We start from the raw sequence: 54498 nt of genomic DNA, 5'->3' as shown, positions 1-54498 counted from the left end.
CCGAGGGGTCGGACGCGCTGATGGAGCAGGTCGCCATCGAACGCTCGCTCTACGCCAGCCGCCAGTCGGATTTGTCGAGCCTTACCAATGCCGCCCGCGCCCGCGTATCGCAGGCCGAACGCAGCGTGGCCGAGGCGCAGGCCGCTGAGAGCGCCCGCCGCGAAAACGCCCGCGCCGCGCAAGACGAATTGAACCTGATCCGCCCGCTGGTCGAAAAGGGTATCGAGCCGCGCCTGTCATTGATCCAGGCCGAAAGCCGCGCCGCCGTGGCGCAGTCTGACCTGTCTGCTGCCAGCGCCGGGGTGACCCGCGCACAGGCTGCGGTGTCCGAAGCCCGCGCCAGCCTCTCGCAACAGGTGCAGGACTGGCGTTCACGCGCAGCGGCGGAACTGGCCAATGCCCGCGGTGAGCTTGCCGCCAAGCGCCAGCAGCAGCCCGCGCTTCAGGGCAGGCTGGATCGCACGACCTTGCGCGCTCCGCTTTCGGGCCGGGTCAATCGCGTGCTGAAATCCACCGTCGGCGGGTCTGTCGCTCCGGGGGAGCCCATTGTCGAGATCGTGCCGTCCGACGAGGTATTGCTGGTCGAGGCGAAGATCCGGACCAAGGATATCGGCTGGATCGCGCTGGGCCAGAAGGCGAAGGTCAACATCACCGCCTATGACCCCACCGTCTATGGCGGGCTGGACGGCGAAGTCGTGACGATCAGCCCCGATGCCCAGATCGACGAGCGCACGGGCGAATCCTTCTATGATGTCGAGGTCCGCACCAGCGCCGAGGCGATCACCGAGGACAATGGCACGCAGCTGCGCATTGGGCCCGGCATGACGGCGGAAGTCGCTTTGATCGGGGAAAAGCGGTCGGTATTGAGCTACATCCTGCGGCCATTCACCCGGCTGAAACAGCGGGCCTTTACCGAATAGACCGCCAAGCCGAGGCGCAAAACAAAAGGGCCGCCGGATCGCTCCGGCGGCCCTTCGTTTTTAAGGCTGCAGTCCCTCAGCCGAGATAGACATCGGCGGCAACGAGCTGCTCGCCATTGTCGAAAGTGATGGTCAGGTCGACATTGCCGTCACCATCGAAGTCGGCCTCAAGGAAGCCTTCGCCAAGGTTCAGCGTGGTGTCCGCCGTCGCCAGCGCCGACAGGTCGATCAGGTCGTCGCCCGAAACGAAATCGGTGATCGTGTCATTGCCGCCGTCCTGGAAGATGAACACGTCAGCGCCGCCATTGCCGGTCAGCACGTTGTCGAGTTCGTTGGCGACGATGAGGTCGCGATATTCGGTGCCGATGGCATTCTCGATCTCGGTGCCATAGGCGATCGAGATATTCTCGTACTGCGTGGCGTAAACGCCTGCGTGGCCCCAGTCGTAATAGATGTCGACCATGTTGCGCTGCATATAGCTGCCCATCACGGCATCGATGGTCGCCTGCGGAATGGGATCGTAGAAATCGACGAAGCCATAGGCTTCCTCGACCGCGTCATTGAGCGACTGCAGCGCCTCTGCCGTGTCGGCGGTGGTGATGTTGCCCTGCCCCGCCGAGGAGAATTCCCCGTCATTGAGGTTGATCACCGAGCCAGCCTCGAAGCCCGAGAAGTCGAGCGTATCGATACCGCCAGCATCATAGATCGACAGATAGGGGTGTTCGTTGACTGAGAAGTCGAACACGTCCTTGCCCGCGGTTGCGTTGAAGCCATAGGTCGTGTCGTCGGTGCGGGTGGTCGGATCGGCGCCGTATTTCTCCTGTGCGACATAGATGTCGTGCATCAGCGGCGTCTGCGGGTTGTTGAAGAAGAACGTGCCCCAGTTAACGATGCGGGCGCCGGTCTGCGCCGCATCCCAGTACGACATGATCGTGTACTGCTCGGAATCCTGCGCATATTCGGCGTAATTTTCATAGCTGAGCGGCAGGTCGGGATCGTAATTGTAGTTACCCGGATGCGACAGGCCGAGCGAATGGCCCAGCTCATGCACGATGGTCGTCGCGCCATAGCCGCCAAGGCTGAGATCGCCGTTCGAATAATTGCCGCGAAACAGCACGCTGCCGTCATCGGCGTAATAGGTCTTGGGGTCCGCCACGAAAACGTCGCCCAGGTATTTATAGCCACCCTGCTCGCTCGGGTAATAGGCGTAGGCCTGCGCCGGGTCCCAGCTATTGGCGAACTGGATGTCGGCGCCAAGGCCGTTCTTCTCGACGAAAGTCACGTCGAGCAGATCGTCCCACAGGTCGATCGAGGCGCGCGCCGCCTCCATCTGCTCAGCAGAAAAGGCCGAGACGCCGTAACCCGCCGAAAAGCCGTAGTTCGGGTTGTTGTAGATACCGATGAGGTCGTGATCTTCCTTGAGGAAAGTGTAGGTGATCACGCCATTGGCAGTCACCTTCTGCGCACGACCGGTGTCGATCTGGTCGACCACGCCATCAAGGTCGTAGATCGGCTTGCCGCGATAGGTGAGACCCAGACCGGCATAATTGTCGAGGTTGAAATCAAGCGGGTCATCCTCACCCGCAGCATCGCTGACGGCGTCACCGATGCCGATCTGTGCCGCGATTTCCGCGCCATGATCGTGACCCAGCGGATCGCCGTATATTTCCATTGTCTTCTTAGCCAAGATATCCTCCACGCGTGCGTCCCGAGCCATACGCAAGGCGTGGGAAGGCTTTCGCCCTCTCCCTCGTGTGCGGCCCTGATGGGAAGGGAGACTACAGGTCAGGTGGCTACGCGCAAGTGCCTGTATGGACTAACAAAATATTTAATGCTGACACTGGTGTTAACCACCTTTCGCGATCAGCCAACGCCTTCAAAAGGTTACGAAAGTTACGAATTCGAACTATTCCGCGAGCGAAAGCCTGTCCCATTGCGAGACACTCCCGATTGGCGCGGGGGTGGGTTTAAGAGGAAATAAACGGTTTCGCTGGCATCCAGATTCGCATGAACGCCATGCCCGACTTCTCGCACGACTTCGCCTATGACGAAGCAGCCCATGCACCCGTTGCCACGGATGGCGGCGAGCAGCAAATTGGCGACATGCTCGCCCCGCGCTGGGCCGCAATGCACAAGGCTGCGGGCGCGCTGGCCGCGCTTACAGGCGCCAGCGTTCCGGGCACCGAGCGCCATGCCGCACTCTATCCCACCACCATGCCGGCCTCTGGCCACAAGGCGATGGAGGAGACTTTGGGCGACCTGTGCGCGATGCTGGAAAACGGGCTCTTCGCCGTGCTGCAGGCCCGCGAACATGGCGCCGACGGCAAGATCGCGGCACGCGCCCTGCTCAAGCGGTTCGAGCGTGAGCGCGACCGGTTGGTCGGCCGCATCCACTGATACCCACAGGCTGAGCCTGTGAAGTGGGCGGGCGCTTGCCCGTTCTCTTTCTGTTCACTACCATCGAGGCATGGCTGATTCGTCCCTTGCCCCGCTCGCGCCCGTGTCTCCGGCATCTCCTGTCGCCAGCGATGTCGCGCGCGGGATCTGCCGGCTGTTCGCGCGCAACGACATCTGGTGCATTCCCGAAATGCCGCTGCCCGGCGGGCGCCGAGCCGATCTGATGGGGATCGATGCCAAGGGGCAGATCGTCATCGTCGAGATCAAGGTCGCGAAGGCGGATCTGCTAGGCGATGCCAAATGGCCCGACTACCTCGAATTCTGCGACCGGTTCTTCTGGGGCCTCTCGCCCGAACTTGATCGCGCCTGCATGGAGACGGAGGGTTTCATGCCCGATCGCTGCGGGCTGATCGTGGCCGATGGCTATGACGCGGAAATCCTGCGCCCCGCGCCTTTGCAGAAACTCGCCCCCGCCCGGCGCAAGGCGCAGGTCGAACGGCTTGCCCGCGCCGCCATGCGTCGCCGCCAGGTGGAAATCGACAGCGCCTGTTCGCAATGGGGCGCAGGCGAATTCGCCTGATGCGCTGAGCTGACGCGCCGAAGCGCCCCGAATCCCGGAAATACCGAGGGCAAATCACGCGCCCTCCCCTATGATCAGATCCGCTTTGCGCTTATGAGCGGGCCATGGGTCTGCCACCTGTCTCCCCCACCGGACTGGTCGCCGCCGGGATTTCCGCGCTGGTGATGGTCGCCATTGTCGCGGTCCGCTACCTGCTCGCTAGCGGTGGCTTTGCCCTGGCGACGCGCTCGGCCCGCCCCGGCCTCTATCGCGGGCTCACCCCGCAGATCCGTACCGAGATCATCTGGTCGCTGGCTTCCGCCGCCATTTACGGCATTCCCGCAGGTATCGTCGCATGGGGCTGGCAGCAGCATGGCTGGACCCGCATCTATGACGACATCGGCGCCTATCCGCTGTGGTATCTGCCGGTTTCGCTCCTGCTCTATCTCTTCGCACATGACAGCTGGTTTTACTGGACCCACCGCTGGATGCACCGCCCGCGCGTGTTCAGGCTGGCGCATGCCGTCCACCACGCCAGCCGCCCGCCCACCGCATGGGCCGCGATGGCCTTCCATCCGGTAGAGGCGCTGACCGGCGCCATCGTGATCCCGGCGCTGGTGTTTTTCGTGCCGATCCACGTCGGCATGCTGGCGCTAGTGCTTACGATCATGACGGTGATGGGCGTGACCAATCACATGGGCTGGGAAATCTTTCCGCGCGCGCTGGTGCGTTCGCGGATCGGGGGCTGGTTGATCACCGCCAGCCATCACCAGCTTCACCATGAACGATATCGCTGTAATTACGGACTATATTTTCGCTTCTGGGATCGGCTTTGCGGTACGGACAATGGTCTCGCGGCCGAGGGTTGGGACGCGCTGGGGGGGCGCAGCTAAATGAAGCACGTGATTCGAATGGCCGCCGTATTGAGCCTTGCTGCGCTGGCAGCGCCCGCACCTGCCGACGATGCCACGTCCACCGCGACCGCAGGCCCTGTAGCCGCAAGCACAGCGAGGCTGGTCGACATCTCGGTCAGCGTCACGGATCTGAGGTCGCGCAAAGGCCAGATCCTCGCCTGCCTCGCCCCCACCCGCACGTCCTTTCCCGATTGCGAGAAAGGCAATGGCCGCGCGCTGGTCATCCCTGCCGATCATGCGGGGCATTTCGAATTCAGGGGCGTGCCCGCCGGCCAATACGCGATCGCACTGCTTCATGACGAAAACGGCAATGGCAAGATCGACAAGGCGCTGATGATCCCGCGCGAGGGTTTCGGCTTTTCGCGCAACGCGCGCTTGCGCATGGGGCCGCCGGCCTTCAAGGATGCCGCCTTTACCGCGGACCAGCCGGATACCAGCCAGTCGATCCGCATGCGCTACATGCTGTAAGAGAGTCGATGCCCAACCCCAATCCCATCGTCCGTTCCGCCCTGTCCATGCCGGGGTCAAATGCCCGCGCGCTGGAAAAGGCGCGCTCGCTTCCGGCAGATTGCATCATCATCGACCTTGAAGACGCCGTGGCGGCAGAGGCGAAGACCGATGCCCGCGCGCTGGTCGTCGAATCGCTGGCGGCAGGCGGGCTGGAGCCGCGCTATCGCGTCGTCCGCATCAATCCGCTCGATGGTGAGTGGGGTGCAGAAGACCTCAGGGCGCTGGCGCATAGCGATCTCGACGCGATCCTCGTGCCAAAGGTTTCCTCGGCAGAAGAAGTCGTCGGCATCGCATCGCAAATGGCGCAGGCCGGATTCCATGGCAATGTCGCGCTGTGGGTGATGATCGAGACGGCAGCATCCGTGCTCGCATTGGAACGCATTGCCGCGACGTCGGAAAGCACGCCGCTTGCCGGGCTGGTGCTGGGCGCAAACGATCTGGCCAAGGAAACCGGCATGCTGAAGACGCCGGGCCGGGAGGCCTTCTCCGCCGTGCTGTCGCAATGCGTGATGGCAGCGCGCGCGCATGGTCTGGTCGCCATCGATTCGGTGCTGAACGCGATCGGCGACGATGACCGGCTGGAGGCCGAATGCCGCCAGGGCCGCCTGCACGGCTTTGACGGCAAGATGCTGATCCATCCCGGCCAGATCGCCATCACCAATCGCGTCTATGCCCCCAGCGATGACGCCATTGCCGAGGCACGCGCCATTGTCGCGGCCTTTGAAGCACCTGAAAACGCAGGCAAAGCCGTGGTAAAGGTGGGCGGCCAGATGGCCGAGGAACTGCACCGCGACGAGGCGCTCGCCCTTCTCGCCCGGGCCGAAGCGATCGCGGCCCGCGAATAGGCGCGAACCTACTCTTCAGGCGGGCGATTTAACCCATTGTTTACCTGTTTCGGCGAAGGTCGAACGGCCCAGAAGGGATCGCATCGTGCGGGCCCGGATTCGGCTGATGAAGGATGGGGTCTGCCTGTGGATACGCTGCGCTTCTTTTCCGATACGGCCGGCACCGATGCCCAGTGGCATGACGATCCGCTGGACCTGACCGGCTTTGAACAATTCGCAGAGGAAGACGCTTGCACCGCGCCCCCGCCCGCCATCGGGCAGGACGAGCGCCGCATGCAGGTGCGCGCCTATAATTTCTGGGCGGGCCTTTTGGGCGATGCCGACTTCCCCGAGATTGCGCGCCTCGATCCCGGCGGGCATCCCGATTTCGGCCCGCATTCGGTGCTGCTCGACCTGTCCGAAGGGCTGGACGATCCGCGCATCGTGCATCTGGGCGATCTGCTTTCAAAGGCTTGCGGCTCGACCCTGTCGGCAGGGCCGGTGCCGCTGTCGCAGCTTTCGGGCAATTGCCTGCTGTCGCGCATCACCGACCATTATTGCGAGCTGATCGCCAATCGCGCCCCCATCGGGTTCGAGGCGGAATTCGCCGCAGGTCCGGGCCGGCTCTCGATCTATCGCGGCATATTGCTGCCCTTTTCCTCCAACGGCCAGACCATCGACCACGTCTATGGCGTGCTGAACTGGAAAGAGCTGGTCGACGAGGAAACCGCACAGCAGCTTGCCCGCGACATGGAGCAGGCTGAGCATGCCAATGACGGCGACGATACCACTCCTTGGGGCGGCAAGATCAGCGAGCCGACCGCGACACGCATGCGCGCCATGTCGCCCGTCGGTTTCGACGACCTCGACGAGGACGGCCCCGAATTCACCCTGCTGATGGCGCGCCGCCTCAGTTCCGGCAATGTCGTGCTGCTGGGCGAGGTTCCGCCCGACAATGCGCTGGTCGAACGGCTTGCCCGCCGGATGAAGCTGCCCCAGATCGATTGATCCGGCTTCGGGTATCGGCGCCCTTGCCGGACCCGTTGCGCTGCTCCATCGTTGGCCGGTCATGATCCCCTTCGGACCACCGCCCGCCATATTCCCCTTTTTCGGCTATCGCAGCGCCACGCGCCTGCGCATCGGCGCCCGCGCCCTGCGCGCGCGCCAGCCGCGCTGGGACCATGCTTCCGATTTCGCGAAGATCCGCGCGCTCCTTTCGCACTTCGCCTCGCGCGAGGTGCCCGGCCTTGCCGTCACGCTGGAAATCCGCGCACCCGATGGCAGCACCTCCATCCATGAGACGGTGACCGACAAGGAAGGCTATGCCCTCTTCGAGATCGCGCTGGACGACTGGCCCCGTCCTGCCGTCACCGCATGGGAAACGGTACGTTTTGGCTGGCGCAACGAAAACGGCGACCAATGCGCCGAGGGTTTCGTGCTCGCGCCCGGCAGCGATGCCGATCTGGCGGTCATATCCGACATCGACGACACCATCATCGAAACCGGCGTTACCGGCGGCATCAAATCGGTGCTGCGGAACTGGCGGCGCCTGCTGGCGCAGATGCCATCCGAACGCACGCAGGTGCCGGGCACCGATCTGCTTTACGGCGTGCTCGCAGGGGGCAGGCCCGTGCCCGCCAATGATCCCGATCCCGGCATGCGCCTGCCTGCAACGCATCATCCGTTCTTTTATGTGTCCTCCTCGCCGTGGAACCTGTTCTTCTATCTCACCGCCTTCCTCGAAAGCCGGGGCCTGCCGGTCGGACCATTGGAACTGCGCGACTGGGGCCTCAATCGCGAAACCTTCGGATCGGGCAGCCATGGCGCGCACAAGACGGGGGCGATCAAGCGCCTGCTCGACACTTTCGCCGATACGCGCTTCGCCATGATCGGCGATGACACGCAGGGCGATCTGGTCGCCTTTTCCCATGTCGCGCACGAACGGCCGGGGCGCATTGCCGCGATCTTCATCCGCAAGGCAGGCGATCCCCATTCGGCCGAAGAACTGGAGGCCATCAGCAGGATCGAGGCGGCAGATGTGCCGCTGTGGATGGGTGACAGCTTCATGGTCGGCGATGCGTTTCTGGCGCAGATCGGCCTGTCGCAGGACCATGAGGCCGAACGCATCGTCGAGACCGCACAGAAAAAGGGCCGCGACGACACCGAAGCCCCCTGATGCGAATGCGCTTTCTTCCGGGACATCCAAGCCACCCGGCTTGAGCCTGTAGCCCCGGCACCTTAAGCCGGTGTTCACACGATGAAAGGCAGGCAAGGCAACTTGGACGCCATGGACCAGATGCCCGACACCGATTTACAGGCGCAGCACGCGCTCGCGCTCAGACGCGCCTGTCGGCGCGTGCTTTCGTTCGCGCTGGCGGCGATCGCGCTGGTCCTGTTCAGCGCCCGTCCCGCCATGGCGCAATCCATGCTGCGCGATGCCGAGACCGAGGCATTGCTGCAGGACATGGCCGAACCACTGGTCGCAGCCGCCGGGCTCGATCCGGGGAATGTCGATATCATCCTTTTGCAGGATCCATCCGTGAACGCCTTCGTGGCGGGCGGACAGGCGGTTTATATCCATTCGGGCCTGATATCCGAAGCGGACAACGCGCTGGAAGTGCAGGGCGTCATCGCGCACGAGCTGGGCCATGTCACCGGCGGCCATGTCATCGGCATATCGGGCGGCGCGAAAGCGGCCAGCAATATCTCGATCCTCTCGCTCCTGCTCGGTGTGGCGGCGGCAGCCGCTGGCGGCGGCGAAGCCGCGATGGGCGTGATCGCGGCGGGCCAGCAGGCCGCGCTGGGCAAGTTCCTCGCCTTTACCCGCGGGCAGGAATCGGCGGCAGATCTTGCCGGGGCGGACTATTTGTCAAAGGCCGGGCTGTCCGGACGCGGCAGCCTCGAATTCTTCAAAAAACTGCAGGCGCTCGAACATCGCGCGGGCTATTACGCGAAGAGCGAGGACACGTTCTACCGCACCCACCCTCTATCGCGCGACCGTATCCAGACGCTCGAATATCTCTATCAGCAGGACCCTTCATGGGATGCCCCGTCGGACCCGGATGTCGAGCGGCGCTTTCAGCGGATCAAGGCGAAACTCGCTGGCTATCTTTCCAAACCGGAAGACACGCTGCGCACCTATCCCGCCAGCAACCAGACCGTGCCGGCCCATTACGCCCGCGCCTATGCCTATCACAAGGAAGCGAAATTCGCCGACGCGCTGAAAGAGGTGGACGCGTTGATCGCGGATGCGCCCGAGGACCCCTATTTCCTCGAACTGCGCGGGCAGGTGCTGCTGGAAGCGGGCCGCCCGGCGGAATCGCTCGCTTCGCTGAGGAAGGCGGTGGAGATCACGCGTTTCCAGCCGCTGATCGCGACCATGCTGGGCCATGCGCTGATCGCGACCGAGGATAAGGGCAATTACGACGAGGCCGAGCGCGTGCTGCGCGCCGCCGTGTCGCGCGACCGCCTCAATCCGCAGGCTTGGTACCTGCTTGGCCGGATCTATAATTCGCGCGGCGATACCGCCCGCGCGCGTCTGGCCAGCGCGGAAACCCAGATCATGACCGGCGACCCCGGCGCTGCGCTGTCGAGCGCGGAAATGGCGGCCGCCTCGCTTCCCGAATCCACGCCCGACTGGCTGCGCGCGCATGACATCGCAATGGAAGCGCGAACCCGGATTGAACAGCGATCAAAGCGAAGGTAATCGAGGCCCATGACCATCCGCATCTCTCCGCTTCGCCTGATATTGATCGCCATTGTGCTGGCGCTGGTCGTGTTGGGTGCGTTCTGGGCGCTGCGCGCGCAGGATAGCGCGGCCGCGGCCAGCGACGATGCCGCCATGAAGGCCAGCATCGCGGCGGGCGGTTTCTCGGCAGAGGAAGAGGCCGCGATCGGCGCGATGGTGCGGCGCTATATCCTTGAGAACCCCGAAATCCTGCCCGAAGCCGTGGCCGAACTGCAGCGCCGTCAGGCGGAAAAGCAGCTGTCGGATGCAGGCGACGGGTTGATGAAGCCCTTCCCCGGCGCGATCCTCGGTAATCCGAAGGGCAGCAAGGTGCTGGTCGAATTCAGCGATTACGCCTGCGGCTATTGCCGCCAGTCGGTGGAGGACGTGAAGGCCTTGGTCGCTGCCGACCCCGAGCTGATGGTCGTGATCCGCGAATTCCCGATCCTCTCTCAAGGTTCGGTCGAGGCCGCGAAAATGGCGCTGGCCGCTGCCGATCAGGGCAAGTTCGCCGCGTTCCACGAAGCCATGTACGCACAGGGCCGCCCCACCGATGCCGCGATCGAAGCCGCGGCCAGGCAGGCGGGCCTCGACATGACGAAGGCCAGGGCATTCGCGTCGAGCGAAGCGGTCATGGCCGAGATCCAGCAGAACCATCAGTTCGGCCAGCAGCTCCAGATCGACGGCACCCCGGCTTGGGTCACGAATGAGCAGCTGATGCAGGGCGCGGTCGGCATGTCGGCGCTGCGCACCGCGCTCTATCCCGAAAAGCGTTGATCCGCGCGTGGGCAGCATGGGCGGCGCTGGGCTGCGCCGCCCTGTGCGCCCCGGCGCAAGCGCAGGACACAGGCGATAACGCTTACGCCCGCATGCAGGCGCTGGACGCGCATATCCAGACCATCGGCTGGCGCCTCGTCAGCAGTAACGCGCCCTTTTGCAAGCGCACCCATCCCGCCATCGGCCTGCTTCTATCCGACAGCAAGAGCTGGAAAGACCCCGAAGCCATGCAAGCGGCATTGGGGCTTTCCAATGAGATCAGCGTCGGCGCGGTCGCGGCAGGCTCTCCGGCATGGGCGGCGGGGCTGCAATCGCGTGATCCGGTGCTGGCGCTGGCAGGCATGGACCGCTTTCCCGAAAGCAAGGCGGGCGATTATCGCCGCCTGACCGCGCTGCATGATCGGATCGACAAGGCGCTGCAGGACAAGGGCACATTGTCCATCACCGTCGATCGGGCAAGCGGCGCGAAAACCCTCTCCATTCCCGCCGAGACCGTCTGCGCCAGCCGGTTCGAGATCACGTCGAACGGCCGCTCGGCCAAGGCGGACGGGCAGCGGGTGCTGGTATCGGAAAGCCTGGTCGATGAGCTGACCGATGAGGAAACTCTGGCCGCCGCCATCGCGCATGAGCTGGCGCACAACCTCTTGCGCCATCCGCAAAAGCGCACCGAGGAAGGCAAGGGCTGGGGCAAGATCCGCCATAATGAGCGGGAGGCCGACCGCCTTTCGGTCTGGCTGCTGGCCAATGCGGGATACGACACCGATGCCGCCGTGCGCTTTCAGCATGACTGGATTCGCCCGCGCGATCAGGGGATATTCGCCCCCACCCATGATGCGTGGGACGAACGCATCGAAATCATCGAGCAGGAGCGCGCCCTGATCGCCGATCTGGCCGCACAAGGGACCCCGCCGGGCAGCTTTGACTGGTCGGGCCGCTTTCCCATGCGCCGCGAGGACGCAAAGCCCTGAAACGCCCTTCGGGTACGCCGAAACGAGCCGGAGTTTCCATGGGGCGAGATTTCCTCACCGCTTTGGTAACTGTTTAAGATGCCGCGTTTCGTCTATTGACGGGCGATTATGGCTGTCCTGCCCGTTCGTCCAGCACCGTTTTTCGCGGACAAGAACCGCGCCTTCTGGCGCCTGCAGTCGCTGGGCTGGGGCGGCGCGATGCTGCTGCGCGCGATGTCGAGCCTTGCCAATGCGCAGCCGCTTTCCTTCCTGCTGATCGTGCTGGTGGCAACGCTGACCGGCTTTTCGATCAGCCTTATCCTCTCGGTCATCTTTCGCGCGCTGATCGGGCGGCGCGCGATCGTGACATGGGGCGCGACCGCGCTGGTGCTGGCAGGCGCGGTGTCGCTTTATGCGTTCATCGATTCATGGGTGATCTCGCTCTATCGCCCGGCCTCCGATCCGGGGTTCGCCTCGCTGTTCATCGGCGTATTCTACCTCGACCTGACCCTATTGGGCGCATGGTCGGCGCTGTACTACGCGATCAATTTCTTCCTGACGGTGGAGGAGCAGAACGACCGGCTGACCGCGCTGGAAAATCAGGCGACGAGCGCGCAGCTTGCCATGCTGCGCTATCAGCTCAATCCGCATTTCCTGTTCAACACGTTGAATTCCATCAGCACTCTGGTGCTTTTGAAGCAGACCGAGCCTGCGAACGCGATGCTGTCGCGACTTTCGAGCTTTTTGCGCTATACTCTGGTCAATCCGCCAACGGGCCGCGTCACGGTTGCGCAGGAGATCGATACGCTCAAGCTCTATCTCGACATTGAACGCATGCGCTTTGAAGAGCGGCTTCGCACGAGCTTTGCGATCGATGATGACGCGCGCGAGGCGCTGATGCCTTCGCTGCTGCTGCAGCCGCTGGTCGAAAACGCGATCAAATATGCCGTCAGCCCGCAGGAATCGGGGGCCGAGATCTCGGTTTCAGCAGAGCGGCTCGGCGCGAATCTGCGGATCACGGTGGCCGATACCGGGCCGGGCCTGCCGCATGGGATGAAATCCGAAGACGTGGTCGGCGTGCCGCATCAGGGCACCACGGTCGACACCCGTCATTCCACTGGCGTCGGGCTTGCCAATATCCGCGAACGTCTGGCGCAGGCCTATGGCGAGGATCACCGATTCGAGATTCGCTCGCGCCCGCAGGACGGCTTTGCCGTGATTATCGAGCTGCCCTTCGAAACGGTCGAGGAAAACGCTTCGTCGCCCGCAAGAACCAGCCCGCCTGCCCCTGCGAACGCTTCGGCGCGTTCAGTCATCTCGCAGCCAGAAACCATGTCCTAGCCCGCTCGTTCATTCCCTGAATCCCTCTTTTAGGAACCGCCGCATGAGCATTCGCACCATCATCGTCGACGACGAGAAGCTGGCCATCCAGGGCCTCCAGCTCCGGCTCGAGCAGATCCCCGACATCGAAATCATCGCCACCTGCGCCAACGGGCGCGAAGCGATCCGCGCCATCAAGACCGAGAAACCCGATCTCGTCTTCCTCGACATCCAGATGCCCGGCTTCGACGGGTTTTCGGTCGTGAAGGGCGTAATGGGCATCGACCCGCCGCTCTTCATCTTCGTCACCGCCTATTCCGAACATGCGCTCAAGGCGTTCGAGGCCAATGCCGTCGATTATCTGATGAAGCCGGTTGAGGAAGACCGCCTTGCCGACGCGGTCAGCCGCGCGCGCACGCGCCTTGCCGACAAGAAGACAGCCGAGGAAGTCGAGAAGCTCAAGAACGTGCTGGCCGAAGTCGCGCCCGACGCGATGGACGCGATGCCCGAAGGCGAGGAAACCGCCACCGGCCGCTTCGAAAAGATGCTCAACGTCAAGGATCGCGGCCAGATCTTCCGCGTCGATGTCGACACGATCGAGCATATCGAGGCCGCGGGCGACTATATGTGCATCTACACCGGCGACAATTCGCTGATCCTTCGCGAGACGATGAAGGACCTCGAACGCCGCCTCGATCCGCGCCATTTTCAGCGCGTCCACCGCTCGACCATCGTCAATCTCGACCAGGTGCGGCAGGTGAAGCCGCACACCAATGGCGAATGCTTCCTCGTACTGGGCTCCGGCGCGGAAGTGAAGGTTTCGCGCAGCTATCGCGACGTGGTGGCGCGCTTCGTTCACTAGTTGGTTTGGCCCCTCAAACGCCGGGCGCGGCCCATCCGGGCCGCTTGGCTTCGCGCCAATAAGGCGCGGCGGCCGGTCGGCCTTGCGGGTGTCGCTGTCGCGCCCCGGTAGATCTTGCTTCGATCCCTCAAACGCCGGGCGCGGCCCATCCGGGCCGCTTGGCGGCGCGTGCCGGATGCGCGCTGGCCCATGGCGACCCGGCTGATCGCGGGGGCTAATCGCGGCTCTCTATCTTGAAGTCGGCGCTGAAACACCGCATCTGGCGCGCATGACCGAATTCACCCTTACCGGCTTCGACCTCGACGCCTTCATCCGCTCCACCCTTGCAGAGGATCTGGGCGAAGGCCTTGAAGGCGGCGGGCGTGACGTCACCAGCGAAAGCGTCATTCCGGCGGATGCCCGGTTCACCGGCGTGATGGACAGCCGCGATGCGATCACGGTCGCAGGCCTGCCCATCGCCGCCGCCTTCTTCACCGCGCTCGACCCCGACTGCGAGATCGAGATGCTGGTCAAGGACGGCGAGAGCGTGGAAGCGGGCACCGATCTGATGCGCATTTCAGGCAATGCCCGAGCGCTTCTCACTGCCGAGCGCAGCGCCTTGAATACGGTGCAGCACCTGTCGGGCATCGCGACAATGACGGCGCAATATGTCGCCGCGATCGGCGGCAAATGCGCCCTGCTGGATACGCGCAAGACCATTCCGGGCCTGCGTTTCCTCGAAAAATACGCGACCCGCATGGGCGGCGCGCAAAATCACCGCATGGGTCTGTGGGACGCGGCGATGATCAAGGACAATCATGTCGCCGTTGCAGGCGGGGTCGGCCCCGCCGTGGCCCGCGCCCGCGATGCGGGCGTTGCCAATATCATCTGCGAGGTCGACAATCTCGACCAGATCGAACCTGCATTGGAAGCGGGCGCGACGCATCTCCTGCTCGACAACATGATCCCGCCGGTGCTGCGCGAAGCGGTCGCCATCATCAAAGAACGCGTGCCGACCGAGGCTTCGGGCGGCGTGACGCTGGAGACGATTGGCGCAATTGCGGAGACGGGCGTCGACTACATCTCGGTCGGACGTCTCACCCAAAGCGCTCCGGCTGCGGATATCGGCCTCGATCTCGCCCCGGCGTAGTGGAATTAACCATCTATCCGCGTCTGGCAGCGAAGAATTCCCTCAACAGGCTTGCCGCCTCATCCTCGCCGATTCCGGCATAGGTTTCGGGTCGGTGCAGGCTTTCCAAACGGTCGAACAGGCGGGGCCCATGCTCCACCGCGCCACCTTTCGGATCTGACGCCCCGTAATAGACCCGCCCGATCCGCGCATGCTGGATCGCGCCTGCGCACATGGGGCAAGGCTCCAGCGTGACATAGAGGTCGCAGCCTGCCAGCCGTTCATCGCCCAGCTTTGCCGCCGCCGCGCGAATCGCCAGCATTTCGGCATGGGCAGTTGGGTCGTGCATGGCGCGCGGGGCGTTATGGGCGACGGCGATCACCTCCCCGTCCTTCACCACCACTGCGCCCACTGGCACTTCGCCCGCATCGGCGCCTTGCCGCGCGGCGGCCAGCGCCTGCGCCATGGGTTCGGGAAGCGGCCATCTCGTCATCAGGCGGGGGCTTGCCCGAATCGGCCGATCAGGGCAATGGCAGGGCTGAAAGCGCGGTTTCGCTTCGGTGACCGGTGCGATCGCTTGACGATTCGCACCTTGGCCGCTATGCGCGCCGCTTTCCCCGGCAATGCCTGTTTTGGGCGGTCGGATTCATCGGATTCTTTGAAAGCGAGTTGTAAGCCATGTCGCGCATCTGCGAACTGACCGGCAAGGGTCGCCAGATCGGCCACAATGTGAGCCACGCCAACAACAAGACCAAGCGCGTCTTCCTGCCCAACCTGCAGAACGTCACGCTGATGAGCGAGAAGCTGGAAAAGAGCTTCAAGTTCCGCGTTTCGACGCAGGGCCTGCGCTCGGTCGAGCACAATGGCGGTCTCGACAACTGGCTGCTGAAGACCAACGACAGCAAGCTGTCGGCCCGCGCTCTCAAGGTGAAGCGCGAGATCGTCAAGGCTGCCTGAGGCGCTGAAAAGGTGACGTCCCCGCCGCCGGCTTAAAGTCGCGCGGGGTCCACCTCCAGCTCCAGCAGCTTGGTCGACTGCAGGATACGCTGCTGGTTGTCGTCCGACACCAGCCAGACCCTCAGCCTTTCGGCCCCGTCTTCATTCGTGAACGGGGCCGTGGCTATCCCCTCGTAATTATCTGACAGGGCGCCGCCGATGATCTCGGCGACCGGCTCTGCGCGCCATAGCCCGGCGGCACGGATGTCGCGCGGATCGGCAATCGCGATCAGATTGCGGAATCGCATCGGAAACCGCAGCACCCGCCCCAGCACCAGCACCCGCCCGTCGGGCAGGTTGGCAAGGCCCACCGGCTTGTAATCGCCCGGCATTTGCAGATGCGCCATGACCGGCTCTGCGCCCGACAGCGGATCGCGCGGGAACAAGAGCGCAGGAAATGTGCGGTCGACGCCCTTGTCCCGCACCTCTCCCAGCACCAGGAACCGGCCATCGGGAAGGCGAGTCATGGCTTCGGATCCGACATTTTCGGGCCAGTGCGCCATGGCCGCGGGTTCGGTATCGCCACTGCGGCTGCCATCCGCCGCATATCGCACGATGCGGTTGTCGGTTTCCATCGCGCTCCAGCTGGTGGCGGTGGCGGGATCGACCGTCACGGTTTCGGTATCGCCGATCTCTGTCAGCCTGGCCGGATCGGTGGCCGAAAGCCCGACCTTATGCGGCTTGCCGCTCCCCGGCAGGGCAATCACGATCCGCGAACCGCGATCACCCAGTGCGAGCAGGCGGCCGTCGGGCAAGATATCCAGCCCCGAAAGCCCGGCCACCACGGCGGGATCGCCTTCAAGCCGCCATGCGCGGGAAAGCGTGAACGGCTGCAGCGCCTCGATCTCCGCAGCGTCGGCGGTGATGGGGCGGAACGCGATGGCCTGCGATCCGGTGGGCTTCAGCAGCGCGGACCGGTGCCAGACGATGAAGAGCACAAAAGCGGCGAATGCCGTCACCAGCATCGCGCGCAGAAACCAGCGACGCCCTACGCCCATGCGCGAAACGCTCAGCTAGTTCTGCGGGCCGGTGAAGAGCAGCGGATCGAGCCGCGCGTCACCCCACATCATGCTCCAGTGCAGATGCGGTCCGGTGGCGCGACCGCTGCTGCCCACCTTGCCCAGCAGCTGACCCTGCGTGACCCGATCGCCCAGCTTCACATCCAGCTCCTGCGCATGCAGGAACGCGCTGTTGAGGCCGTGGCCATGGTCGATGATGAGCAGCTTGCCCTCCAGGGAGAATTCGTCATTCGCGGCCAGCACGACCGTGCCGTCGGCAGGCGAGACGAAAGGCACGCCCGCGCCGGGCGCAACGTCGAGGCCGGTGTGATAGGACCCCGGCTCTCCGCGATAGATGCGCTGCGATCCGAACAAACCCGAAATGCGGCCCTTTACCGGCCAGATGAAATGCTGCCGCCAGCCATCCGCCCCGGTGCGCATGTCGCGCGCGGCGTGGATCTGCTCCAGCTCGGGCATGCGGATCTTCATGAAGGCTTCGCTGGGCCCGCTCTTGCGGCGCGCGACATTGATGCGTTCGATCCGCCAGTCGCGCGGCTTGATCGTCAATGTCTGCGTCACGACCGATCCATCGCTGCGTTTCGCGGTCAGCGTGGTCGCCCCGCCTGCATCGCGGTCGAAGGCAGCAAGGAACTGGCGATCGTCGCCCAGCGGCACCGGCGCATCGCCCAGCATCAGCGATATCGTGCCGACAGGCGCAGTGCCGCGGATCCAGCCGCCCTGTTCCAGCTCGCCAGCAAACTGGATGACGCCGGGCGGCAATGTGGCAGGCTGAGGGGCCGGGGCTGGGGCTGGTGCCGGGGCGGGCGCCGGTTTCGGCGCGGGCGCAGCGGCGGCAGCCTGCTGCCCCTCTACGGCGGCGACATCATAGGAATGGGGAACGACGGTGCATGCCGCCAGCGAGGCGGCAAGCGTAAGCAGCAGGGCGTGCTTCATCCCTGCGGGTGCAGGCGCTGCGTCGCGATTTCCGCGCTGGCAAAGGCTTCCTGCCTTTCGACACACCAGTAACGCAGCATGTCGAGCGGGATGGGAACGCCGGTGACGGAACAGACGACATGATCGCCGGGAGTCATCTGGCGAAAGCCATTGGGGCCATAAAGGAGCCGGGCAGGGCCGGTGGAGGAATTCATAAGCATGGGTCCAAGTTAGCGATCCACGGCCCTTAAAACAATGATTGCTGCTCAGGCCCGCCCTTATTTGCCTCTGCCCGCCGCGCAGGTTTGGCTCGGGGCTTCTTTGGCGCGGGGGGCGCGGGCGGCGGGGTCGCGCCATCTGTAGGCGCCGTATCGATGGTGCCATCGCGGAACCGCAGCGTCAGCATGGCTTCCCCGGCAGCGGCAGCGCGATTGGTGATGGTATCGCCGCCAGCGCCCGTGACCACGGCATAACCACGTTCCAGCGGGGCATAGGGATCGAGCTGGCCCAAAAGCCGCGCGGTCGCCGTCAATTGCTCACCCCGGCGCTGCTGGATGCGGGTCACCAGCCGGTGCGTATCGGGCATGGCGGCAAGGCGGCGGCGCTCTTCCGCCACTTGCCGGGTCAGCACGGCGGGGCGCAGGAAGCCGCTCGCTTCGGACAGCCGCCCCTGCGCACGCGCAGCACGGGTGGCAAGGCCGCGGCGAAGCCTCTCGCCCAACTCGTCCACCCGCTGCGCGCGTTCGGCCACGATCGCGCGCGGGTCGGGCAGGCGCTGGCTCCAGTTCGCCAGCCGTTCGCGGGCCAGCGACACGGGCCGCGCCACGCCGCGCCGTTTCCTGAGGCCCAGCTCAATCAGTGCATTGGCTAGCTCTGCGCGCACCGGCACTGCCAGTTCGGCAGCAGCCGTGGGCGTGGGCGCGCGCAGATCGGCTGCGAAATCGGAAAGCGTCGTATCGGTTTCATGGCCCACGGCGGAGATGACGGGGATCGGGCTGTCCGCGATGGCGCGCACCGCGACTTCCTCGTTAAAGGCCCATAGATCCTCGATCGAACCGCCGCCGCGCGCGACGATCAGCACATCGGGGCGCGGCACCGGCCCGCCCCCCGGTCCATTGGGCTGGATCTGCCCGAAGCCGCGCACGGCAGCCGCCACCTGTTCGGCAGCGCCCTTCCCCTGCACCATCACCGGCCAGACAACGACACGGCTGGGGAAACGGTCGCCCAGACGGTGCAGAATGTCGCGAATCACCGAACCGGTTGGCGATGTCACCACGCCGATCACATTGGGCAGGAACGGCAGGCGGCGCTTGCGTTCGGGCGCGAACAGCCCTTCGGCCTGAAGACGGCCTTTCAGCTTTTCGAGCAGCGCCAGCAAAGCGCCCTCGCCCGCGATTTCCATCGAATCGATGACGATCTGGTATTTCGACCGGCCCGGATAGGTGGTGATCTTGCCGGTCGCGACGACCTCGATCCCGTCTTCGGGCATAAAGGACAGGCGCTGCGCATTGCCGCGCCACATCACCGCGTCGATAACCGCGTTCTCGTCCTTCAGCGCGGCATACATGTGGCCGCTCGCCGCGCGTTTCACGCCCGACAATTCGCCGCGCAGGCGCACATGGCCGAAGCGATCCTCGACCGTGCGCTTCAGCGCGTTCGAGATTTCGGACACGGAGAGCGGCTCGGCGTTGTCGCCCGGGCGCTCACGCGCTAGGAGCGGCGCCTCTTCGTATGAGCCGGAATAAGAGCGGGGACCTCTAGCCAATGAACATCCTTCTGATCGGGTCGGGCGGGCGCGAACATGCGCTGGCATGGCGACTGGCGCAATCCTCGCTCCTGGAAGATGGGGACAGCCTGTTCATCGCACCCGGCAATCCGGGCATGGCGGAATGCGGCACGCTCGTCACCCTCGACGTGGCCGATCATCCACGGGTCATCGAATTCTGCGAGGAACGCTCCATCGGCCTCGTCGTCGTCGGGCCCGAAGCGCCGCTGGTGGCGGGGCTTGCCGACGATCTGCGCGGTGCGGGCGTATCGGTGTTCGGGCCAAGCAAGCAGGCAGCGCAGCTGGAAGGCTCGAAAAGCTTCACCAAGGTGCTGTGCGACGAGATGGAGATCCCCACCGCCGCCTACGCCCGCGCCGATTCGAAGGACGTGGCGCTGGCCGAGCTGGCGAAATTTGCCATCCCCGTCGTGATCAAGGCTGACGGCCTCGCCGCGGGCAAGGGCGTGATCATCGCTGAAACCGCGAAAGAGGCTCATGACGCGATCCTCGACATCTTCTCCGGCCGCTTTGGCGATGCCGGCACCAGCGTGGTGATCGAGGAGTTCATGACCGGCGAGGAGGCGAGCTTCTTCGCCCTCACCGATGGCAGCACGATCATCCCCTTCGGCTCGGCCCAGGATCACAAGCGCGTGGGCGAAGGCGATACCGGCCCCAATACCGGCGGGATGGGCGCATACAGCCCCGCCCCCGTGTTGACCCCCCTGCTGGAAGCACAAGTGATCGAGCGGATCATCGCCCCCACCGTGCGCGGCATGGCGGATCGCGGCACGCCCTATTGCGGCGTGCTTTATGCCGGGCTGATGCTGACCGAACAGGGGCCCAAGCTCATTGAATACAACTGCCGGTTCGGCGATCCCGAATGCCAGGTGCTGATGATGCGGATGGAGGAAGACCTCGGCGAACTGCTGCTCGCGGCGGCGGATTACAGCCTTTCGACCAAGCGCCCCCCGCGTCTGTCGCCGAAAACCGCGCTGACCGTGGTGATGGCGGCGAACGGCTATCCGGGCACTCCCGAAAAGGGCGGCGCCATTCGCGGCATTGACGCGGCCGAGGCAACCGGGGCCAAGGTATTCCACGCGGGCACGAAACTGGACGGCGACACGCTGGTCGCCAACGGGGGCCGCGTGCTCAATGTGACCGCGACGGGCGATAATGTGACCGAAGCGCAGGCCGCCGCCTATCGCGCGGTCGATGCCATCGACTTCGCCACCGGCTTCTGCCGCCGCGACATCGGCTGGCGTGAAGTAGCGCGAGAGGCCGAGGGCTAAGGCCCCCGGCCCTTCAGGATCAGCCCATCTTCTCGCGCACGAGGTCCGACAGGTTCGCTTCGGGCCGCGCGCCGTAATGGCTGATGACTTCGGCCGCCGCGATCGCGCCCAGCGTCAGGCATTCCTTGAGCGGCTTGCCCTGCACATGGCCGTGCAGGAACCCGGCAGCAAAGCTGTCGCCCGCGCCGGTGGTGTCGATCACCTTTTCGACCGGCTGGGCCTCGACTTCGACGCGTTCGTCGCCGCGCACGGCAATCGCGCCCTTTTCGCTGCGGGTCACGACCAGAACGGGCAGCTTGGGCGCGAGCCATTCGATCGCGCCCTCGACATCCTCGGCACCGGTCAGCGCCAATGCCTCGTCTTCGTTCGCAAAGAGGATATCGATCTGCCCGCCCTCGATCAGGGCGCGGAAATCGTCGCCATGGCGGTGGAGGAGGAAGGAATCGGACAGGGTGAAGGCCACCTCGCGTCCGGCTTCGCGGCAGCATTCGATCGCGCCCTGCATCGCGGTGCGCGGCTCGTCCGGGTCCCACAGGTAACCTTCGAGATAGAGCACCTTGGCATCGGCCACCAATGCCGGGTCGATCGAAGTGGCGGACAGGTACTGCGAAGCGCCAAGGAAAGTATTCATCGTGCGCTGACCGTCGGGCGTGACCAGGATCAGGCAGCGAGCGCTGGGCGGTTCGCCTTCGCGCGCCACGGTGGCGTAATGAATGCCCGCGGCGCGGATGTCATGCGCGAACACGCTGCCCAGCTGGTCGTTGGCGACCTGCCCGATAAAGGCGCAGCGGCTGCCGAGCGCGGCCAGCGAAGCGCAGGTGTTGCTGGCAGAGCCACCCGAAATCTCGCGCCCCGGCCCCATCTTGGCGTAAAGCGCCTCCGCCTGTTCCGTGTCGACCAGTGTCATCGCGCCCTTTTCCAGCGCGTTTTCGGCCAGGAAAGCATCGTCGCAAGTTGAGATCACGTCGACGATGGCATTGCCGATGGCGAGAACGTCGAAACGGGGTTCGGTCATGAATTGGCCTCTTGGATAAGCGGAAGTTGTGGGGACCAACGCCCCGACAAGGCAGGAAGTGCCAAGATAATCCCCTGTCGCTAACCGCGACTGGCGTTGACAGCAAGCACCGCGCCCCATCTATCATCCCCCGCATGTCGCAACGCACTCCTCCCACCGGCCTCAAACGCGAGGCTCTGCAATCGCTTTCCATCCCCGGCGCGTTCGCGCTGGGCGCGCTGCAATTGACCGATGGCCGCGTCATCGGCCTGCTTGTGAAAAGCGCGCTCGTCTCGCTCGTCTTGCTGGCGCTGGTGGGATGGGGCGGTTTCACCGCGTTCGAGGCCGCTTTCGCATGGGTCGCGGACAGCGAAAGCACTTGGGTCGCAGGGCTGGGCCAGCTGGTCGCGGTGGTGGCCGCCGTGCTGTCGGCATGGCTGGTGTGGCGGATCATCGCCATGGCGGTGCTGCAGTTCTATGCCGATGATGTCGTCTCGGCGGTGGAGGCGCGGCATTACCCGGCCTTTACTCCGCGCGATGTCCCGCTTTCCGAAGAGATCGGCGCGGCCCTGCGCGGCATGGCGCGCACGATCATCGTCAACGCGCTGGTGCTGCCCATCGCGCTGGCGCTGATCATCACCGGTGTCGGCACCGCCGTATTGTTCATCACCGTCAACGCGTTCCTGCTGGGCCGCGAATTGCAGGAGATGGCGTGGATGCGCCATCCAAACGACGGAACGGCAGCACCGCTGGCCGCAGGGGCCCGTTTCCTGCTTGGCCTTGGCGTGGTAGCGATGCTGGCCATACCGGTCGTCAACCTGCTTGCCCCGTTCCTGGGGGCGGCGGCGGCCACCCATCTCGTTCACCGCGCAGCCACGCGGGCATCTTCACAAGAGGGCTGATGCCAAGAATTTCTCGTCTCTCCCCGGTTCTGGGGCTGATGCTGGTGCCGCTGCTGGCCGCCTGCGCCACACCTGCGGCCAAGCGCTATCCGACCAATTACGGCAATCAGCCGACCATCGGGCAGCGCGTGCCGGTGCCGCCGCAGCAGGCTCCCGCCGTCCCGGCCTCTGGCTTTCGCGCTGCGCCTGTCATGAAGGGGCCGGGCCTTGAAGGGGTGATCGGCGCCGATGCCAATGCACTGACCCGCCTGTTCGGCACACCGCGCCTCGATGTATGGGAAGGCGATGCGAGAAAGCTGCAATTCTCGGGCACGCGCTGCATACTGGACGTGTTTCTCTATCCCCCGCGTCCCGGCGCGGACGAGACCGCCTCATGGGTCGAGGCCCGCCGCAGCGACGGGCGCGATGTCGACCGCGCGGCCTGCGTGGCAGCGATGCGCAGGCGCTAGGGCAAGGCGCGTGATAACCCCGTTTTAACCCTCCTGCACGATAGTCCCTGTCCGGACATCAGGGTTTGAGCGGGAAAAAGCATGAGCATCAATTTCCAGGCCATCACGGCGCAGACCGCCCAAGGCGGCGCGATCAGCGATGACGAAATCATGCAGCTTCGCCGCGAGGGATGGTGCGACGGCCAGATCGGAGAAGCCGAAGCGGCCGCGATCTTCTCGATCAATCATGCACTTGGCACGCGCTCTGCCAGCTGGACCGATTTCTTCACCGAGGCGCTTTCGGCCTATCTCCTGCACCAGCAGCAGCCTGCCGGTTACATGAGCGAGGAACAGGCCGACTGGCTGATCGCGCAGGTCAGTATCGACGGACGCGTCGATTCGATGGCGGAGATCGAACTCCTCGTCCGCATGATCGAACGCGCGAAAAACGTGCCCGACAGCCTCAAGACCTTCGTGCTGGAGCAGCTGGAACGCGAGGTGCTGAGCGGCACCGGCCCGACCCGGTCGGGTGGAGAGCTATCCGACACCCATGTCACCGACGCCGAGGTCGCGATCATGCGCCGCGTCGTGTTCGGACAGGCGAGCGACCGCCCCGCCGCCGTTAGCCGCCGCGAAGCAGAGCTGCTGTTCCGGATTAAGGACGCGACCCTGACCGCACCCAATGCACGGGGCTGGAAACGCCTGTTCGTACAGGGCGTGGGCAATTACCTGCAGGCCTATTCAGGGGCAAATGCGCAGATCAGCCGCGACCGCGCCGCCGAACTCGACAATTTCATGAGCGATAGCGCCAGCAGCGTGTCGCGCTTTCTGCGCCGCATGGCAAAGGCCGTGCCCGATGGCGCCAGCTTGCTCAATCGAAAGAAGGACCGTCCGGACATTTCGGAAATGGTCGCGAACAAGGCGCAGGTCACCGCCAGCGAAAAGGCATGGCTGGACGCGCAGGTCGAGGCGAATGGCGAGATCGACGAATACGACCGCGCCCTGCTCCATTTCCTGGCAGGCGGCGATCCGCCCGCCGCGTGATTATACGGTAAAGCTTTCGCCGCAGCCGCAGCTGCCAGTGGCATTGGGATTGTTGAAAACGAAACCGGCCTGGAAATCGTCCTCCACCCAGTCCATCGTGCTGCCGATCAGGTAAAGCACGCTGGCGCTGTCGATGTAGAACACGCCGCCGGGCGTCTCGATCTTTTCGTCGAACTTCGCTTCCTCGGTCACGTAATCGACCGAATAGGCAAGGCCCGAACAACCCCGGCGCGGGGTCGAAAGCTTTACGCCGATCGCGCCTTCGGGCGCCTTTGCCATGAGATCGGCAACGCGCCGCTCGGCGCTGGCGGTCAGCGTCACGGCGGCCTTGGGGGCGGGGCGGGTCTTGGTGTCGGTCATAATGTCTTCTCCCAAAATTGGGCATTGCCCATCGCCGGATCAAGGGCATAGCTGCCAAAGCCTTCAGCCGCGTAAAGCGCCTTGGCAGGTTCGTTACCGCCCAGCACCTCCAGCGTGATCTTGCACGCGCCGCGCTTTTTCGCTTCGGCTTCGACGGCGCGCATCAGCGCCCGGCCCACGCCCTTGCCGCGTGCATCGGGCGCGACGGCGATGTCGTGGATGTTGATCAGCGGTTTCGCCTTGAAGGTCGAAAAGCCGGTGAAGCAATTGGCCAACCCTACCGCTTTACCGTCAAGCCGCGCCAGCAGCGTGAACGCGCCGGGCTGCGCGGCAAGACCCGCCAGCAGATTGTCCCGCGTCACTTGCGCCAGGGGCTCGCCCCCGCCCATCGGATCGCGGGCATAGACGTCGAGCATGGCCAGCAGGTCCGCGCCATCGGCGGGATCGCCGTAATCGGCCAGCGTGACGGTAAGATCGGCGGTAACGCTCATGACGGGCCTTTACAGCATGCCCAGTTCGAGCTTGGCCTCGTCGCTCATCTTGCCCGGATCCCATGGCGGATCCCAGACGAGATTGACCTCCGCATCGCCCACGCCCGGCACCGCGCCGACGCGAAGCTCGACCTCACCCGGCATGGATTCGGCAACCGGGCAATGCGGCGTGGTCAGCGTCATGGTGACATTGGCATGGCCGCTGTCATCGATGTCGACGCCATAGATCAGGCCGAGATCGTAGATGTTCACCGGGATTTCCGGATCGTAGATCTCTTTCAGCGCGGTAATCACGCTTTCATACAGATCGCCGCCCGGTTCATTGCCGGAAACGCCTGCCGGGCTTTGCTTGAGGAAACCCTCGAGATAGTCCTTCTTGCGGCCCAGCTTATCGCCGGCAGTTTCCCCGGCGCTCTCGTCCACCGCATCGTCGACGCGGGCGCGCGGCGCGGGGGCGACGCTGTCGACCTCTTCGGCAGCCGGTCGGCGCGGCGCGGCGTCGAAAGGCGATGGCGCGACCACGCGGTCGGTCGTTTCATTGGGGTTCTGGTCGTCAGAACTGCTCATGACCCAAAAATCCTCATCGTGCGTTCAATGCCGCGCAGCAGGGCGGCGATATCGTCCTCATCGGAATAGAGGGCGAAGCTGGCGCGAGCCGTGGCCGGCACGCCAAGGTGGTCCATCAGCGGCTGGGCGCAGTGATGCCCGGCGCGGATGGCGACGTTTTCTTCGTCGAGAATAGTGCCGAGGTCGTGCGGATGGATATCGCCCAGCGTGAAGCTGATGATCCCGGCGCTGTCTTCCGGCCCATAGAGCCTGAGCGAATTGATCTTCGCCAGCTCGTCCCGGGCCATCGCGGTCAGGCGCTCTTCATGCGCTTCGATAGCCTCGATCCCGATGCTGTCGACGTAATCGGCGGCAGCGGCAAAGGCGATCGCCTCGGTAATGGCGGGGGTGCCCGCCTCGAAACGCGTGGGCGCGTCGGCCCAGGTCGTGCGCTCGAAAGTCACGCGGTCGATCATCGATCCGCCACCCTGATAGGGCGGCATGGCATCCAGAATATCCTTCTTCGCCCAGAGCGCGCCGATTCCGGTAGGGCCATAAAGCTTGTGCGCGGAGAACACGTAGAAGTCGCAGCCCAGCGCCTCGACATCGACCTTGAGGCGCGGAACCGCCTGGCAACCGTCCAGCAGCAGCTTCGCATCGACCGAGCGCGCCAGATCGGCGGCGGCGGCGACATCGAGCTTTGATCCCAGCACGTTCGACACATGGGCGAGCGCGATGAGCTTATGGCGCTTGCCGACGATGCGGCTCGCCGCCTCGATATCGATGCGCCCGTCCTCGGTCAGCGGGCAAACGTCGATCTCGACCCCGGTCTTTTCGCGCAGCATCTGCCATGGGACGATGTTGGAGTGATGCTCCAACGTCGAGAGCAGGATGCGGTCGCCCTTTTTAAGATTGGCGACACCCCAAGTCGCAGCGACAAGGTTGATCGCCTCGGTCGCGCCGCGGGTGAAGACGATCTCGTCCTCCTGCCCCCCGACGAAAGCGGCGATGCGGCGGCGCGCGGCTTCATAGCCCAGCGTCATTTCGGCGCTGCGGGAATAAACACCGCGATGCACGGTCGCGTAATCGCGGCCCAAGGCGCGGGTCATCGCATCGACCACCGCCTGCGGCTTTTGCGCCGTGGCCGCCGTGTCGAGATAGTGCCACGGCTTGCCATCGGCTGTGACCATGCCGGGAAAATCGGCCTTTCGGGAAAGCAGTTCGGTGGTCACAGTTGCGCGTCCCCCAGCCGGTCCAGCACCTTGCCCAGCAGTTCCTCGGCCTTGGCCTCGTCCTGCATCTCGGCAAAGGCATCGGCGACGAAGGCCTGCACCTGCAGCTTGCGAGCGACCTCTGGCGGAATGCCGCGCGCGGCCATGTAGAAGCCTTCCATCGGGTCCAGCGCGCCGATGGCTGCACCGTGGGCGCATTTCACATCGTCGGCGAAGATTTCCAGCTCCGGCTTCGTGTTCGCACTCGCGCCCTTTTCCAGCAGGATCGCGCGGAAATTCTGTGCCGCATCGGTCTTTTGCGCATCGCGCACGACCTCGATCCGGCCAAGGAAATTGCCGATGGCGCGGTTCCAATGGACGGCACGGATGGTCTGGTTGCTGGTGGCTTCCGGCTCGGCATGGGTCACGCGGGTGACGAACTCACGCGTCACATCGCCGCCGCCGATGGTCACGCCGCCGAATTCGAAATGCGATCCGCGCGTCAGGGTCACCTCGACCTCCAGCCTTGCGTATTCGCTGGCCGAAGCGATGGCGTAGATCTCGGCCCGTGCGCCCTCGCCCAGCGCCAGCCGCACGCGGGTCACGCCGGGGTTGGTGTCGTCCAGCACGAAGCTCTGCACGCTGGTCTCACCGGCAGAAAGCGTAACCTCCTGCCAGTCGTCCAGCACCTCTGCCGTCAGCTCTTTCAGCGCATCGGGATCGGCATAGCGCCAATCCTCGTCACGCGTGGTGGGAAGGGTTGCAAGATCGCTCATGCGACCGCCTCGTAACCCTCACGCTCAAGCTCGAGCGCCAGTTCGGGGCCGCCGGTCTTCACGATCTGGCCCTTTGCCAGGATATGCACCTTGTCGGGCTGCACATAGTCGAGCAGGCGCTGGTAGTGGGTGATCAGCAGCACCGCCTTGTCGGGCTGGCGCATGATCGCATTGATCCCCTCACCCACCGTGCGCAGCGCATCGATGTCGAGGCCGGAGTCCGTCTCATCAAGGATCGCCAGCTTCGGGTCGAGGATGCCCATCTGCACCATCTCGGCGCGCTTCTTTTCGCCGCCTGAAAAGCCGACGTTCACGTTGCGCTTCAACATCTCCATGTCTAGCTTCAGCAGACCCGCCTTTTCCTTGGCGAGCTTGAGGAATTCGCCGCCCGACAGCGGTTCTTCACCGCGCGCCTTGCGCTGCGAATTCAGCGCCTCGCGCAGGAACTGCACGTTGGAAACGCCGGGAATTTCGACCGGATACTGGAAGCCGAGGAACAGGCCGGCGGCGGCACGCTCATGCGGCTCCAGCTCCAGCATGTCCTCGCCGTTGAAGGTCACGCTGCCCTCGGTCACTTCGTAACCGGGACGGCCGCCCAGCACATAGGCGAGCGTCGACTTGCCCGCGCCATTGGGGCCCATGATCGCATGCACCTCACCCGCGCCGACTTCCAGCGTCAGGCCGTTGAGGATCTGCTTGCCGTCAATTTCGGCGTGGAGGTTTTCAATCTTCAACATCAGTCTTCTCTCGGTCCTGCGCGATAGCTGCGGGGCTTGTAGCCCTGCCCTGACCCACGCTTTTGTTCGAAATGCTTCGCTCGCGCTTCGCGGCGGTCACCGATGCGCACGCGCATGCCGGCGGTGATGCGGCCCAGCACCGCGTCCATGTTCTCAAGAATGTCGCTCGCCTTAATGCGCATCACGCGGATGCCCACGGTCTCAAGGCTCTTGTCGCGGCGGGTGGCGAGCGTCTCGTTCTCGCCCTCTTCCTCGACGATGATCGCCATGCCGAGGTTGTGGCAGTTAAAATCGACGATGGCAGAGCCCACCACGGCGAACCGTTTAAAGCTGTATTTGCCCATGTCCGCTTCGGCGAACCTGGCGGCCAATGCCTTGTGCGCCTCGCTGGGCTCGCGCCGCATCTCGCGCGCACGGTCGTGCAGCGTGTCGAGGCGGGATTCGGAAATCTCCCAGCCGCGGCCCTTTTTCTTGATGGCGGGCGCGGCATCGTCCTGCTCGGACGCGGGCTTGATCTGGAGGGTTTTACGGTCGGTCATGATTGCACCTTATGGGCTGCGCGTCGGGCCGCCCTGCGATCCCATGTCTTTCGGATGAAAATGCCAAGCAAAGCGAAAAATAGCGTCGGCGCCAGTATTACAATCGCCCATTGCCACACCGGGCCCAGCAGTTCACCGTAGTAATTCGCCAAATAGTTGCGCGTCAGATGAATAAGCAAAGAACTAGAAGCTAAAACAACGGCCCAGACCAAAAATGCCTTCCAATGGCTCGCGAACATGAATCCACCAACCATTGGCAAGAGCCAATAGAACGTGATCCAGCTCGCACTTAACAGCATCACACGTGATATTTCGTCAGAGCTCATATGATCGGCGGCCTCAGCAGCGGCAGCGAGAATCTCAATCACCCCACGCTCCCCTCAAGCGAGATCGCGAGCAGCTTCTGCGCCTCGACCGCGAATTCCATCGGGAGTTCCTTGAGGACCTCCTTGGCAAAGCCGTTGACGATCAGCGCCACGGCCTCTTCCTCGCCAAGGCCGCGCTGCATCGCATAGAACAGCTGGTCGTCGCTGATCTTCGACGTGGTCGCCTCATGCTCGATCTGAGCCGAGGGGTTCTTCACCTCGATATAGGGCACGGTATGCGCGCCGCATTTGTCGCCCAGCAGCAGGCTGTCACACTGGGTGAAATTGCGCACATTATCGGCATTCGCGCCCACGCGGACGAGGCCGCGATAGGTGTTGTTCGACTTTCCCGCCGAAATACCTTTGGAAATAATGGTCGAGCGGGAGTTCTTCCCGTTGTGGATCATCTTGGTGCCGGTATCGGCCTGCTGGTAATTATTGGTGACGGCGACCGAGTAGAACTCACCCACCGAGTTTTCGCCGTTCAGCACGCAGGACGGGTATTTCCACGTCACCGCGCTGCCGGTTTCCACCTGCGTCCAAGAAACCTTGCTGTTCTTGCCCTGGCACAGCGCCCGCTTGGTCACGAAGTTGTAGATGCCGCCCTTGCCGTTGGCATCGCCCGGGTACCAGTTCTGCACGGTCGAATATTTGATCTCGGCATCGTCCAGCGCGACCAGTTCCACCACCGCGGCATGCAGCTGGTTTTCATCGCGCATAGGCGCGGTGCAGCCCTCAAGGTAGGAGACATAGCTCCCCTCATCCGCCACGATCAGGGTGCGTTCGAACTGGCCGGTGTTTTCGGCATTGATGCGGAAATAGGTCGACAGCTCCATCGGGCAGCGCACGCCCTTGGGGATGTAGACGAAGGTGCCGTCCGAAAAGACCGCGCAATTAAGGGTGGCGAAGAAGTTGTCCTGCATGGGCACGACCTTGCCCAGCCACTTCTTCACAAGGTCGGGGTATTCCTTGATCGCCTCAGAGATGGAGCGGAAGATGACGCCCGCTTCTTCAAGCTCCTTGCGGAAGGTGGTGGCGACCGAGACGCTGTCGAACACCGCGTCCACGGCAACCTTGCGCGCGCCTTCCACGCCTGCGAGCACTTCCTGCTCGGCAATCGGAATGCCCAGCTTGTCGTACACCGCCTTGATCTCGGGATCGAGCTCATCCAGCGATTCCAGCTTCGGCTTCGCCTTGGGCGCGGCGTAGTAATACGCGTCCTGGTAATCGATCGGCGGCACGTTCAGCTTCGCCCAGTCGGGCGGGGTCAGGGTCAGCCAGTGGCGATAGGCTTTAAGCCGCCATTCCAGCATCCATTCCGGCTCTTCCTTCTTGGCCGAGATGAAGCGGACGGTTTCTTCGGACAGGCCCTTTTCGGCAAATTCCTGCTCGATGTCGGAGGAGAAGCCGAACTCATAGGTTTCGAGCGACTTTGCCGCCTCGCGCGCGGCGCGATCCTTCTCGATCGCCTCTTCCTGCGAAGCGCGTGCTACAACGGCCTGATCATTGTTGTCGGACTGGCTCATGCCGCCTCTTCCTCCTTCGCCAGATCGGCGAGTGTAATCCCGGCCAGCGCGCCGCGGATGGCGCGATTGACCTGCGGCCAGTGGGGCCGCACGTTGCAAGTGTGTTCGATGGCGCAGTCACCCCCGCCGGTGTCGCCGCACTGGGTGAGCACGATGGGGCCCTCCACCGCCTCGACGATGTCGGCCAAGGTGATCGCCGCTGCGGGCCGCGCCAGCCTTATGCCGCCGCCAGCCCCGCGCGTGGAGCGCAGCAAACCCGCCGCGCTCAATCGGCTGACCAGCTTCTGCACCGTGGGCGCAGGAAGGCCGGTCTCTTCCGCCAGACCCGCCGCATTGGCCTTTACGCCCCCGCAATGGGTGGCGGCGGCGCGCATGGCGACCACGGCATAATCGGCAAGGTTGGAAAGGCGCATGGGGGTGCGTGTGCTTTCGTCGGCGTTCGAGGGTTTGCGGGTCGGTCCGGGTAAATCGGACCAATTCGTTCCGAATTACAATTAGGACCATTTCGCTCCGAATTCAACGCCAGATCCCCTGTTGCGAGTCGTTAGCATCTTTGCTGCACCGCCGCATTGCCCATCGACAAGCCGGAGCCAGTGCCATAATCCGCAAACCGATGGTCTATTCCCTGCTGCGCCCGCTGATCTTTCGCATGGATGCCGAAAAGGCGCATGGCATCGCCCTGAGCGCGCTGAAGACGCTTCCCTCCTCGGTTCTTGCCAGCCCGCCGCGCCCCGATTCCGCGCTGGCCGTAACGCTCGCGGGGCTGGATTTTCCCAATCCGGTCGGCATGGCGGCAGGTTTCGACAAGAACGGCGAAGCGCCCGATGCGTTGCTACGCTGCGGCTTCGGCTTTGCCGAGCTGGGTTCGGTCACGCCGCGCCCGCAGGAAGGCAATCCCAAACCCCGCCTGTTCCGGCTGGAGGAGGATCGCGCGGTCATCAACCGCATGGGCTTCAACAATGACGGCGCGGCCATCGTCGAACAGCGGATGGAGGCCCGTGCAGGCCGCCCCGGCATCGTCGGCATCAATATCGGCGCGAACAAGGACAGCGAGGACCGCGTGCGCGATTACGCGATCATGGCCAGCACCATGGCACCCTATGCTTCCTATCTCGCGGTCAATATCTCCAGCCCCAACACGCCGGGGCTGCGCGCATTGCAGGATCCGGCCGCTCTGGCAGGATTGCTCGATGTCGTGATGGAGGCGCGCGGCGCGCAGGACGTGCCCGTTTTCCTCAAGGTCGCGCCCGATCTGACTGCGGACGACATCGACGCCATCGCGAAGATCGCCATCGAGAAAAACCTCGGCGCGCTGATGATATCTAACACCACGATCGAACGGCCGCCGCTCGCCTCGCCTCATGCGGGCGAAACTGGCGGCCTGTCTGGTGCGCCGCTCAAGGACTTGGCGCTCCAGCGGCTCAAGGATTTCCGGAAGGCCAGCGGCGGCGCAGTGCCATTGATCGGCATCGGCGGGATCGCCACGGCAGAGGATGCGTGGGAGCGCATCCGCGCCGGGGCCAGCCTCGTCCAGCTTTACAGCGCCATGGTCTATGAAGGGCCGGGCATTGCCGCTGCCATCACGCGGGGCCTTCCCGCGCTGATGCGGCGCGACGGATTCACCAGCATTTCAGACGCCATCGGGAGCATTTGATGAAAACCACCGGAGTATTGTCTTTCCTCCTTGCCGGCACGCTGCTGGCAGGCTGCACCACTCCGGTCGATACCGCCGTCGCTCCTGCGCCGCCCCCACCCGCTTCGGCTCCTGCATCGCCGGGTGTCGTCAGCGCCGCCGATCCGCGCGCGGTGGCAGCCGGTGTCGAGATGCTGAAAAAAGGCGGCAGCGCCACGGATGCCGCCATTGCCACCATGCTGGCACTCAATGTGGTGGAGCCGCAGAATTCCGGCATTGGCGGCGGGTTGTTCTGGGTCCGCCACGATGGCGCGGACGGTTCGCTCGCCACGCTGGACGGGCGTGAAAAGGCCCCGGCAGCGGCGGACGGCGAATGGTTCTATGGCCCTGACGGCCAGCCGCTTCCCTATCGCAGCGCCGCCATTGGCGGGCGCAGCGCGGGCGTTCCCGGCGCGCTGGCCGCCATGGCCAAGGCGCATGAACGCTGGGGCAAGCTCCCCTGGGCCGAGCTGTTTCAGCCTGCGATTCTGCTGGCGCGCGAAGGCTTCAAGGTCTCGCCCCGCCTGCACAACGGTCTCGACCTCTATGGCCGCCATGTGACCGGCTGGGCGAAGGACACCTATTTCCCCGGCGGGGAGCCGGTGGCGACCGGATCGATGATGACGGTTCCGGCCATGGCCGACACGCTGGAGCGGCTGGCAAGCGAAGGGACCGAGCCGTTTTATCAGGGCGACATGGTCGACAAGATGGTGACCGCGCTCAACACGGCAGAGGTCAATCCCTCGATGATGACCCGCGCCGATATCACCAGCTATACCGTGCCCGATCGCGAACCGGTCTGCGGCATGTACCGCGCCTACAAGGTTTGCAGCATGGGACCGCCGTCTTCGGGCGGGATCACCGTGCTGATGATCCTTGAGCAATTGGAACGCTTCGACATGGCGGCGCTGGGGCGCGGCAATCCGGTTTCGTGGCACCTGCTCGCCGAATCCGAACGGCTCGCCTATGCCGATCGCAACCTCTATATCGGCGATCCCGATTTCGTCGACGTGCCCACCGCGGGCATGCTGGACGAGGGCTATCTGGCCAGCCGGTCGGCGCTCATCAAGCCCGACAGCACCATGGTCGACTTCGGCCCCGGCACGCCTCCGGGCGCTCCTGCCCGGCAGGAGGTTCCCTTCAAGAACGATCCGGGCACCAGCGATCTCGCCGTCGTCGACGGCTATGGCAATGTCGTCCAGACCACCACCACCATCAACGGCTATTTCGGCTCGGGCATCGCGGTGGATGGGCTGATGCTCAATAACGAGCTGCCCGATTTCGACATGGTACCCGACAAGGACGGCTATCTCGTCGCCAACCGGGTCGAGGGCGGCAAGCGGCCTAGGAGTTCGCTCGCGCCCACCATCGTCTATAATCCCGACGGCAGCGTCCGCCTCGCCATTGGCGCGGCAGGCGGGGCGACGATCATCTGCCAGGTCGCAAAGGCCATCATCGGCGTCGTCGACTGGGGCCTTTCGGCGCAGGACGCGATCGCCATGGGGCTGATCTATGCGCCGGGCAGCAAGACCGCCACGATCGAGGAAGGCACCGAGCTGGTCGCCATGGTCCCCGCCCTGCAGGCGCTGGGCGAGGATGTGAAGGTCGGGCCGCTGGGGCTGAAGGCCAATGCGGTCGAACAGGTCGATGGCCGCTGGATCGGCGCGGCCGATCCGCGCAGCGAGGGCGTTGCCATGGATACGCTCGGCAATGTCTCTGTCATCGACCGGCGTGAGAACAATCTCAACGGCGCGCACGAATAGGCCCAGGCAAGCCCACCCCCGCCAGCGGCTTGCCGCCCCGCCCCCGCTCCCCTAATGCCATGGGTGGGAGCGGGAACAACCGCGTGGATGATTGATTGGTCGTTACTGATGGCAAAGGGTAGCAACAGGCCCGAAACGGGGCCGCACGGCTTTTCGCTAAGCGATATCGAGAAGGCGCCGAACCTCGTCTCGATGTTCCTCGACCGCGCGGATGTGATGGGCGATGTGCCCTTCCTCACGCGCAAGGTTGATGGGGAATGGGTGTCGCAAAGCTGGCGCGAAACGGTCGCGCAGGTGTGCCTGCTTTCCGATGCACTCCTCAAACTGGGCCTCGACAAGGGCGACCGGGTGCTGCTGGTCAGCGAAAACCGCCCCGAATGGTGCATCGCCGATCTCGCCATCATGGGCGCGGGGATGGTCACCGTCCCTGCCTACACCACCAATACGGTTCACGATCACCAGCATGTGCTGGAAAATTCGGGCGCGCGCGCCGTCATCGTGTCGGGCCCGAAGCTGGCACAGACCTTGCTGCCCGCCGCCGTCACCAGCGAATGCGCCGAGCATGTCATCGCGATGGAGCCTGTGCGCCCCTCGCAATCGCTGAACCATCACAACTGGGCCGATCTGCTGAAAGGCGATGCCGAAACCGCGCGCCACGCGATGGAAGCGCGGATCGCCGGGATCAGCCGCGAGGAGCTGGCCTGCATCATCTACACCAGCGGCACTGGCGGAAGCCCGCGCGGGGTGCGCCAGCATCATGGCGCGATCCTGCACAATTGCGCGGGCGCGGGCGAAGTGATCGCGCAGGATTTCGGGTGGGAGGAGGAACGCTTCCTCTCCTTCCTCCCGCTCTCCCACGCCTATGAGCATACCGGCGGGCAGCATTTCCCGATCTGCCTTGGCGCGGAGATCTGGTATTCCGAGGGCCTTGAAAAGCTTTCGAGCAATATCGAGGAAGTGTCTCCCACGATCATGGTCGTGGTCCCGCGCCTGTTCGAAGTGCTGCGCACCCGCATATTGAAGCAGGTGCAGAAACAGGGCGGCCTTGCCGAAAAGCTGCTCGCCCGGTCGAGCACCCATGCCGAGCGCGCATCCAATCGCAAATCGCGTCCGCTTATCGACTTCCTCGAAGACAAGGTCTTCGACAAGACGCTGCGCCCGAAAGTCCGCGCCAAGTTCGGCGGGCGGATCAAGGCGCTGGTATCAGGCGGCGCGCCGCTGAATCCGGAAATCGGCTATTTCTTCACCGGCCTCGGCCTGCCGCTGCTGCAGGGCTATGGCCAGACCGAAAGCGGCCCCGTCATCTCCGTCACCCGGCCCAAATCGGGGCTGCGCATGGATACGGTCGGTCCGCCGCTCAAGAATGTCGACGTGCGCATCGCCGACGATGGCGAGATCCTGTGCCGCGGCGAACTGGTCATGCATGGGTACTGGCACAATGCGGAAGAGACCGCGAAGGCGCTCAAGGATGGCTGGCTGCACACCGGCGACATCGGCCATATCGATGAACGCGGGCGGATCGTCATCACCGACCGCAAGAAAGACATGATCGTCAACGACAAGGGCGACAATATCGCCCCGCAGCGCGTCGAAGGCATGCTCACCCTGCAGCCCGAGATCGGGCAGGCGATGATCTCCGGCGACCGCAAGCCTTATGTTGTCGGGCTGCTGGTGCCCGATCCCGAATGGGTGCGCGAATGGGCGAAGGCGCATGACAAGACCGGCGACTGGACCGAGTGGCGCGAAGACCCGGAACTGGCCGCCGCCATGCGCGCCGCGGTCGACCGGGTGAACGCGCAATTGTCAGTGATCGAGAAGGTGCGCCGCATCATGATCGCGGACGAACCCTTCGCCATCGAAAACGAGGAACTCACCCCTTCGATGAAGATCCGCCGCCATGTCTTGCGCGCCCGATATGGGGAGCGGCTCGGCGCGATGTATCGTTAAGCGGTCTCGGTGGTCGTCGCCCGAACGGCAGCTTCTTTCATCGACATGCGGCTCTGGAACTGGCGCAGCTGTGTGCGCAGCCGAACAGATGCGCCATTGACCTCCTGCTCCAGATCGGCAGCTTCCTGACTGCTGAATATGCGTTGTGGCGGCATCGCGCATTTGTCGTGAAGCTCGATATCGAAGCGAACATGCCAGCTGCCCGTCTGGTCGGTGAGGCACTGTCGCGTGCCATGGGCGAGGAAGTTCCGCTCATCGTCAAAGGCGTGCCACGCCAGCAGTGTTGCCTCCATCTGCTTGCGCTGGTTCGACGTGAACTTTTCGGCTGCCACCAATTTGGCCACGTTCTGGATGCGCAGGCCGGGGGTCTGCGGAATGGCGACCTCCCTTCCGTTTTCCCGGGCAACGATAAGCGTGCGCGTCACCTCTTGCTCGACGGCCGAAAACAGGTTGAGGCACCGCCCGCGCCATGCATCGATGGTCGTGCAATAGCCGCCCGGGATGCGGGCCGTTACCTCGAACGGGGTGTGCGCATTCACGCGCCGGGATAGCCCATCCCGTCGCCGTCCAGATCCTGACGTATTTCGGCCTCTTCCTCGGGCGAGAGCCAGTCGGGGAAGAAGCTGGGCTGGCGGCGCGACCAGCCCGGCGCGCATGCGGCGGCCTCGCTGATCGAATGGAGGAGGGTCTTCCTTTTTTCGGGCGCGATCTGCGGCAGAGCCGAAGCCGCACAAAACGCGGCGGGCAGCCATGGCCGCGCATCGGGGCCGAGCAGACGTTCATACAGGAAGCGATAGGCGGAAAAGCCGAACAGGCACCCCTCGCCCAGATCAAAGACCGAAAGGCGGATCAGCCGCCCGACATAATTATCGATGCGAGGATCATTTTTCGAAGTCGGCGCCGCGCCGCGAAGCGCGCCCAGATCCTGATAGGCGAGATGCTGGCGGCGTATCGAATCGGTTTCGCGCACGTCGCGGCCCCATCGGTCATAGGCGTCGGCACGCGCCAGCCCGACATCGAGGCTGCGCCGGATGTAACGCTGCTCCGCCGGATCGAACTCGGCGAATTCGCGCATCTCGGCGATTGCCAGCGATGCCATGTCGAGATGACCCATGCGGTCTTTCCCTTCGCAAACCCGTTTGGCCGCCGCCGATTCCAGCCAGAATCGGACCGGCAACAATGATATCTCCAGGCGCAGGATCGCCGGAGAGGGTTAGCATCGGGTTAAGCCGCGTGCTTAACGGGCAAGATTCTCCGTCCAGGGAACGATCAGATCAGCCCCGCCAGCGGGCTGGAAGGATCGGCATAGCGGCGCTTTTGCATACGCCCTGCCAGATAGGCGCTGCGCCCCGCCTCGACCGAAAGCTTCATGGCGCGGGCCATCAGGATCGGGTCCTTCGCCTCGGCGATGGCGGTGTTCATCAGCACGCCCTCGCAGCCCAGCTCCATAGCGACGGCGGCATCCGAAGCGGTGCCGACACCCGCATCGACCAGCACGGGGACATTCGCGCCCTCGACAATCAGGCGGATGGTCACGCGGTTCTGGATGCCAAGCCCCGATCCGATCGGCGCGCCCAGCGGCATCACCGCGACCGCGCCTGCATCTTCCAGCTGCTTCGCCGCGATCGGATCGTCGGTGCAATAGACCATCGGCAGGAAGCCTTCGTTCGCCAGCACTTCGGTCGCCTTCAGCGTTTCGCGCATGTCGGGATAAAGCGTCTTGGCCTCGCCCAGCACTTCCAGCTTCACCAGGTCCCAGCCGCCAGCTTCGCGCGCAAGGCGCAGGGTGCGGATCGCCTCGTCCGCGTTGAAGCAGCCGGCGGTGTTGGGAAGATAGGTCGTCTTTTTCGGGTCGATGAAGTCGGTCAGCATCGGTGCCTTTGAGTCCGACACATTGACGCGGCGCACCGCCACGGTGACGATCTCGGCCCCGCTCGCTTCCAGCGCGGCGGCGTTCTGGGCGAAATCCTTGTATTTGCCTGTGCCGACAATCAGGCGCGACTTGAACGTGCGGCCAGCAACGGTCCAGCTATCGGTGGCGGATTCGGGCGAAAGCGTGGGCATCTCGGTCATGGGATGCGCGGTATAACCGCAAGCCCGAGCATGCAAGTACCGGCAAGGCAGGCGCCTAGCCGCCGCCGACGAAATGCACGATTTCGAGGACGTCGCCTTCGGACAGGGTCACCGTTTCCAGCGTGGAGCGCGGGACGACATGGCGATTGCATTCCACCGCCACTTTCAGCGGATCAAGCTCCAGCATGCGCACCAGATGGGCGATGGCGGTGTTTTCGGGCACGCGGCGGGTTTCGCCATTGACGGTGACCGCGATCATGTGGGTGTTTGGTGCCATGGCGCTGACATAGCGCGGCCCGATGCCCTTGGAAAGCTCAGCAGTGGGTCTGGCAGGCCCGCATGTTGAGCCAGTGGCCCCATGCGAGGATGGCAACGCCGCCAACGGTCAGCACCGCCTCGATCATGCCATGCGGCCCAACGACCGCAGCGGCCATCAGGGCAAGGCCGACCCCGCCCAGTACCAGCGGCAGCCACTGGCGATGGCGCAACACGCCGATACCGATGGTCGCCAAGCCGATCACGATCGCGGCGACAAGGCCATATTCGTGAATCTCGGGCGCGAGCAGCCACGGGACGCCCAGCCCCAGCATACCGACCAGCGCCAGCCCCGCGATGCAATGCACCGCGCAGGCACCCGAAAGCAGGATTCCCCAGCGGTCGAGCCGCGAGGAACCGTCGCCATCTTGCTGGCAGGAAGAGGAGCGATTGGATGAGAACATGTGAAGCGCGCTATGATATATTGTCACATCTTGCAAGTACAAGAGCTTCGCACCTTTTCCTTGGTCGGTAGCCGTTTTCGATCACCCGGCCCTCGCGGCAGTCGGCCGAGCTGGCGATCCCCCTTGCGAAAGTGGCATAAATCTGCGCATTGCAGCGCCCGTGCGACCCTTCGTATCCGGACCCCCGCTTAGCCCCGTGGCGAATTACGGCCCCGCCCGCCCCCGTGCGGTGGCGCGCTGGCTCTATGTCATGGCGGCGCTTGTCGTGACCATGGTGCTGGTGGGCGGCATCACGCGGCTGACCGAATCGGGCCTGTCGATCACCGAATGGAAGCCGGTCACCGGCGCGCTGCCGCCATTGAGCGATGCGGCATGGCAGGCCGAATTCGACACCTATCGCCAGATCCCCGAATATATCGAGGTGAACGGCCCTGCCGGCATGGCGCTGGCCGATTACAAGTTCATCTATTTCTGGGAATGGTTTCATCGTTTGCTGGGCCGTATCATCGGGCTGGCCTTCGTGGTGCCGCTGGTCTGGTTCTGGGCGAGGCGGGCGATCCCTGTCGGTTACAAGCATCGCCTGCTGGCCTTGCTGGCCTTGGGCGGGCTGCAGGGCGTGTTCGGCTGGCTGATGGTGCAATCGGGCACCGGCGCCGAGGCGCAGGCGCTGGGTCGCACCGATGTCAGCCATTACTGGCTCTCGATCCACCTGATGACCGCGTTTTTCACGCTGGGCGGTCTGGTGTGGACCGCGCTCGACCTTGGCAATTTCGCGCAGGGCCAGCCGCGGGCGAGCCTTCGCGGATTTCCCATAGCGGTTCTCGCCGTTCTGGGATTACAGCTGCTTTACGGCGCGTGGATGGCCGGCCTTAACGCGGGCGTCGTCGCCGGTGGTGGCTGGCTGGACAGCTGGCCACTGATGCAGGGCTCGTTCTTTCCCGAAGGCGCGGATTGGTCGCAGGGCCTGTGGCACGCGATTTCCGCCGATGTCTTCCTTGTGCATTTCATTCACCGCTGGTGGGCCTTCGCGCTGGTCGCGGCGCTGGTGATGATGGGCCGCCGCCTGCGCGCTTCGGCGCAGCGCCCGGTCTCGATCGTGCTGCACACAGTCTTCGGCATCCAGATCCTGCTCGGCATCGCCACGGTGTGGAGCCATGTCTTCATCTGGATCGCGGTGCTGCACCAGCTGTTCGGCGCATTGCTGGTGATGGCAACGGTATGGGGCGCGCATTGCCTTGGCTATCGCGACCGCATGCCGGGTAGCGCGCTACGTTGACGCTTCCGGCCTGATCTTTCAGTTCATGGCCGAGGGCCAGTCGAACCCCTTCAGCGCGACATAGCTGCCAGCCGTGGTCAGATGATCATTGTCGAAAGCGAGCAATTCGCCATCGGCATAGCCTTTGCACAGCGCATCATCGCCGTTGCCGCAAAACCGCGTCAGCGGATCATACAGCGTCACATTGGCGTGCCGCGCGGCCAGCCCTTCCAGCATTTTCTCCACCGGCTTGTGAAATTCGCGCTGCTGGCCCGTGGTCGTGGCGCAGGCAATGCCCGGCTCTTCCCCGTTCCAGGCGGCCCGCGCGGCACACGATTTCACCTGATGGCTGTAGCGCGGCGGTTCGGCGATGATCGTGACCGAAACGCCCTTGTCCTGCATCGCCAGCACCAGCCGCTCAAGGCTCTGCTCCATCTGCGCCATCGTATTGTCGAAAGTGCGCTGCGGTTTCGCATCCGAAAGATAGAACCGCGCCGTCGGGGGCGGTGCGATCTCGCCGGGGATCTGGATCGCATAGAGGTTGGACCAGCGGCCCGCGATGATCAGGTGTTTAAGCTCGGGCATGGATTCGAGACTGTCGGCGGCAAAGTCGCTGAAAGCCTTGCAGCGCTCGTCGACGCGGCCAAGGCCAAAGGTCGGCGTCACGCCCGAAATCGGGGTGCAGCCCGTCGCCATCAGCATCAGCGGCATGGCATCGTCGCTGCCATCACCGGCCGCGCGGTAATGCGCCATCATCTCATTCGCATATTGCCGCGCGAAACTGTCTCCCCATACCGCGACGCTCGCCTGCCGCTCGGCAGGAGTGGAAAAGCAGCTTTGGGCCAGATCCGCAGGCATATTGCTATCAACCATGCAGCCGACATCGACATTCACCACGTCAAGCTGCTGCGCATCGATCCGCGCCACCTGTTCGGGCACGCGCGACGGGAAGCCGTCCGACAGCATGATGGTGGTGCCCAGCGCGCCGATCGCCACCAGCACCGCTGCGCCGCGCGCCAATAAAGGCCAGTCCGCACCGCCGCGCTGGTGCTTCGATCCGGGCGGGCGGCGGAACGGCTTTTCGATAAAGCGCAGCGAAGCCCATGCCAGCAGGACCGACAGGGCGCTCAGCGCCAGCCCCTCACCCACCGACATATGCGCGCCCTTGGCCAGCGTGAAGAGCGAGAAGATCGGCCAGTGCCACAGGTAAAGCGAGTAGGAGATCAGCCCGATCCACACCATCGGCTTCAGCGCCAGCAGGCGCCCGCCGATCGATCGGTCAGGTCCGCCAAGATGAATGAGCAGCGCCGAGCCGATGCAGGCCGGTGCCGCCGAGATGCCGGGAAAGCGCGAAGCCTCCGTCAGCGTGAACAGCGACCATGCGATCAACCCCAGCGCCAGCACCGAAAGCCCCTGCGCCATGGCAGGCGATTTCACCTGCGGAACCTTGCCCGTTGCCAGCAGCGCGCCCATCATCAGCTCCCACGCGCGCAGCGGCGCCATGTAGAAGGCGGTCTTCGCCGAATAGCCCAGCATCACCTCGGTTGCGATCAGCGTCGCGACGATGCCCAGCACCATCAGCTGCGGCAAAAAACGGTCGAGCCTGAGCTTGTAGATCGCCCAGATCGCGACCGGCCAGACGATGTAGAACTGCTCCTCGACCGAGAGGGACCAGGTGTGAAGCAACGGATTGGTGAGGTTTTCGGCCGCGAAGTAGCTTTGCGCGGCCCAGAAATGAATGTTCGAATAGAACAACGCGGTGCTCAGCGTGCTGGCCCCCAGCGCGTCGAACTCGCTGGGCAGCATGATGAACGCGCCTGCCAGCAGCGTCGCCAGCGCCACCACGGTCAGCGCGGGCAGGATGCGGCGAATGCGCCTTTCGTAAAAGCGCGCGATGGAAAAGATCCCGCGTTCGTTATCCGACAAAAGCCCCATGGTGATGAGATAGCCCGAGATCACGAAGAAGATGTCGACCCCGACGAACCCGCCCGAAGGCCCCAGCCCTGCGTGGAACAGGACGACGGGCACCACGGCAATGGTTCTCAATCCGTCGATATCGGGGCGGTATTTCGATTGCATGGCATTCCTTGGGGGAAGGAACGGGGGGTTCCGTGTATTGGATCGCGGCAAAGCCCTGCGACAGGCCGACAATTGTCCGCGACGAAGCGACTTGGCTTCCCAATAAGAACCCTGCAGACGGGCGCAAGCATCGGGCGGGCAAATTGCCCCTGATTTCCCGGCCTTGCCCGAATTTGCCGACCGCCCCGCCGGTTCCTAGACCCATTGGATGCGGCCCGATGTGGGACATGCCGAAAGGGTGCGAAATACGGCGGTCAATTGCGGCACGGTATTATTTTACCTCTCCGCTGACCCCCGGATTTGCTTGACTTGGGGCCGCAAAACGGCAAAAGCGCGCCCACTTCGTGCCGGGCGGCGAATCGCGTAAGCGCTTCATGCCAGCACGGTGCACTGACAATTCAACCCAAAAGGAACTGAAAGCCATGAAGGCGCTCAGCACCCAGACCCGGTCGATCAAGCCGTCCGAGGTCGAGAAAAAATGGCATATCATTGATGCCGAAGGCCTGGTGGTCGGTCGTCTGGCCGTTGCCATCGCCAATATCCTGCGCGGCAAGACCAAGCCGAGCTACACCCCGCACGTCGATTGCGGCGATCACGTCATCGTGATCAACGCCGACAAGGTGAAGTTCACCGGCAACAAGACGCAGGACAAGCGTTATTACAAGCACACCGGCTATGCCGGCGGCATCAAGGAAACCAGCCCCGCCAAGGTGCTGGAAGGCCGTTTCCCGGAACGCGTCCTTGAAAAGGCTGTCGAGCGCATGATTCCGCGCGGACCCCTGGGCCGTCAGCAGATGAAGGCCCTGCACCTTTATGCCGGCACCGAGCATCCGCACGAAGGGCAGAAGCCCGAGATGATCGACATCGCCGCCCGCAATCGCAAGAACAAGGTTAGCGCATAATGTCCGAGAACGACGTCAAGGATCTGTCGGACCTCAAGGATCTGACCGAAGGCGCAGAGCTGGCCGAAGGTGGTGAGGAAATCACCCCCGCGGCTCCGACCATGCCGCTGCGTGACAAGGAAGTGGACCAGTACGGCCGCGCCTATGCCACCGGCCGCCGCAAGGACGCGGTCGCCCGCGTCTGGCTGAAGCCCGGCACCGGCAAGATCACCGTCAACGGCCGCGACCAGGAAGTGTATTTCGCACGTCCGACGCTGCGCCTGGTGATCAACCAGCCCTTCCAGGTCACCGACCGCGAAGGCCAGTACGACATCGTCGCCACCGTCAAGGGTGGTGGTCTGTCGGGCCAGGCCGGCGCTGTGAAGCACGGTATCTCGCAGGCCCTCGCTCGTTTCGAGCCCGCCCTGCGCAGCGCCGTGAAGGCAGAAGGCTTCCTGACCCGCGACAGCCGCGTTGTGGAACGTAAGAAGTTCGGCCGTGCCAAGGCACGTCGTAGCTTCCAGTTCTCGAAGCGCTGATCCGGGGCGCAAAGCCTTACCGGCATACGCCAAAGGAAAGGGCGGCACCCGCAAGGGGCCGCCCTTTTTCTTTTGGTTCGACGTGGGATCGTCTTTTTAGCGCAAGCTGCCCCGGCGATCCCATTTTGCTTTTGCCCAATGCCAGACGAATGGCAGAGCAAAAAACACGGGCAATGAAAGCAGCAACCCAATCCAGCCAAACCGGATTAGGATAACCAGTGTGAGCCCCACTTCGATCATACCGCGAAAGAAGTGTTTGAGTCTCACTCCGGCTTCTTGAACCGCAGTGCGAAGCGGTCCGTCTTGCCCTCGATCGACGGATCGAAAGGCCCGATGTCATGCGGATCGCCCGGATTGGCGAGATGGTCGCTTTCGGCATCGAGCGTAAAGCCTGCCGCTTCCACTTCTTCCTTCACTGCAGCCGGATCGATGCGGTGGATCGTGTCGGTCGCGCTGGTGCCGGTGCCCGGGGCCGAATGATCCTCCACGAAATAGAGGCCGCCCGGTTTCAGCGCGTCGAACATGACGGCGTTGATCGCGGCGACATCCGACCCGTTGTGGAGGTCGTGATAGTTCTCCGTCGTCCAGATCAGATCGGCGGGTGCTTCGGGCTTGAAATCCACGAGTTCGGTAATCACGCCGGTCACATTGGGATAGCGTTCCTGCAGCGCCTCGAAGCTCTCGGCATTGCTGCCATATTTCAGGCTGCCGGGGCTGGTGACCATGATGACCTTGCCGGTCTCGCCCACGGTCTCTGCCAGAATGCGAGTGTAATAGCCGCCGCCGGGCATCAGTTCGATCACCGTGTCGCCGGGCTTCACCCCGGCGAAGGCGACGGTGATGGCCGGCTTCCTGTCCTCGTCACGCTCCTTGTCGCCGGCGGGGCGGCCTTCGCTGGCGACGGCCAGCGTGATGGCCTGATCCGCGCTGATCGCTTCATCCGCTGCCGGGCTGGCCTCTGCGGTCTGATCGGGCTTAGCCGAAGAGCAGGCGGCAAGCGCCGTTCCGGCAAGAAGGCTGGCGGTGAGAATTCGCGTGATCTGGTTCATCGAGAAACGGTCCCCTCATGGATCGGATTGACCCTTTATAGGGGCGAGGAACTGACATGCGTCAATGGGGCACCGCGAATTGGCCCATGCTTCAATGAACCGGCGGGTCCTTTTCGGGGACGCGCCCGACGGGAGCGACCGGCTCTTCGGGCTCGCGCGGGGGCGTAGCATCCTCGGGCACTTCATCGATCTGCATATCGGGGGTGGAGACATGCTCCAGATTGCGGACGACGACCTCGAGCACCTCGCCGTCCCAGTGCAGCTCGTTGAAACTGGGCGGGGTTGAGCGCAGGCGCTGAGATAGCGTACCGGCGCCGATCATGCGGATCGGACCGTTCGGGGTCTGCGCCGTCATGTCGAACGCGTCATGCACATGGCCCGACAGCACGGCGAGCACGTCGCGCTTTGCCAGCTGCGCCAGCGCATTGTCGCCGCCGCGGGTCAGAGCCTTGCCGCGCGTACCCGCTTCCACCAGCGGATGGTGGCAGGCGACCAGCACCTTTACGCCTGCCGGCACCTTGTCGATCGCGGCCAGGGTCTTTTCCAGCTGGTGATCGGTGACGAAACCATAACTCCAGGGCCAGCGCGGCTGCGCGCGCGGCGCTGTGTTCAGGGAGACGATGGCTAGCCCTGGCAGGTCCAGCTCGGCCTCGACCTTTTCCTTCATCCCGCAGAACCGCTTGTAAGGGTCGGTGAACCGTTCGAACAGGTTGAAATAGGGCATGTCGTGATTGCCCACTTCGACCGTCACCGGCGCATCCAAGGAATTGATCCAGCGGGTCGCGGCATCGAATTCGCGGTGCCGGGCGCGCATCGTCAGATCGCCGGTAATCGCTACCGCATCAGGTTTTCTCTGCGCGATCTCGTCCTTCACCCAGGCAATCGCCTTTTCATCGACCAGCCCGAAATGAATATCGGACAGGTGAAAGATGAGCGACCGGGGGCGCATGTCCTGCTCGGCCATGGGTTCAGCCCCTTGCCGTTGCGATCAGGTCGACGCCGCAGGTCGCGGTTTCGAACCGGGCGGTCGCGCTGATCTCGGCGGCCTCCCCATCAATCAGCAGAGCGAGTGCGCCGCCTTCGGCGCTTTCCAGTGTCATGGCTTCGAAATTCCCCAGATCGTCATGCGGGCCTTCGCGAAAATTGCGGCGCATGATGGCAAGGCCCTGCTTCATGAAATCGCCGACATTATCGGCATGATAGGCCTTTAGTGAGAAGTGGCCGTCCGCCCCACCGACGTCATTGAGGCCTTCGGGCGTGAACATCAGCAGCGGATAGCCATCAGGCGATCCGGCAGGCGGCTCGACGCAGCGGACCATTTCGCCGGCGGTAGATTTCTCGACGGCGGCAATCGTCTCTCCGACAAAGCCGGGAATGTCGATGTCGCGCATGGCTTCGCGCACATCGCCCCAAGCGGTTGCCGGGCCGACCAGCAGTCCGGCCAGCGCCGTCCCCGCTTCGCAGCGCACGATGGCGGGCCGTACCCGGCGCGTGGCGCCACGTGATACATCGTCAACAATCTGGCTGCTCGTTTTCTCGCCATGCAGCCGGATCGAAAGCAGGTTCATCGTCCCGCCCGGCAGCACCAGCACCGCGCCGCGCCAGCCTTCCAGCGCCGTGATCAGCGCATTGATAGTGCCATCGCCTGCGAAGACCGCGACAATGCCGATGCCCGCCTCGTCCAGTTCGGCGGGCGTGGGCAGATCTTCGCGCGGGAAAGCGATGCGACGCGTCAGGCACAGGCCGCGCTCCTCGCATTGCGATTTGAGCGCCTTTAAGGCTTCCTCGTCATTGCTGCCGCTGGCGGGGTTGGCCACCAGCCAGATATTCGCGGTGTCGGTCATGCTTTCTATATCGCCGCTAAGGCCCCTTGGGTTCCCGCTGCCGTTCAGACGCGGCGCGTGATGATCAGCCATGCGGCCAGCGCATTGGCGGCGGTATAGCAAATATAGGCGAGCTGCACGCCTGAAGCCCCCTGCGGCGTGGCGGCATTATGAGACAGCAGCATGGCCGCAGTCAGCAGCAGGAATTCCACGATCAGGCCAAAGCGCCCACCCAGCAGGTGCACGAACCACGGCATCTGGCCCAGCAGCGGATGCCGGCTTTCCAGCACCGCCTTGTGCATGGCGAAATTGCCGATGCCGAGCAGGAAGAGGATGAAGAGACCCACTGCCGGAGGTCTAGCCGGGGCACTGACCGCTGGGAACCCCGCAGATGATTCGCTTTGTGAATCTTGTTTGACACAGGTTTCGTGCGAAACTTGATGTCGTTCGACCGGCTTTGAATGCCGTTCGCAGACCCCGATGGCCGCTGGCAGAGCGTTTCGGCCCCTTGGCAGAGGGTTTGCTGCACGCGCCCCGCCCTCCTTCTAGACAGAATGCAAGGCAGACGGGTCGGCACCCAAGACAACCGCCCCCTGCATCGGATTTGAAAGGAGAGAGACATGAAGACCCTGATCGCCATTGCCGCCCTTCCCGTTCTGGCCATGACCGCCCCGCAGGCCGCCTTTGCCGGGGAAGCCTCCACCGCTCGCGTCGCGATCCATGATCTCGACCTTACCAGCGAGGCCGGACAGGCCGAGATGGAAAAGCGCGTCCGCAAGGCCGCCTATGCGGTTTGCAAATACGAGGATGACGGCCAGCTGCGCGAAGCAAACGCCCATTTCAGCTGCGTCCGCACTGCACTGAAGAAGAGCGAGGGCCAGATGGCCACGCTGGTCGCCAACGCCCGCTTCGGCGGCTGACCGATAAGGTTTCGGCGGCTTATCCCGAGCCGCCGCCTATCGATGGCCGGTCCGGTCGCAGTCCCCCGGATCGGCCATCCAATCTCCGCCCGTTTCCGTTTCAGAGGGCGGTCATAAAAGCATCTGTTTCCTATGGGCCGGCAGCAATGCCGGCCTATTTGTTTGGTTCATGGATTCCAGAAAAAAGTGCCGCAACGGTTCATGGCGCGCATCAGCGCCCAGCCATCGCCTTGACCGATTTCAGGTAGGTTCGCCCGATGCGCAGCGGCTCTGCCTCACCCAGCTCGACAGACCAGACGCCCAGCCCATCGTGCTTCAGCCCCGTGATCGTGTCGCGCCGCAAAATGTGGGAGCGATGGACGCGGATGAACCTGGCGGGGTCGAGGCGCTTTTCCAAAGAGCTGATCGTTTCGAGCAGCAGGTGGCTGCCGCCCGGCACATGCAGGCGCACATAGTCGCGCTCGGCATCAATGCGGCTCACCTCATCCGCGCCGACACGCAGCAGTTCGGAGCGGTGCGGGACCCAGAATTCGGAGATATACTTGTCTTCAGCGGGCTGCCCCCCGGCATTGGCACCGCCGCCATTACTCGCGCCGCGCCGCGCCAGTGCCCGGTCGATGGCGCGCTCCAGCCGGTCGGGTGCGACGGGCTTCAGCACGTAATCGACCGCGTCGAGATCGAATGCCTCGACCGCGAAACTGTCATGCGCGGTGACGAAGACCACGGCGGGACGCTCCGCCGGATCGGGCACGATATCGGCGATATTGCGCGCGACGGCCAGACCGTCGGCCTCGGGCATGGTCATGTCCAATAGCAGCAATTCGGGCTTCAACGCCTCGATCATGCGCAGCGCCGCGGCGCCGTCGCCTGCGGTTCCCACGATCCGCAGCGCCGGTATGCGCGAGCAGATCACCTGCATGCGTTCCACCGCCAGCGGCTCGTCGTCGACGATCAACGTCGCGAGCTGTTCCCCCTCGCTCATGCGCTACCCTTCCCGCGAATTCCTGACCAGGGGCATGCGGATGACGGTGCGCCATCCATGCCCTGTATCCCCGCTCACCAGCGAGACATCCTTGCCGAAGCGAGTCTCCAGCCGCGATCTTACATTGGCAATGCCGATCCCGCATCCATCGCGGTCGTCGCTCTCGCGCTTTTTCTCCGGCCCGCCGGGGCCATTATCGGCGATCGTGATGACCAGCCGCCCATATTCCTCCAGCGCGGAGATGAAGATGGTGACGGGGCGATTGACCGGCGCCACCGCATATTTGACCGAATTCTCGATCAGCGGCTGCAGGATCATGCCCGGAATGCGGGCATTTTCCAGATCCTTGGGCACTTCGATCACGGTGCGCAGGCGGTCGGGGAAACGCACGGATTCGATCTGCAGGTAAAGCCGCTGCATCTCGATCTCTTCGGCCAGCGGAATATCGCCGACGGGGTCGCCGGTAAGCGAGCGGCGATAAAAGGTGCTGATCGTCTGGATCATCGCCTCGGCCTGCTCCGCCCTGCCCACCATCACCAGCGCCGAAAGCGAATTCAGCGTGTTGAACAGGAAATGCGGATTGACCTGATAGCGCAGCGATTTCAGCTCCGCCGCCTTGGCCGCGCGGCGATATTCGCCCTCGCGCCGTTCGGCGACGCGGGCGTGTTCGGCCTGCGTCATCGCGAAATAAAGCGCGGCCCATGCCAGCAGCAGGAAATACCGGCCCAGCGCGATGTCGGTCAGCTGCACCCACAGCATGTTGCGCTGCATCTGCTGGTCGATGACGATCGGCTCGCCTTCATCCAGCACATCGCCCGATTCCGCATCCGTTTCCGCCCGCGCCGCCTCACGCTGCTTGGCCTCGTCCAGCGCTTTCAGCACGCTGGGCGGCAAGGCGGGATCAAGGTCTTCCTTACGCGGGACCTGCGGCACGTCGACAAGGATATTGCCGCTGTCGTCGCGTCGCACGCGCACGCCCTGTTCCTCGGTGATGCGATTGACCGCGCGCTGTTCGACATCGCGGAAAACCTCGATGTTGATGACCCCCATCAGCAAAGACGCGGGCAGCGCCGCGACAAATGCCACCGCGAATCGAATCCACAAGCGGCGATTGTCGAACCCGCGCAGCAGCAGCCAAAGCAGCACCGTCACCGCCATGCTGGCGATGATGACGACCACGCGGCGGGCCATCATCTCTTCCTGGAAATCGAAGCCGATCAGATAGCTGCGCAGCGTGGCGAGCAGGAAATAGCAGACCCAGAACGCGACCATCGAAATGAGCACGCTGCGCAAAGGTACGCGCGGCTCGGCGCGGTCCGTCATCTCAAGGTCGTCTTCGTCCATGCCCCAGCAATAATGGGGCGGACGGCGCGATGCCAATAGCGGTGAAGACGCCGGTCGATAAGGATCGGCGCTTGGTCGATCAGGGGGGTGCGGGGGCGCGAAAATTGCGCCCCCTTATAAGGAATTCAGGTCCGGTCGGCCCATCGGCCGGCCAATCACCCCGTGGGCAGCAGCCCTTCCTTTGCGATCTTGTCGCGCCACACCAGCGGAGCCAGAGTGTGCACATTGTTGCCTTCGGAATCGACCGCCACGGTGACGGGCATGTCTTCCACCCGGAATTCGTAGATCGCCTCCATGCCAAGGTCTTCGAACGCGAGAACCTTCGCATCCTTGATCGCGCGGGCGACAAGATAGGCCGCGCCGCCGACCGCCATAAGATAGGCGACCTTGTGCTTGGCGATGACCTCGGTCGCGCCCTGCCCGCGCTCGGCCTTGCCGATCATGGCAAGCAGACCAAGGTCGAGCATGGTGTCGGTGAACTTGTCCATGCGCGTTGCAGTGGTGGGGCCAGCCGGGCCGACGACTTCGCCAACGACCGGATCGACCGGGCCGACGTAATAGATCGCGCGGTTCCTGAAATCGACGGGCAGCTCCTCGCCGTTCGCCAGCATGTCCTGAATGCGCTTATGCGCAGCGTCGCGGCCGGTGAGCATGCTGCCCGAGAGCAGCAGGCGGTCGCCGTTCTTCCAGCCCTGCACGATTTCGGGGGTGAGATTGTCGAGGTCGACCTTGATCGCTTCCTTCGACGGCTTCCAGTCGACCTTGGGCCATGCGTCCAGATCCGGCGTCGGCAGATAGGCCGGGCCGCTACCGTCGAGCGTAAGATGCGCGTGGCGCGTCGCGGCGCAATTGGGGATCATCGCGACCGGCTTGTTCGCGGCATGGCACGGCCAGTCGTAGATCTTAACATCAAGCACGGTCGCCAGACCGCCAAGGCCCTGCGCGCCCACGCCCATCGCATTGACCTTGTCGAAAATCTCGATCCGCAGCTTTTCCAGATCGTTCTGCGGCCCGCGCTCTTTCAGCTGGCCCATGTCGATCGGGTCCATCAGGCTCTTCTTGGCAAGCTTGACGCAATGCTCGGCGGTGCCGCCGATGCCGATGCCCAGCATGCCAGGCGGGCACCAGCCGGCGCCCATCTGCGGGATCATTTCCAGCACCCAGTCGACGATATTGTCGCTGGGGTTCATCATCTTGAACTTGGACTTCGCTTCGCTGCCGCCGCCCTTGGCCGCGACATCGATCACGACCGTGTCGCCCGGCACCATTTCCACGTCCAGCACGCAAGGCGTGTTGTCGCGGGTGTTGCGGCGGGTAAAGGCGGGGTCCGCCAGCACCGAGGCGCGCAGCTTGTTCTCGGGATTGGTGTAGCCGCGGCGTACGCCCTCGTCGACGACCTCCTGCAGCGACTTGTCGGAATTGAGCCGGCAGTTCTGGCCCCATTTCAGAAAGACATTGACGATGCCGGTGTCCTGGCAGATCGGGCGATGACCTTCGGCGCACATGCGCGAATTGGTCAGGATCTGCGCGATGGCATCCTTGGCCGCCGGGTTCATCTCGGCCTCATAGGCCTCGCCCAGCGCCTTGATGTAGTCCATCGGGTGATAGAAGCTGATATATTGCAGTGCATCGGCGATGCTCTCGACCAGATGCTCTTCCTCGATCACCACCATCTCTGCCATGTGCCACTCGTCCTTGCTGGAAGTCTTCGGTTTCGTGGGCGCAATAGGCGCATGGACCTCCGTTGCCAAGGTGCGACCACCCCGCCACCGGCTGCACGGGGTCGATCCCTTCGCCCCCGCAGCATGAAACGCGGTCGCCCATGCCGATCGGCCCCTTGGCGAAGGGGCCGCGATGCACTAGAGCAGCGCCGAAGGCGCAGGTCGGGCCAGCCCCATCCGGCCCCGGCCTTTCGCCAAACCCCTTCCCTGCCCGCCCCATGGGCCCGTTCCGCGTGAGAGTAGCTATCATGGCCAGCGCCCCGATTTCCCAGCCCGAAAACGCCGCCGAGCTTGCCCCGGCCTTTGCGCCCGCGCGCAAGGCGATGATCGACAGCCAGCTGCGCCCCAGCGGCATCACCGATGCGCAGGTGCTGGCCGCGATGGCGACCACCCCGCGCGAACATTACGTTGCCGCAGGGCAGCAGGATGTCGCCTATATGGACCGTTCGCTCCCGCTGGGCGAAGGCCGCGCGATCTCTTCGCCCTACGCGCAGGCGGTGCTGCTGCAGACCGCGCGTCCCGAAGAAACCGACAAGGCGCTGCTGATCGGCGGCGCGACCGGCTATCTCGCCGCTCTGCTTGGCCCGATGGTCGGCAGCCTCGATGTTGTCGAAAGCGATGCACGCCTTGCCGGCACGCCCGGCAGCAAGGTCGGCGACTGGCACGATGGCGCGCTGACCGCGGGCTGGAAAAAGGCCGGACCCTATGACCTCATCGTCATCGACGGCGCGATCGAGGAACTGCCCAAGGCGATCGCCAGCCAGCTGGCGCCCGAAGGCCGCCTTGTCACCGGCATCGTCGAGCGCGGCGTCACCCGTCTCGCGCTCGGCCGCAAGAGCGGCGATGGCGTGGCCCTGCAACCGCTGGCCGAAACCGGCATGCCGGTCCTTTCCGATTTCGCAAAACCCAAAAGCTGGTCCTTCTGATGCATGAGGGGGGAAAGGACAGGTCGCAGTCGATGAAGAACGCTGGGCACCGAATCGCCCGCGTCGCCATGCTCGGCTGCGCCGCGCTGGGCGCCTTTGCCACCCCGGCACAGGCCGACACGCTGCGCGAGGCGCTGGCCAGCGCCTATAACACCAATCCCACCCTGCAATCGGCCCGCGCCACCCTGCGCGCGACCGATGAAAACGTGCCGATCGAGAAATCGGCGGGTCTCCCCGGCATTGATGCCAGCGGCCAGTATACCGAGCAGCTGAAGCGCAGCGAAAACTCGTTGACCGCGCCGAAACGTTTTCTGTCGAGCAATGTCGAATTGTCGGTCCCGGTCTATGCCGGCGGCGCGATCCGCAATTCGGTCAAGGCCGCGAAACAGCGCGTGCAGGCCGGGCGCGCCGATCTGCGCGCGACCGAATCGGCGATCTTCAGCCAGGTCGTGGCAGCATACATGGACGTGATCCGCGACGAATCCGTTGTCCGGCTGAACCTGCAGAATGTCGAAGCGCTTGGCGTCAACCTGCAGGCGACCAGCGACCGGTTCGAAATCGGCGACCTGACCCGCACCGATGTCGCGCAATCCGAATCGCGCCTTGCCGTCGCGCGCGGCGACCTAGTGACGGCGCAATCGAACCTCATTTCCAGCCGCGAACGCTATGTGCAGCTGGTCGGCGATGCACCGGTCGCTCTCGAACCTCCGCCGCCGCTGCCGGGCTTGCCCGCCAGCCCGCAAGATGCAGTGAATATCGCGCTCGACAACAATCCCGACCTGATCGCCGCGCGCGAAAGGACGGAGGCATCGCGCCACGATATCGAGGTGGCCGGTTCGGCCCGCCTGCCCCGCGTATCGGTGTTCACCGGCGGCACCTATACCAATTATTTCGGATCGCTGGGCGCCGGCATCGTCGGCGGCGATTTCTCGCAAAGCGACACCACAGCGACCGCTGGCCTGCGTTTCTCTATCCCGCTGTATCAGGGCGGCTACGCCTCGGCGCTGGAACGTCAGGCGCAGGCGCGCGCGGCATCGACGATAGAGACCGAGATCGCGGTCGAGCGCGACGTGATCGCGCAGGTCCGTTCCGCCTATACCGCTTGGGAAGCGGCGAACCAGGTGATCGAGGCGACGACCACGGCGGTATCCGCCGCGCGCCTCAGCCTTGAGGGCGTGCGGGCCGAGAACACGGTCGGCAATCGCACCATTCTCGACATCCTCAATGCCGAGCAGGAGCAGCTCTCGGCCGAAGTGCAGCTCGTCGCGGCGCGGCGCAATGCCTATGTCGCGGGTTTCGCGCTGCTGGCGGCGATGGGCATGGCAGAGGCCGATGACCTCAATCTCGACGTCGGCGGGCCGCTTTACGATCCGGCCGCGCACTACAATGCGGTCAAAGGCCAGCTGAACGATTGGAAATTCGAGCCGGATCCTGTGGCCCAATCGACGCGCACCGTTGACACGCCCGCACAGGACGCGACAATCCCCGAAGAGTAATCGGGGAGCACCTCATGGCGCACAAAGACGGCGAAGCATCGGTCGAGGACATTCTGCGCTCGATCAAACAGGTAATTTCGCGCGAGGATGGCCCGCGTGCGCCGACCCCGCGTGGGGAGGATGGCGCGCCGGGATCGGAACGCCCTGGCGGCTTTTCGCCCACACCCTACAGCTTCACTCGCCATTCGCCCTTTGGATCGCGCGTTCCCGACGTGACCTCGTCCTTTGTCGAGGACAAGGAGCCTAAGGAAGAGGCCGAAGCCGAGGGCCGTACCGACGTCTTTGATCTGAAGAGCCTCGACAGCGATGCGCTGGAGCTGGACGAAAGCGATGTCGAGCCCGGCGCGGAGCAGGACAGCGCATCGGAGCCTGACGAGGTTCGCATGATCGTGCCGCCCGTCCTGCCGCCGCTTGCCGAGGACGAAGGGGCAGAGCCTGCGCCTGCCGCGAACCCCTATGGTTCGGCGTTCTCGGGCGAAGACGAGGCTGTATCCGAGACTGAGGATGGGGCGGTCCCTCTCGCCGCTGCGGAGCCGGTTGAGGA

General features: G+C 64.2%; 59 protein-coding genes (2 of these 59 only partly in view). 29 read left to right on the top strand and 30 right to left on the bottom strand.

What is annotated here, in order from left to right; translation table 11 throughout:
* Nucleotides 1-920, top strand: partial view of an HlyD family type I secretion periplasmic adaptor subunit gene (locus tag A9D13_RS11370; protein ID WP_066773576.1) — the 3' portion only. 379 nt of this gene lie to the left of the window's left edge; the window shows 920 of its 1299 coding nt (coding positions 380-1299); its start codon lies beyond the left edge, outside the window; the stop codon is at nucleotides 918-920.
* Between the two features lie 76 nt (nucleotides 921-996).
* On the opposite strand, the gene A9D13_RS11365 is transcribed toward A9D13_RS11370, so the two are convergent.
* Entirely contained in the window at nucleotides 997-2607 is a 1611-nt protein-coding gene (locus A9D13_RS11365) for a M10 family metallopeptidase (RefSeq protein ID WP_172808151.1), read from the bottom strand.
* 320 nt (nucleotides 2608-2927) lie between these two features.
* On the opposite strand from A9D13_RS11365, the gene A9D13_RS11360 reads away from it, so the two are divergent.
* The 13 genes from A9D13_RS11360 to nadC all read left to right on the top strand — a co-directional run bounded on the left by A9D13_RS11360 (nucleotide 2928) and on the right by nadC (nucleotide 14886).
* Complete coding sequence (locus A9D13_RS11360) at nucleotides 2928-3317, top strand: hypothetical protein (protein ID WP_066773574.1); 390 nt, start codon at nucleotides 2928-2930, stop codon at nucleotides 3315-3317.
* 70 nt (nucleotides 3318-3387) lie between these two features.
* Nucleotides 3388-3897, top strand: coding sequence for an MmcB family DNA repair protein (locus A9D13_RS11355; protein WP_066773573.1), 510 nt, complete (start codon nucleotides 3388-3390; stop codon nucleotides 3895-3897).
* A 104-nt stretch (nucleotides 3898-4001) separates the two neighbouring features.
* Nucleotides 4002-4769 carry a sterol desaturase family protein gene (locus tag A9D13_RS11350; protein ID WP_342341740.1) on the top strand — a complete coding sequence of 256 codons (768 nt, stop codon included), beginning with the start codon at nucleotides 4002-4004 and terminating at the stop codon, nucleotides 4767-4769.
* Nucleotides 4770-5258, top strand: coding sequence for a DUF2141 domain-containing protein (locus tag A9D13_RS11345; RefSeq protein ID WP_308420362.1), 489 nt, complete (start codon nucleotides 4770-4772; stop codon nucleotides 5256-5258).
* Nucleotides 5259-5266: 8 nt separating this feature from the next.
* Nucleotides 5267-6145, top strand: a complete 879-nt coding sequence (locus A9D13_RS11340) for an HpcH/HpaI aldolase/citrate lyase family protein (protein WP_066773571.1) — start codon at nucleotides 5267-5269, stop codon at nucleotides 6143-6145.
* A 126-nt stretch (nucleotides 6146-6271) separates the two neighbouring features.
* Nucleotides 6272-7132, top strand: coding sequence for a PAS domain-containing protein (locus A9D13_RS11335; protein WP_156522012.1), 861 nt, complete (start codon nucleotides 6272-6274; stop codon nucleotides 7130-7132).
* Between the two features lie 61 nt (nucleotides 7133-7193).
* Nucleotides 7194-8300, top strand: coding sequence for a phosphatase domain-containing protein (locus A9D13_RS11330; RefSeq protein ID WP_066773567.1), 1107 nt, complete (start codon nucleotides 7194-7196; stop codon nucleotides 8298-8300).
* Nucleotides 8301-8537: 237 nt separating this feature from the next.
* On the top strand, nucleotides 8538-9830 hold the full coding sequence (locus tag A9D13_RS11325) for a M48 family metalloprotease (RefSeq protein ID WP_229665278.1): 1293 nt from the start codon (nucleotides 8538-8540) through the stop codon (nucleotides 9828-9830).
* A 9-nt stretch (nucleotides 9831-9839) separates the two neighbouring features.
* Nucleotides 9840-10628, top strand: coding sequence for a DsbA family protein (locus tag A9D13_RS11320; RefSeq protein ID WP_066773565.1), 789 nt, complete (start codon nucleotides 9840-9842; stop codon nucleotides 10626-10628).
* On the top strand, nucleotides 10625-11596 hold the full coding sequence (locus A9D13_RS11315) for a M48 family metalloprotease (protein ID WP_066773563.1): 972 nt from the start codon (nucleotides 10625-10627) through the stop codon (nucleotides 11594-11596). Before A9D13_RS11320 ends, A9D13_RS11315 begins: the two co-directional genes overlap by 4 nt.
* Before the next feature lie 108 nt (nucleotides 11597-11704).
* Entirely contained in the window at nucleotides 11705-12916 is a 1212-nt protein-coding gene (locus A9D13_RS11310; protein WP_066773560.1) for a sensor histidine kinase, read from the top strand.
* A gap of 43 nt (nucleotides 12917-12959) precedes the next feature.
* Complete coding sequence (locus tag A9D13_RS11305) at nucleotides 12960-13757, top strand: LytR/AlgR family response regulator transcription factor (RefSeq protein ID WP_066773557.1); 798 nt, start codon at nucleotides 12960-12962, stop codon at nucleotides 13755-13757.
* 268 nt (nucleotides 13758-14025) lie between these two features.
* Complete coding sequence (gene nadC / locus A9D13_RS11300) at nucleotides 14026-14886, top strand: carboxylating nicotinate-nucleotide diphosphorylase (protein WP_066773554.1); 861 nt, start codon at nucleotides 14026-14028, stop codon at nucleotides 14884-14886.
* Between the two features lie 13 nt (nucleotides 14887-14899).
* On the opposite strand, the gene A9D13_RS11295 is transcribed toward nadC, so the two are convergent.
* Nucleotides 14900-15358 (bottom strand): nucleoside deaminase, encoded by a 459-nt coding sequence (locus A9D13_RS11295; protein ID WP_066773552.1) that lies wholly within the window; start codon nucleotides 15356-15358, stop codon nucleotides 14900-14902.
* Between the two features lie 185 nt (nucleotides 15359-15543).
* Here A9D13_RS11295 and rpmB point away from each other — a divergent pair, with 185 nt between their 5' ends.
* A complete protein-coding gene (rpmB, locus tag A9D13_RS11290; protein ID WP_066773550.1) occupies nucleotides 15544-15822 on the top strand; it encodes a 50S ribosomal protein L28 in 279 nt (92 codons plus the stop codon).
* A gap of 32 nt (nucleotides 15823-15854) precedes the next feature.
* Here the strand turns inward: rpmB and A9D13_RS11285 are convergent, their stop codons facing one another.
* From A9D13_RS11285 to xseA, 4 genes are read right to left on the bottom strand one after another with little or no spacing between them, the layout of a single operon-like run.
* Complete coding sequence (locus A9D13_RS11285; protein WP_066773548.1) at nucleotides 15855-16859, bottom strand: esterase-like activity of phytase family protein; 1005 nt, start codon at nucleotides 16857-16859, stop codon at nucleotides 15855-15857.
* 15 nt (nucleotides 16860-16874) lie between these two features.
* Nucleotides 16875-17813: a M23 family metallopeptidase gene (locus tag A9D13_RS11280; RefSeq protein ID WP_082922296.1), complete on the bottom strand. Its 939-nt coding sequence runs from the start codon at nucleotides 17811-17813 to the stop codon at nucleotides 16875-16877.
* Complete coding sequence (locus A9D13_RS11275) at nucleotides 17810-18013, bottom strand: DUF2093 domain-containing protein (RefSeq protein WP_066773541.1); 204 nt, start codon at nucleotides 18011-18013, stop codon at nucleotides 17810-17812. The genes A9D13_RS11280 and A9D13_RS11275 overlap by 4 nt, the downstream gene beginning before the upstream one ends.
* 26 nt (nucleotides 18014-18039) lie before the next feature.
* Nucleotides 18040-19557 (bottom strand): exodeoxyribonuclease VII large subunit, encoded by a 1518-nt coding sequence (gene xseA, locus A9D13_RS11270; protein ID WP_066773537.1) that lies wholly within the window; start codon nucleotides 19555-19557, stop codon nucleotides 18040-18042.
* On the opposite strand from xseA, the gene purD reads away from it, so the two are divergent.
* Nucleotides 19557-20846, top strand: coding sequence for a phosphoribosylamine--glycine ligase (gene purD / locus A9D13_RS11265; protein ID WP_066773535.1), 1290 nt, complete (start codon nucleotides 19557-19559; stop codon nucleotides 20844-20846). The genes xseA and purD overlap by 1 nt on opposite strands.
* A gap of 19 nt (nucleotides 20847-20865) precedes the next feature.
* Here the strand turns inward: purD and A9D13_RS11260 are convergent, their stop codons facing one another.
* Nucleotides 20866-21861 carry an adenosine kinase gene (locus A9D13_RS11260; protein ID WP_066773533.1) on the bottom strand — a complete coding sequence of 332 codons (996 nt, stop codon included), beginning with the start codon at nucleotides 21859-21861 and terminating at the stop codon, nucleotides 20866-20868.
* Nucleotides 21862-21995: 134 nt separating this feature from the next.
* On the opposite strand from A9D13_RS11260, the gene A9D13_RS11255 reads away from it, so the two are divergent.
* The 3 genes from A9D13_RS11255 (at nucleotide 21996) to A9D13_RS11245 (ending at nucleotide 24214) form a co-directional block, all read left to right on the top strand.
* The gene (locus tag A9D13_RS11255) at nucleotides 21996-22742 is read left to right on the top strand and encodes an EI24 domain-containing protein (protein ID WP_082922295.1); all 747 of its coding nucleotides are present in this window, start codon (nucleotides 21996-21998) and stop codon (nucleotides 22740-22742) included.
* A complete protein-coding gene (locus A9D13_RS11250; protein WP_066773530.1) occupies nucleotides 22742-23191 on the top strand; it encodes a hypothetical protein in 450 nt (149 codons plus the stop codon). Before A9D13_RS11255 ends, A9D13_RS11250 begins: the two co-directional genes overlap by 1 nt.
* An 81-nt stretch (nucleotides 23192-23272) precedes the next feature.
* Nucleotides 23273-24214 (top strand): hypothetical protein, encoded by a 942-nt coding sequence (locus tag A9D13_RS11245; RefSeq protein WP_066773529.1) that lies wholly within the window; start codon nucleotides 23273-23275, stop codon nucleotides 24212-24214.
* Here the strand turns inward: A9D13_RS11245 and A9D13_RS11240 are convergent, their stop codons facing one another.
* The 10 genes from A9D13_RS11240 to A9D13_RS11195 are packed head-to-tail and all read right to left on the bottom strand — an operon-like array spanning nucleotide 24215 to nucleotide 31178.
* Nucleotides 24215-24574, bottom strand: a complete 360-nt coding sequence (locus A9D13_RS11240) for a HesB/IscA family protein (protein WP_066773527.1) — start codon at nucleotides 24572-24574, stop codon at nucleotides 24215-24217. It lies immediately after the preceding gene.
* Nucleotides 24571-25065 (bottom strand): GNAT family N-acetyltransferase, encoded by a 495-nt coding sequence (locus A9D13_RS11235; RefSeq protein WP_066773524.1) that lies wholly within the window; start codon nucleotides 25063-25065, stop codon nucleotides 24571-24573. The genes A9D13_RS11240 and A9D13_RS11235 overlap by 4 nt, the downstream gene beginning before the upstream one ends.
* A gap of 9 nt (nucleotides 25066-25074) precedes the next feature.
* A complete protein-coding gene (locus A9D13_RS11230; protein WP_082922294.1) occupies nucleotides 25075-25632 on the bottom strand; it encodes an SUF system Fe-S cluster assembly protein in 558 nt (185 codons plus the stop codon).
* Nucleotides 25629-26801: a cysteine desulfurase gene (locus tag A9D13_RS11225; protein WP_066774066.1), complete on the bottom strand. Its 1173-nt coding sequence runs from the start codon at nucleotides 26799-26801 to the stop codon at nucleotides 25629-25631. The genes A9D13_RS11230 and A9D13_RS11225 overlap by 4 nt, the downstream gene beginning before the upstream one ends.
* A 38-nt stretch (nucleotides 26802-26839) precedes the next feature.
* Nucleotides 26840-27598: a SufD family Fe-S cluster assembly protein gene (locus A9D13_RS21110; protein ID WP_066773521.1), complete on the bottom strand. Its 759-nt coding sequence runs from the start codon at nucleotides 27596-27598 to the stop codon at nucleotides 26840-26842.
* The gene (sufC, locus tag A9D13_RS11215) at nucleotides 27595-28335 is read right to left on the bottom strand and encodes a Fe-S cluster assembly ATPase SufC (protein ID WP_066773519.1); all 741 of its coding nucleotides are present in this window, start codon (nucleotides 28333-28335) and stop codon (nucleotides 27595-27597) included. The genes A9D13_RS21110 and sufC overlap by 4 nt, the downstream gene beginning before the upstream one ends.
* Nucleotides 28335-28874, bottom strand: coding sequence for a DUF559 domain-containing protein (locus A9D13_RS11210; protein WP_082922292.1), 540 nt, complete (start codon nucleotides 28872-28874; stop codon nucleotides 28335-28337). Before A9D13_RS11210 ends, sufC begins: the two co-directional genes overlap by 1 nt.
* Nucleotides 28871-29242 (bottom strand): hypothetical protein, encoded by a 372-nt coding sequence (locus A9D13_RS11205; RefSeq protein ID WP_066773514.1) that lies wholly within the window; start codon nucleotides 29240-29242, stop codon nucleotides 28871-28873. Before A9D13_RS11205 ends, A9D13_RS11210 begins: the two co-directional genes overlap by 4 nt.
* Nucleotides 29239-30765, bottom strand: coding sequence for a Fe-S cluster assembly protein SufB (gene sufB, locus A9D13_RS11200; RefSeq protein WP_066773508.1), 1527 nt, complete (start codon nucleotides 30763-30765; stop codon nucleotides 29239-29241). The genes A9D13_RS11205 and sufB overlap by 4 nt, the downstream gene beginning before the upstream one ends.
* Complete coding sequence (locus A9D13_RS11195; protein WP_066773506.1) at nucleotides 30762-31178, bottom strand: SUF system Fe-S cluster assembly regulator; 417 nt, start codon at nucleotides 31176-31178, stop codon at nucleotides 30762-30764. The genes sufB and A9D13_RS11195 overlap by 4 nt, the downstream gene beginning before the upstream one ends.
* A gap of 200 nt (nucleotides 31179-31378) precedes the next feature.
* Between A9D13_RS11195 and A9D13_RS11190 the strand changes: the two genes are divergently transcribed.
* The 3 genes from A9D13_RS11190 to A9D13_RS11180 all read left to right on the top strand — a co-directional run bounded on the left by A9D13_RS11190 (nucleotide 31379) and on the right by A9D13_RS11180 (nucleotide 36147).
* On the top strand, nucleotides 31379-32419 hold the full coding sequence (locus tag A9D13_RS11190; RefSeq protein ID WP_066773504.1) for a quinone-dependent dihydroorotate dehydrogenase: 1041 nt from the start codon (nucleotides 31379-31381) through the stop codon (nucleotides 32417-32419).
* Nucleotides 32419-34200, top strand: a complete 1782-nt coding sequence (gene ggt / locus A9D13_RS11185; protein WP_082922291.1) for a gamma-glutamyltransferase — start codon at nucleotides 32419-32421, stop codon at nucleotides 34198-34200. The genes A9D13_RS11190 and ggt overlap by 1 nt, the downstream gene beginning before the upstream one ends.
* 108 nt (nucleotides 34201-34308) lie before the next feature.
* Nucleotides 34309-36147 carry an AMP-dependent synthetase/ligase gene (locus A9D13_RS11180; RefSeq protein WP_066773500.1) on the top strand — a complete coding sequence of 613 codons (1839 nt, stop codon included), beginning with the start codon at nucleotides 34309-34311 and terminating at the stop codon, nucleotides 36145-36147.
* On the opposite strand, the gene A9D13_RS11175 is transcribed toward A9D13_RS11180, so the two are convergent.
* The 5 genes from A9D13_RS11175 to A9D13_RS11155 all read right to left on the bottom strand — a co-directional run bounded on the left by A9D13_RS11175 (nucleotide 36144) and on the right by A9D13_RS11155 (nucleotide 38939).
* Complete coding sequence (locus A9D13_RS11175; RefSeq protein ID WP_066773497.1) at nucleotides 36144-36686, bottom strand: hypothetical protein; 543 nt, start codon at nucleotides 36684-36686, stop codon at nucleotides 36144-36146. The genes A9D13_RS11180 and A9D13_RS11175 overlap by 4 nt on opposite strands.
* Nucleotides 36683-37261 (bottom strand): hypothetical protein, encoded by a 579-nt coding sequence (locus A9D13_RS11170; RefSeq protein ID WP_156522011.1) that lies wholly within the window; start codon nucleotides 37259-37261, stop codon nucleotides 36683-36685. Before A9D13_RS11170 ends, A9D13_RS11175 begins: the two co-directional genes overlap by 4 nt.
* A gap of 155 nt (nucleotides 37262-37416) precedes the next feature.
* Nucleotides 37417-38220: a bifunctional sulfur carrier protein/thiazole synthase protein gene (locus tag A9D13_RS11165; protein WP_373288735.1), complete on the bottom strand. Its 804-nt coding sequence runs from the start codon at nucleotides 38218-38220 to the stop codon at nucleotides 37417-37419.
* A gap of 55 nt (nucleotides 38221-38275) precedes the next feature.
* The gene (gene thiS / locus A9D13_RS21430) at nucleotides 38276-38497 is read right to left on the bottom strand and encodes a sulfur carrier protein ThiS (RefSeq protein ID WP_066773495.1); all 222 of its coding nucleotides are present in this window, start codon (nucleotides 38495-38497) and stop codon (nucleotides 38276-38278) included.
* Nucleotides 38498-38534: 37 nt separating this feature from the next.
* Nucleotides 38535-38939 carry a MerC domain-containing protein gene (locus A9D13_RS11155; RefSeq protein WP_066773492.1) on the bottom strand — a complete coding sequence of 135 codons (405 nt, stop codon included), beginning with the start codon at nucleotides 38937-38939 and terminating at the stop codon, nucleotides 38535-38537.
* A gap of 196 nt (nucleotides 38940-39135) precedes the next feature.
* On the opposite strand from A9D13_RS11155, the gene A9D13_RS11150 reads away from it, so the two are divergent.
* Nucleotides 39136-40215, top strand: a complete 1080-nt coding sequence (locus tag A9D13_RS11150) for a COX15/CtaA family protein (RefSeq protein ID WP_066773489.1) — start codon at nucleotides 39136-39138, stop codon at nucleotides 40213-40215.
* A gap of 18 nt (nucleotides 40216-40233) precedes the next feature.
* Here A9D13_RS11150 and A9D13_RS11145 read toward each other — a convergent pair whose 3' ends face one another.
* Nucleotides 40234-42273: an acyltransferase family protein gene (locus A9D13_RS11145; protein WP_066773487.1), complete on the bottom strand. Its 2040-nt coding sequence runs from the start codon at nucleotides 42271-42273 to the stop codon at nucleotides 40234-40236.
* A 422-nt stretch (nucleotides 42274-42695) separates the two neighbouring features.
* On the opposite strand from A9D13_RS11145, the gene rplM reads away from it, so the two are divergent.
* Together rplM and rpsI are read left to right on the top strand one after the other, a co-directional pair.
* Nucleotides 42696-43175, top strand: a complete 480-nt coding sequence (rplM, locus tag A9D13_RS11140; protein WP_066773483.1) for a 50S ribosomal protein L13 — start codon at nucleotides 42696-42698, stop codon at nucleotides 43173-43175.
* Nucleotides 43175-43693 (top strand): 30S ribosomal protein S9, encoded by a 519-nt coding sequence (gene rpsI, locus A9D13_RS11135; protein WP_082922290.1) that lies wholly within the window; start codon nucleotides 43175-43177, stop codon nucleotides 43691-43693. Before rplM ends, rpsI begins: the two co-directional genes overlap by 1 nt.
* A 263-nt stretch (nucleotides 43694-43956) precedes the next feature.
* Here the strand turns inward: rpsI and A9D13_RS11130 are convergent, their stop codons facing one another.
* The 4 genes from A9D13_RS11130 to A9D13_RS11115 all read right to left on the bottom strand — a co-directional run bounded on the left by A9D13_RS11130 (nucleotide 43957) and on the right by A9D13_RS11115 (nucleotide 46912).
* Nucleotides 43957-44742: a class I SAM-dependent methyltransferase gene (locus tag A9D13_RS11130; RefSeq protein ID WP_066773481.1), complete on the bottom strand. Its 786-nt coding sequence runs from the start codon at nucleotides 44740-44742 to the stop codon at nucleotides 43957-43959.
* A 91-nt stretch (nucleotides 44743-44833) separates the two neighbouring features.
* A complete protein-coding gene (locus A9D13_RS11125) occupies nucleotides 44834-45706 on the bottom strand; it encodes a metallophosphoesterase family protein (protein WP_229665238.1) in 873 nt (290 codons plus the stop codon).
* A gap of 4 nt (nucleotides 45707-45710) precedes the next feature.
* Entirely contained in the window at nucleotides 45711-46586 is an 876-nt protein-coding gene (locus A9D13_RS11120; RefSeq protein WP_066773480.1) for a diacylglycerol kinase family protein, read from the bottom strand.
* Between the two features lie 44 nt (nucleotides 46587-46630).
* Nucleotides 46631-46912, bottom strand: a complete 282-nt coding sequence (locus tag A9D13_RS11115) for a hypothetical protein (protein WP_082922355.1) — start codon at nucleotides 46910-46912, stop codon at nucleotides 46631-46633.
* Nucleotides 46913-47185: 273 nt separating this feature from the next.
* Between A9D13_RS11115 and A9D13_RS11110 the strand changes: the two genes are divergently transcribed.
* The gene (locus tag A9D13_RS11110) at nucleotides 47186-47485 is read left to right on the top strand and encodes a UrcA family protein (RefSeq protein ID WP_066773478.1); all 300 of its coding nucleotides are present in this window, start codon (nucleotides 47186-47188) and stop codon (nucleotides 47483-47485) included.
* 211 nt (nucleotides 47486-47696) lie between these two features.
* Here the strand turns inward: A9D13_RS11110 and A9D13_RS11105 are convergent, their stop codons facing one another.
* The 3 genes from A9D13_RS11105 to A9D13_RS11095 all read right to left on the bottom strand — a co-directional run bounded on the left by A9D13_RS11105 (nucleotide 47697) and on the right by A9D13_RS11095 (nucleotide 51493).
* A complete protein-coding gene (locus A9D13_RS11105; protein WP_066773468.1) occupies nucleotides 47697-48467 on the bottom strand; it encodes a LytR/AlgR family response regulator transcription factor in 771 nt (256 codons plus the stop codon).
* A gap of 3 nt (nucleotides 48468-48470) precedes the next feature.
* Nucleotides 48471-49811 (bottom strand): sensor histidine kinase, encoded by a 1341-nt coding sequence (locus tag A9D13_RS11100; RefSeq protein WP_229665236.1) that lies wholly within the window; start codon nucleotides 49809-49811, stop codon nucleotides 48471-48473.
* A gap of 155 nt (nucleotides 49812-49966) precedes the next feature.
* Complete coding sequence (locus tag A9D13_RS11095) at nucleotides 49967-51493, bottom strand: fumarate hydratase (protein WP_373288734.1); 1527 nt, start codon at nucleotides 51491-51493, stop codon at nucleotides 49967-49969.
* Between the two features lie 287 nt (nucleotides 51494-51780).
* On the opposite strand from A9D13_RS11095, the gene A9D13_RS11090 reads away from it, so the two are divergent.
* The 3 genes in view from A9D13_RS11090 to A9D13_RS20835 are tightly spaced (at most 32 nt apart) and all read left to right on the top strand, a layout consistent with a single transcriptional unit that may run on beyond the window.
* A complete protein-coding gene (locus A9D13_RS11090; RefSeq protein WP_229665235.1) occupies nucleotides 51781-52458 on the top strand; it encodes a protein-L-isoaspartate O-methyltransferase family protein in 678 nt (225 codons plus the stop codon).
* Between the two features lie 32 nt (nucleotides 52459-52490).
* Complete coding sequence (locus A9D13_RS11085; RefSeq protein WP_082922354.1) at nucleotides 52491-53954, top strand: TolC family outer membrane protein; 1464 nt, start codon at nucleotides 52491-52493, stop codon at nucleotides 53952-53954.
* A 14-nt stretch (nucleotides 53955-53968) separates the two neighbouring features.
* Nucleotides 53969-54498, top strand: the 5' portion of a protein-coding gene (locus tag A9D13_RS20835; protein ID WP_066773466.1) for a DUF2497 domain-containing protein. It continues 463 nt past the right edge of the window; only the first 530 of its 993 coding nucleotides appear in the window; it begins with the start codon at nucleotides 53969-53971; its stop codon lies beyond the right edge, outside the window.

This window comes from Croceicoccus mobilis (assembly GCF_001661965.1).
Classification (GTDB): domain Bacteria; phylum Pseudomonadota; class Alphaproteobacteria; order Sphingomonadales; family Sphingomonadaceae; genus Croceicoccus; species Croceicoccus mobilis.
The sequence above is the reverse complement of the archived record's forward strand: the minus strand, read 5'-3'. Positions and strand labels throughout refer to the sequence as shown.

Excerpts from the sequence above, each read along its gene's own strand:
- A9D13_RS11360 (WP_066773574.1), top strand. The coding sequence starts at position 2,928 with ATGAACGCCATGCCCGACTTCTCGCACGACTTCGCCTATGACGAAGCA.
- A9D13_RS11355 (WP_066773573.1), top strand. The coding sequence starts at position 3,388 with ATGGCTGATTCGTCCCTTGCCCCGCTCGCGCCCGTGTCTCCGGCATCT.
- A9D13_RS11350 (WP_342341740.1), top strand. The coding sequence starts at position 4,002 with ATGGGTCTGCCACCTGTCTCCCCCACCGGACTGGTCGCCGCCGGGATT.
- A9D13_RS11345 (WP_308420362.1), top strand. The coding sequence starts at position 4,770 with ATGAAGCACGTGATTCGAATGGCCGCCGTATTGAGCCTTGCTGCGCTG.
- A9D13_RS11340 (WP_066773571.1), top strand. The coding sequence starts at position 5,267 with ATGCCCAACCCCAATCCCATCGTCCGTTCCGCCCTGTCCATGCCGGGG.
- A9D13_RS11330 (WP_066773567.1), top strand. The coding sequence starts at position 7,194 with ATGATCCCCTTCGGACCACCGCCCGCCATATTCCCCTTTTTCGGCTAT.
- A9D13_RS11325 (WP_229665278.1), top strand. The coding sequence starts at position 8,538 with ATGGCGCAATCCATGCTGCGCGATGCCGAGACCGAGGCATTGCTGCAG.
- A9D13_RS11320 (WP_066773565.1), top strand. The coding sequence starts at position 9,840 with ATGACCATCCGCATCTCTCCGCTTCGCCTGATATTGATCGCCATTGTG.
- A9D13_RS11310 (WP_066773560.1), top strand. The coding sequence starts at position 11,705 with ATGGCTGTCCTGCCCGTTCGTCCAGCACCGTTTTTCGCGGACAAGAAC.
- A9D13_RS11305 (WP_066773557.1), top strand. The coding sequence starts at position 12,960 with ATGAGCATTCGCACCATCATCGTCGACGACGAGAAGCTGGCCATCCAG.
- nadC (WP_066773554.1), top strand. The coding sequence starts at position 14,026 with ATGACCGAATTCACCCTTACCGGCTTCGACCTCGACGCCTTCATCCGC.
- A9D13_RS11295 (WP_066773552.1), bottom strand. The coding sequence starts at position 15,358 with ATGACGAGATGGCCGCTTCCCGAACCCATGGCGCAGGCGCTGGCCGCC.
- rpmB (WP_066773550.1), top strand. The coding sequence starts at position 15,544 with ATGTCGCGCATCTGCGAACTGACCGGCAAGGGTCGCCAGATCGGCCAC.
- A9D13_RS11285 (WP_066773548.1), bottom strand. The coding sequence starts at position 16,859 with ATGGGCGTAGGGCGTCGCTGGTTTCTGCGCGCGATGCTGGTGACGGCA.
- A9D13_RS11280 (WP_082922296.1), bottom strand. The coding sequence starts at position 17,813 with ATGAAGCACGCCCTGCTGCTTACGCTTGCCGCCTCGCTGGCGGCATGC.
- A9D13_RS11275 (WP_066773541.1), bottom strand. The coding sequence starts at position 18,013 with ATGCTTATGAATTCCTCCACCGGCCCTGCCCGGCTCCTTTATGGCCCC.
- purD (WP_066773535.1), top strand. The coding sequence starts at position 19,557 with ATGAACATCCTTCTGATCGGGTCGGGCGGGCGCGAACATGCGCTGGCA.
- A9D13_RS11260 (WP_066773533.1), bottom strand. The coding sequence starts at position 21,861 with ATGACCGAACCCCGTTTCGACGTTCTCGCCATCGGCAATGCCATCGTC.
- A9D13_RS11255 (WP_082922295.1), top strand. The coding sequence starts at position 21,996 with ATGTCGCAACGCACTCCTCCCACCGGCCTCAAACGCGAGGCTCTGCAA.
- A9D13_RS11250 (WP_066773530.1), top strand. The coding sequence starts at position 22,742 with ATGCCAAGAATTTCTCGTCTCTCCCCGGTTCTGGGGCTGATGCTGGTG.
- A9D13_RS11245 (WP_066773529.1), top strand. The coding sequence starts at position 23,273 with ATGAGCATCAATTTCCAGGCCATCACGGCGCAGACCGCCCAAGGCGGC.
- A9D13_RS11240 (WP_066773527.1), bottom strand. The coding sequence starts at position 24,574 with ATGACCGACACCAAGACCCGCCCCGCCCCCAAGGCCGCCGTGACGCTG.
- A9D13_RS11235 (WP_066773524.1), bottom strand. The coding sequence starts at position 25,065 with ATGAGCGTTACCGCCGATCTTACCGTCACGCTGGCCGATTACGGCGAT.
- A9D13_RS11230 (WP_082922294.1), bottom strand. The coding sequence starts at position 25,632 with ATGAGCAGTTCTGACGACCAGAACCCCAATGAAACGACCGACCGCGTG.
- A9D13_RS11225 (WP_066774066.1), bottom strand. The coding sequence starts at position 26,801 with ATGGTCACAGCCGATGGCAAGCCGTGGCACTATCTCGACACGGCGGCC.
- A9D13_RS21110 (WP_066773521.1), bottom strand. The coding sequence starts at position 27,598 with ATGAGCGATCTTGCAACCCTTCCCACCACGCGTGACGAGGATTGGCGC.
- sufC (WP_066773519.1), bottom strand. The coding sequence starts at position 28,335 with ATGTTGAAGATTGAAAACCTCCACGCCGAAATTGACGGCAAGCAGATC.
- A9D13_RS11210 (WP_082922292.1), bottom strand. The coding sequence starts at position 28,874 with ATGACCGACCGTAAAACCCTCCAGATCAAGCCCGCGTCCGAGCAGGAC.
- sufB (WP_066773508.1), bottom strand. The coding sequence starts at position 30,765 with ATGAGCCAGTCCGACAACAATGATCAGGCCGTTGTAGCACGCGCTTCG.
- A9D13_RS11195 (WP_066773506.1), bottom strand. The coding sequence starts at position 31,178 with ATGCGCCTTTCCAACCTTGCCGATTATGCCGTGGTCGCCATGCGCGCC.
- A9D13_RS11190 (WP_066773504.1), top strand. The coding sequence starts at position 31,379 with ATGGTCTATTCCCTGCTGCGCCCGCTGATCTTTCGCATGGATGCCGAA.
- ggt (WP_082922291.1), top strand. The coding sequence starts at position 32,419 with ATGAAAACCACCGGAGTATTGTCTTTCCTCCTTGCCGGCACGCTGCTG.
- A9D13_RS11180 (WP_066773500.1), top strand. The coding sequence starts at position 34,309 with ATGGCAAAGGGTAGCAACAGGCCCGAAACGGGGCCGCACGGCTTTTCG.
- A9D13_RS11170 (WP_156522011.1), bottom strand. The coding sequence starts at position 37,261 with ATGGGTCATCTCGACATGGCATCGCTGGCAATCGCCGAGATGCGCGAA.
- A9D13_RS11165 (WP_373288735.1), bottom strand. The coding sequence starts at position 38,220 with ATGACCGAGATGCCCACGCTTTCGCCCGAATCCGCCACCGATAGCTGG.
- thiS (WP_066773495.1), bottom strand. The coding sequence starts at position 38,497 with ATGGCACCAAACACCCACATGATCGCGGTCACCGTCAATGGCGAAACC.
- A9D13_RS11155 (WP_066773492.1), bottom strand. The coding sequence starts at position 38,939 with ATGTTCTCATCCAATCGCTCCTCTTCCTGCCAGCAAGATGGCGACGGT.
- A9D13_RS11145 (WP_066773487.1), bottom strand. The coding sequence starts at position 42,273 with ATGCAATCGAAATACCGCCCCGATATCGACGGATTGAGAACCATTGCC.
- rplM (WP_066773483.1), top strand. The coding sequence starts at position 42,696 with ATGAAGGCGCTCAGCACCCAGACCCGGTCGATCAAGCCGTCCGAGGTC.
- rpsI (WP_082922290.1), top strand. The coding sequence starts at position 43,175 with ATGTCCGAGAACGACGTCAAGGATCTGTCGGACCTCAAGGATCTGACC.
- A9D13_RS11130 (WP_066773481.1), bottom strand. The coding sequence starts at position 44,742 with ATGAACCAGATCACGCGAATTCTCACCGCCAGCCTTCTTGCCGGAACG.
- A9D13_RS11125 (WP_229665238.1), bottom strand. The coding sequence starts at position 45,706 with ATGGCCGAGCAGGACATGCGCCCCCGGTCGCTCATCTTTCACCTGTCC.
- A9D13_RS11120 (WP_066773480.1), bottom strand. The coding sequence starts at position 46,586 with ATGACCGACACCGCGAATATCTGGCTGGTGGCCAACCCCGCCAGCGGC.
- A9D13_RS11110 (WP_066773478.1), top strand. The coding sequence starts at position 47,186 with ATGAAGACCCTGATCGCCATTGCCGCCCTTCCCGTTCTGGCCATGACC.
- A9D13_RS11105 (WP_066773468.1), bottom strand. The coding sequence starts at position 48,467 with ATGAGCGAGGGGGAACAGCTCGCGACGTTGATCGTCGACGACGAGCCG.
- A9D13_RS11100 (WP_229665236.1), bottom strand. The coding sequence starts at position 49,811 with ATGGACGAAGACGACCTTGAGATGACGGACCGCGCCGAGCCGCGCGTA.
- A9D13_RS11095 (WP_373288734.1), bottom strand. The coding sequence starts at position 51,493 with ATGGCAGAGATGGTGGTGATCGAGGAAGAGCATCTGGTCGAGAGCATC.
- A9D13_RS11090 (WP_229665235.1), top strand. The coding sequence starts at position 51,781 with ATGGCCAGCGCCCCGATTTCCCAGCCCGAAAACGCCGCCGAGCTTGCC.
- A9D13_RS11085 (WP_082922354.1), top strand. The coding sequence starts at position 52,491 with ATGAAGAACGCTGGGCACCGAATCGCCCGCGTCGCCATGCTCGGCTGC.